Below are 57,671 nucleotides of genomic sequence, written 5' to 3'. Positions count from 1 at the left end.
GTCCTCAGAAATTTCTACCCAATCTTTTTCTAACAATTCTATATAATTTTCCACTTGCGGCAAATCTCGCAGAGCATCCCACACATTCGGACTATCTGGTAATTCAGAATGAGAGGCTTTTCTACTTGCAGGTTTAGTAAATGCTTGGGGATAAGTTGGTAAATTCAAATCATTTCGACATCCTAATAAAAATAATCTTTCGCGTTTTTGTGGTACTCCATATTCAGCAGCATTGAGTATCTGATAATTTTCTTCTATTTGATAACCATTTCCCCTAAATTCATTAATTATTTCGGCAATAAAATTTTTGTGATGTCCGATGGCCATACCCCCCACATTTTCTATTACAAAATACTTAGGATTCAATTCTATAACTAACCGGATAAATTCAAAAACCAGCGAATTTCTAGGATCTTCGAGGGAACGTTTACCAATTAATGAAAAACCTTGACAGGGCGGGCCCCCAAAAACTACATCAATTTCTTGATCGCCAATGGCTGATTTTTGTCTGATTTCGGCTCCAGTTATATCAATAATACTCTGACAAAATACAGTCCAAAAGGGAAAATTATATTGATGAGTAGCACAATGAATCGGGTCAATTTCAATTGATGCTAGTACATCAAAACCTGCTTGTTCAAACCCTAAAGTCATACCGCCTGCGCCGCAAAAAAAATCAACGCCAATGGGTCGATATTTAAGCGGATTATTTTCAACCATTAGTGGATTAAATATTAACGATTACAGAAATTATAATTTAGCTGTTTAGCCAAGACTATTAATTAGGATTTGAAGAATAGAATCAGCGGCGCGATCGCAGACTCCCACTCCTCCTAAACTTTCTCTCATTTCCCGATAATCTGCTAGCATTTGTCTCCGTCTCTCAGGGTTGACAAGCAGTTCCATTGCTTGAGATACTATATTCTCAGCAGTCGCTTGTTCTTGCAGTAACTCTGGCACAATTTCCTTTTGGAGTACCAAATTGGGCGGCGACATAAAGGGGATAGAAAACTTAAGAATTTTGCGGGCAAGCCAATAAGTTATGGGGTTGACGCGATAGATAGCAATTTGAGGAACGTTAAGTAAAGCTATTTCTAAATTAACTGTACCAGATTTAGCGATCGCTAAGTCAGCAGCCGCCAAAATTTCGAGAGTTTGACCATCTAAAAGGGTCGCTTCCAAGCCATAATCCTCAATAGCCTGTTGAATTGGCTGACGAAGCGCTTCCCTAGATAAAGGAATCCAGAAATGAACTTGAGGTAGTTTATTCTGGATAATTTGAGCAGCCTCAAATATTGCCGGCATTAGATACTTAATTTCTTGCTGTCGGGAAGCGGGAATCAGTGCGATCGCCACTTCTTCCTCCTCAATCCCCAAACTAGCGCGGGCACTTTCCCGACTAGGTGCACTTTCCATCCGATCCGCCAAAGGATGTCCAACCCAAGAGACATTGGCCCCTAGCCTTTGAAAATAATCCGCTTCCTCCTGGAAAATGGCCAGAAATTGGTCTGCGATCGATACAATTCGCGCCGTATCCTGCCAAGGGGGAGACCAAACCCAAACTTGAGGTGCAATATACCAGATAATTGGCACCTTTGGCCAACGACGGCGGATATAACTACCAATACTAAGATTGGGGCCCATGTAGTCAATTAATACGACTAAATCCGGCGGGTTTATTTGTAGGTATTGTTTAGCTTGGCGCTGAAGTTGGAGAGTTGGCAAAATGTAGGGCAATGATTCTAAAATGCCGACTGAGCCAATACCCGCAGTATCACCTAAAATGTTAGCGCCAGCATTAGCCATGCGCGAGCCACCTAATCCGACAATTTCTAAGTCTAAGTTATTTACAGCAGCTTGGCGCTTGAGACTTTGAGTTAACAAAGACCCTTGTAAATCCCCTGAAACTTCGCCAGTGCTAATAAATATCCGCGCCATTAATTTATTTAGAAATAAGGGTTAACAGTTAACCGTTAACAGTTAACAGTTAACCGTTAACAGTTAACTATTTATTCATCTTCATGCTTTTTTTTCATACCCGGAGTCGGGCCACGTCTGCCAACGGTAATAGATTCTTGGAAGAAGTGTTGCAAGTGTTGCAAATGTTCATTTTCTGGCAATAAACTGAACTGCTCCAAAGCTTCATTGAGACTATTTCCAGAACGGTAAAGAATGCGAAATACCTTTTTCAAAATGTGGTAATCTGCCTCTGTTAAACCTGCACGTTTGATGCCGACCGAGTTAAGCGATCGCACCCTTGCCGGATTCCCCTCTACTAGCATAAAAGGCGGCACATCTTGAGAGATCCGGCTCATTCCTCCGACCATTGCCATTTTACCAATCCGAGCGAACTGGTGAATCCCCACCATTCCGCCAATAACCGCCCGCGATTCAATGTGAACGTGGCCTGCCAGACTTACAGAATTAGAAATCACCACATTATCTTCGATCGCGCAGTTGTGAGCTACGTGGACGTAAGCCATCAGTAAATTGCCATTGCCGATCGCAGTATACTCACCTGCTTGAGTTGCGCGATTAATTGTTACATACTCCCGAATTCGGTTGTCGTCGCCAATTTTTACCCAACTTGGAGCGCCGTCATATTTCAAATCTTGAGGTTCCAAACCGATAGCCGTTCCTGGGAAGATTTGATTGCGAGCTCCTATTTCCAGCGGCCCTTCCAATACCGCATGAGCGCCAATTGTTGTATCTTGGCCGATTTTAACTCTTTCCCCAATTACGGAATATGCTCCCACCTGCACAGTGGGGTGCAGTTGAGCGGCGGGATGAATCACAGCCGTTGGGTGAATCAGGGTAGGCATTTGTCAATTTTTAGCTGTTTATTGTTAACTGTTAACTGTTAACTGTTAACTGTTGACTGTTAACTGTTAACTGTTTTTTGTTTATTGTTGACTGTTGACTGTTGACTAATGGCGATTAAGAGCTAAAAATTACCAGTTAACGGTTAACGGTTAACTGTTAACAGATTTAATCAACGATTGAGAACATCAGTTCTCCTTCACAAACTCGTTGACCGTCAACTTCAGCACGAGCCTGGACTTTACCAAAGCGACGGCGTTTGACACAGAGTAATTGTACAGTCATTACCAAGCGATCGCCTGGTACAACGGGACGGCGGAACCGGACTTTATCAATGCCGGCAAACATAAATAATCCTTGCTCAACGTCGGGTAACTGAGAGAGTACCACGCCGCCAACTTGAGCCATTGCCTCCACAATTAACACCCCAGGCATAATCGGACGACCGGGGAAATGCCCTTGAAAATGTGGCTCGTTAAAAGTGACATTTTTAATGCCAACTGCCCGTTCCCCCGGTACGTATTCTACTATCCTGTCTACCAATGCAAAGGGATAGCGGTGGGGCAATAGTTTATGAATTTCTTCAGCAGTGAGAATCGGTTTAGTAGCAGTTACCTGACCATTTTGGGTGTGGACAGGTTCGGCAGTAGAGGCAGTGGTTGTGTTTGCGTCAGTCAGCGTGGACATTGCTTGGGGGAGTAGTGAAGTGTTTGCCGGACAGGAAGAGTGGGATCGCCTTCGTTCTTAAGTTACTGATATCGCGGCTCATTGCTGAGAGCTGATAGCTTTGGCTAGTTGGACGTGGAGGTTGTGGCTGGCTTTGTAGGCCAGGTAGTGAGCTTGAGGCAAGGTTCCCAACAAACTCAGATCCCCTACTAAGTCTAAAATTTTATGACGGACTGGTTCATTTGGAAATCTTAAGGGTGGATTGAGCCATCCAGTGCGATCGCAGACAAGGGCATTATCAAGGCTACCACCTTTGATTAAACCTGCTTGCCGTAGTTGATCTATTTGATGGGCAAGGGCGAAGGTGCGAGCGGGGGCGATCGCCTCTTCAAAACTTTCTACCTCTGGCGACCAACTGTACCATTGATTGCCGATCGCGGAGATATCAAAATCAATTCCATAGCTAAAACGAGTAGACGGCGATGGTAAGGCGGCGGCGAAGGCATCCCCTTGGTGAACCCAGATGGGGCTGTTAACTGTTAACTGTTGACTGTTAACTGTTAACTGTTGACTGTTAACTGTTAACTGTTGACTGTTAACTGTTAACTGTTGGCTGTTGACTGTTAACTGGGAAGAGGTTTCTGTTTGCCGATCGCTAACGGGGACTAATCCGACGGAAGCGATCGCCTCTACCCAATTTTGGGCTGAACCGTCTAGCAAAGGGACTTCGGGGCCGTCGATTTCAATGTGAGCGTTGTCAACTCCCATAGCGGTTAAAGCTGCCAATAGATGCTCTACAGTACGGACGGCCGCGTTTCCGTTGCTTAGTTCAGTTGAGAGAGTGGTTTGACTTACTGTTTCTAGTCGCGCTGGAATTATGGGAGAACTGGGGAGGTCAATGCGAACAAAATAGCGTCCTGCATCTGCGATCGCAGGTAAAACTCGGACGCTCACCTGCACGCCGCTATGTAGACCAATCCCCGACATTTGAAATTCGTCTGCTAAAGTGTACTGTTTGTCAACAGACATAATTGGTAATTGGTAATTGGTAATTGGTAATTGGTAATTGGTAATTGGTAATTGCTAATTGCCAATTGCTAATTGCTTACCCAAAAATATCTGTAACGCCGCCCTCTGGGCGGTAAAGAAACCGCCCAGAGGGCGGCGTTACGCAAAGTCTGCGTAAGTCCTATTGCTGATTTAGTGAAAACCAACAACTAACAACTAACAACTAACAACTAACAAATTTAGAACCTTTCACCAATTCCAAAGTGTAATCTGCTACCACCATCTACATTAAATCCATAATCTATTCTGATCGGGCCCAGAGGAGATTGAATCCGCACACCAAAACCAGCTCCTACACCGCTTCCAGGCTTACCTCTGACACCTGCGGGATCGCCCGGAACACTGCCACCAGTACCCAGATCGCTAGCCGCATCGACAAACAGGGCTCCACCGACAAAAGAAATAATCGGGAAGCGATACTCAGCGGTAGCTTGGATAAAACTGCGACCGGCACCAACGTCTCCTTCATCGTAGCCTCGGACAGAATTAGCGCCGCCAAGGGCAAAAGCTTCATAAGGAGGTAAATCGCCCAAAATCGTACCAGCTTGAACGTTAAAAGCTAGAGTTTGAGGGCCTGTGGCAAAGCGAGTGTAACGTACTGGGAGGTAATAACTGTAGCTGCCTCGAATGCGGTTAAACAAGATCGCTCCCGATCCTACTGGCACAGACTGTTCCATTCCAAAGCGCAGCACTGAACCGCTAGTGGGGCGCAGAGGATCGTTACGGCGATCGCGTACAACTCCTGCTTGTAGTGTCAACAAATCATCAGAACCAGAATTACTAAAACTCAGCTTGTTGCCATCTTCGTCCCGCGATCTAACATTGCCATTGCGATCGCGAATTGATACCCGCTGATACTGAAACCCAACAGAAGCCACCCACTCAGAATCAGCAAAAGGATTTCGTTCCAGAGGGCGGGTAAAACTCAATCCGCCGCCAGTACGAAGAATACGAGGGCGATCGCCATTTGGCAAGCGTACCTCATTGTCCCCACCATCAAAAATCACACTAATCGATCGACGGCGGAACGCATTCACAGTATAAGAAGTACGATAGGGATCGCCAGCAATCCAGGGGTCAGTAAAGCTGACATCAAACAGCGTTGCTCTTTCCCCTATTTGCAACTCAGCCCCTAACCGCTGGTTATTTCCACCCAGATTTTGTTCCTGGTAACTGATGGTACCAAACAGCCCAGTAGCAGAACTCAGCCCTGCACCTGCCGCCAGAGAACCGGTATTCTTTTCAATCACATTCACGATTACCCGTGCCTTACGGGGGTCTGTAGCACCCGGTTCTAGGGCAAGGCGCACGTCTTCAAAAATCCCCAAACCAAATACTCGCCTGAGATCCCTTTCAGCTTTATTTCTATTAAAAACTTCCCCTGGCTTGAGTTCCACCTCGCGGGTAATAATAAACTCGCGAGTATTGCCTTTAATCGGTTGCCCCTTAGCATCTGTTGCCTCACCCTCCTTATTCAAAAAGCGGACTTCTACTGCTTCAACTATGCCTTCTGCTACTTGTAGCGTCACATTACCGTCATCAGACACCTGGGGCGCATCTGTCACCTGGCCCAAAACATAGCCATTGTCTTGATACCACTTATTGATTTTTTTCACTCCCTCCTCAAATTGCCGAAGGTTGAGAATTTTGCCGTATTGATCGCGAAAGGCTTCGTCGATCGCGCTTTGTGGTAGAACTTGCTGGCCAGTGATTGTCACTCCCCGCAGTATGGGGTTTGCCTGGACGATAAAGGTTACTCGTACCCCCAAAGGGGTATCCTCCGGTACAGCCCGGACATTTCTAAAAAAGCCAGTAGCAAAAATCGCGTTAATGTCTTGTTGTAGCTGGGCTCTGGTTGTGGTGCGCCCTGGTTGAGTGCTGATGACTCGGTAGACTTGATCTTCGAGTTCACCTTCTACCCCGCTGACAACAACTTCAGCAACTAACACTTGGGAATCCGATTGCCCTGTAGGAGGTGCCGGTGTTGTTCTTGGTATTGGTGGCGCTTGAGGGGCTTCTAGGGTTGGTGCTGGGATTTCTACTGGGGGGGTGGGGGACTCTGGAGCGGGGTTATCGGACGGCGATGGAGCTTGGGCGATATCCCTGGGAGAATGGGGGACGTAGCCTACAGGTGTGCCGTCTAATGCAGGGTTTCGCTTGGGTGAAGTGGTATTCTCCAAGCCTCGATTTGATGTGGTTTCGCTTTGTTTAAATTGATATGTTTCGCTATTCTTGGTCAGTTTTTGCTCTTGGTTAGATTGAGAGATTTTTGTTGAATCTCTTGCTAGTTTGGTTTTACTTTCTTCAATCCAACCAATTGTATTTTCCGGCTTGCTTGGACTCTTTTCTAGCAAAAATATATCGTTGTTTTCGCCTTTGTCACTGACAACAAAGTTTTCCAAAAAAGTCGGGTATTTACTAGCCTGCAATGACTTTTTGGGAGCTTTTTTGAATATTACCTCTCCTGGTTTTTGAGTGAATATGGATAAGTTAGGCAAAGTGGAAGGCTTTACAGAGCTAGGTGTTAAACCTGCTTCTGAAGGCTCAGGGGAGGATGTTTGGCAATTTGCGGAGTTTGATAATCCGAAAGTTGCTGAAGCAGTAAAAACTGCTACTAAAACAGCAGATAAGCGCATTTTTATTTTAATTTTTGGACATTCCACACACCACTGTTAACTGTTAACGGTTAACTGTTAACGGTTAACTGTTAACTGTTCTTAGACAAACTTTGCAATTGTACCGCATTGGCAAGGGAGTCTAAACGTTTTGGGCTAAAACCCGCTGGAGGACTTGTTGATAAGCTGTCTCTACTGAGCCTAAATCGCGGCGGAATCGGTCTTTGTCCATTACCCGCTTGTCGGGGTCGGTTTCCGACCGATCCCAGAGGCGACAGGTGTCGGGACTGATTTCATCTGCGAGGATGAGTTTGCGATCGCGATCGAGGCCAAATTCCAGTTTGAAGTCTACCAGGGTAATGCCGCACTCGTTGAAAAATACCTTAAGAATTTCATTAATTTGACGGGCGGCGGCTTGTAGTTCTTCGAGTTGATAGGGGGTTGCTAGCTGCATGAATAATAGGCGATCGCGGGTTAATAGGGGATCTCCCAAAGCGTCATTTTTATAATAAAATTCCACTAGGGCTGGAGCGATCGCTGTACCTAGTGCCAGTCCGGTTTGTTGGCACAGACTACCTGCGGCAATGTTCCTGACTACAACTTCTAAGGGGAAAATCTGGACGCGGCGGACTCGCATCTGGTTGGGGGTGGGGCAGTCGATAAAGTGGGTGGCAATACCTTTGGCTTCGAGTAGCTGAAATAGGTGGCTGGATATGGCGCAGTTAATTTCGCCTTTACCGGCGATGGTGCCGCGTTTTTGGGCGTTAAAGGCTGTAGCGTCGTCTTTGAAATGGGTGAGTAAAATCTCGCTGTCATCTGTGGTGTAGAGGATTTTGGCTTTGCCTTCGTATATTTTGCTGTCGGGGGACATGGGGATTTGAGTTTTTAGATTTGGGTTGGACATTCTAAGTAGAAGTTCGATGGAAGTCGGATGAAGCAAGAAAGAATGCTTATACAGCAAGCTTTTTAGCCATTCGTATTTTATGTTTAACTAGGTGGATTTACTTAACGTTCCCGCTGTTGTTGGCTTAATCTGCCGTTAGGCCGATCGAACGGGATGCGTAAGAGATGTTGATTAGCATACTAAAACTTGTCTATAATTGCATAGAGTAACAAAAAACGCGAGTATCCCAATTTTTTAGGGGGCGAAGCATTCCGGTCGATAAGTTATTGGAAAGACACCAGAGATTTACTGCTGCAATGCTTCTCACTCCCAAGATATATTTGCGAAATCTGGATGCAGACAAAGAAACGGAGTAAATCCGAGTCGGTTGGCATTTTTAATAATATTAAAAACTCTCTCTCATGGGAACAAATTTTAGTTGTTAATTCGACTTGCTTTAAAGTTATGTCAAATTTCTCTGGAACGACTGAAACTATTATGATTATAATGAAACTTGGCTTTGAAGTCAATGACCACTACTCCGAGCGATGCAATTTGACGGTAACTTTAATTGTTGTGCCTAAGTTTGCTGCCTGTGGGTATTGCTAGGGAGTTGCCATACATTCAAGAGGTTTATTATGGAAGAAAAAACGATCCACATTTTACTGGTAGAGGACGATGAAGTTGATGTGATGAACATCCGCCGAGCCTTTAAAAAGAATAATATCATTAATCCCCTCTATATGGCAGCAAATGGTCTGGAGGCACTGGCTATGCTGCGCGGCGAGGGAGAGGGACTGGCGGTTCCTTCCTTGCGCCGCTTGGTGTTGTTGGATTTGAATATGCCTAAAATGAATGGAATAGAGTTTTTACGGGAGTTACGGCTAGACGATAAGCTGAAGTCGATTCCGGTGATTGTTTTAACAACTTCTAATGAAGATAGAGATAAAGTAGAAGCTTATAATCTTAATGTAGCGGGCTATATTCTCAAACCGGTGACTTTCTCTAATTTTGTGGAAACGATTGCGACGCTAAATAAATACTGGATGCTAAGTGAAATGCCTTAAATTGTTAATGGTTAATGGTTAATGGTTAGTGGTTAGTGGTTAGTGGTTAGTAGCAATCTAAGAATTAGTAATTAACAGCTAAGAGTTGGAAACGATCGCCTAAAAACCAACAACTAAAAACTGACAATTAAAAACTAGCAACTAACCATTATAGCTAGGGACTAAGGATTAGGGACTACGGGCTAGGGGAAGAAGGGAATAGAATCAGCGAGTTTCAGGGAACCAGAATGTTCTAACCACCTTGGCGGTTGCTATAACAACCCAAAAATAACCCCTAAGCATAACAACTAACAACTAACAACTAACAAATAACAAATAACAAATAACAAATAACAATTAATTATGGAAGAAGTTCTAAAGGTTTTGATAGTTGATGACGATGAAGTCGATCGGATGGCAGTCCGCCGAGCGTTAAAAATTGCAGGTTTGCGAGTGGAAGTTGCCGAAGCTGGGGGAAGTGAAGAGGCAAAATTGCTGCTGTTGGCTGCTCATAGCGAGCTAACCAATTCTGCGGAAGAAAAGCCGATAACAAAACCATTTGATTGCGCCTTCCTCGACTACCGCTTGCCAGATGGAGATGGTTTAACTTTGGTGAAAGCTATTCGGGAAATAGGTATTAAAATCCCCTTAATTGTGTTAACTGGTCAAGGGGATGAACAAATTGCTGTAGAAGTGATGAAAGCGGGTGCTTCCGATTATATTGCTAAAGCTAAGTTATCTCCAGAAAATTTGTCTCGAAGCTTGCAAAATGCGATTAGAATTTACCGCGCCGAAACTAAAGCTATGCAAGCTTCGCAAAAACTAAAAGAAAGTGAAGAGCGCTACAGATTAGTTCTTGAAGGTGCTAATGATGGGATTTGGGACTGGGATTTAAGCAAAAATGAGGTTTATTGGAACGATCGCTTGTTGGAAATAGTGGGTTTATCGCGCTCTGAATTTGGGAGTGCGATTGAGGCTTTTTTCAATCGCCTTCATCCAGAGGATTCTGACAGTACAAGAAAAGCTCTTGAAGCTCATTTAGAGACGGGAACAGAATATAATGTGGAATTTCGCCTGCTGCATTCTTCGGCTATCTATCGCTACTGTACTGGCAGGGGTAAAGCGCAACGAAATCACCAGGGTAAAGCGCTACGGATGGCGGGTATTATTAGTGATATTAGCGATCGCAAATTGGCAGAAGCGGCTCTAGAAAGGGAACGCCAACAACTTCGTCAAATTATCGCTTGTGTGCCGGTGCCGATGGCGATGTTTGATAAAGAAATGCGCTATCAGGCTCACTCTCAAAGGTGGCTGACTCAATATAATTTAGAAGGGCAATCGATACTCAATCGTAGCTATTATGAAGTATTACCAGATACTCCCGATCGATGGAAGACGATGCACGAGCGATCGCTGACTGGTGAGGTGGTCTCAGTGAGTGAAGATGCTTGGAAACGTGAGGATGGCTCTACTGTTTTCCTGCGTTGGGCGATTCACCCCTGGTACGATCCAGATGGTGAAGTTGGGGGGATTGTCCTAGTTAGCGATCGCATTAATGAGTTGGTAGAAGCGCGGGAAGCTGCGATCGAGGCGAGTCGGGTCAAATCACAATTTTTGGCTAACATGAGCCACGAGATTCGTACTCCTATGAATGGAGTTTTGGGGATGGCACAATTGTTGCTACGTCTTTCCCTAGAGCCGAAATCAAGGGAATACGCTCAGACAATTTATCGGAGTGCAGAACATTTACTTTCTGTGATTAATGATATCCTCGATTTCTCTAAGATTGAAGCTGGGGAAATGCGCCTAGAAAATTTAGATTTCGATCTAGATACTTGCATTGAATCGATGGTGGAAATGGTGGTAGCAACGGCTGAAGAAAAAGTTTTAGAACTGAATGTTTTGATTGAAAGTTCGGTTCCCAGACAGTTGCAAGGCGATCCGGGACGACTCAGGCAAATTTTGCTAAATCTGGTTAACAATGCGATTAAGTTTACCGATCGCGGTCAAGTTTTGGTCAGAGTATCTTTGAGGAGTACAAACGTTGATAAAAAGCTGATCTTTTCTGTACGGGATAGTGGAATTGGGATTTCCCCAGAAGGGCAAAAAAAGCTATTCCAGTCATTTTCTCAGGTCGATGGTTCTCCGACAAGACAATACGGTGGTACGGGTTTGGGTTTGGTGATTTGCAAACAATTGGTGGAGATGATGGGAGGCGAAATTGGGGTTCGCACTTCTGTGGGTAAGGGTTCTAATTTTTGGTTCGCAATTCCTTTGCAAATACAGCCACAACCTGTCGAGGGAGACGCGCGATCGCCTCTGGCGGGTACGCGGTTGCTAGTGGTATCTCATAGTGCCCTGACAAGGGCTGTAGCGCGGGCGATCGCGGAAGCACGGGGGGCCTACTGCAATGAAGCGGAAGATGCGACGGCTGCTTTAGCAGTGTTGGAGGAGGCGAATTCTGGAGATTCTAGGGAGGAAGATCGCTACACGGCGGTATTTCTGGATCTGCAACTATCGCGATTAGATGCTGAAGGGTTTGCGGCTTTTGTGCGATCGCTTGCGATCCCACCTCTGTTGATACCGATGACTTCCCTGCGCGATCGAAACAAAGCGGAGGCACTTTGCTCTCTAGGTGCTGCTAACTACCTGATTAAACCCCTAAGAGCTTCCCAGTTTTGCGATCGCCTTTTACCAGAAAAAACAGTGGAAGAGGAAAAAGAGTTCTCCTCTGTCTCTATCACCAATCAGGATAATTTTACTACACCCAATTATCAATCGTCAAGTCTTAATTATCAATCATCTGTAAAAATTCTCTTAGCTGAAGATCATTATATTAATCAACAAGTAATTCTCAGTCAACTCGCCGTTTTGGGCTATCAAGCCGACTGTGCTACTAACGGTCAAGAAGCACTAAAAATGCTCGATTCTCAATCCTACGACATAGTGCTAATGGATTGTCAAATGCCAATACTTGACGGTTATGCCACTACGAAAAAATTGAGGGAGCTAGAAGCCGATAACGAGCGAGAAAACTCTTCTCACAAGACGGTTATAATTGCTCTAACTGCCCATGCAATGCCGGGAGAACGAGAGAAATGTTTGGCAGCAGGGATGGATGATTACCTCAGCAAACCCGTCGATATAGAAGATTTAGCAGCAATGCTGAAAAAGTATGAATCAAGAACTAATCAATCTGAAAATGACAATAATAATTATGAAATTAAAACCATCAAAACCGAACAAAGTTTGCCATTAGAAACAGATAATTCAAATAGTCCGATAAAAACTGAGAGTGGAATCATCGCTTCACACAATGTGACAATTGAACCCACAAACGCCCTTGAATCTTTAGAAGATACGGAATTAGATTTACTATTGGATCGGAAACGCTTGCAGCAGATAGGTAGAGTAAATACTACTTTACCAAAGCGACTTTTAAAAGCATTTATTGACAGCGTACAAGTAGACATTGAATCTGCTAAAGTTGCCTTACTTGCTAAAGATTGGAGCCACCTTGAACACCAAGCTCATAGAATCAAGGGAACTTCTTCAAATGTGGGTGTTCGCTTAATGGCAGATTTGGCGGATCGGTTAGAGCGTCAAGCACGAGATTGTCAAAACCAGCCGCTACCAGAATCACAAACTATTGAAGGTGGAGAGGAATTATTAGCTACTTTGTCAAGCCATTTAGCACGAGTTAAGGCTTTTATTCAATCTCGGAATTGGTAATTGGTAATTGGTAATTGGTAATTGGTAATGGCTAATTGAGGAAAAATTCTCCCCCTCTCCCAATCCCCCTTCTCCCCATCTTCCTTCTATGGATTCTCAATCTTCAATCCCTAATTTACAAATTGCTAACCTCTGCCAAAATAGCCAAATTGGGAAAAAATTACCCACAGCTCTTTACGTCCACATTTCAGCTTTAAACGCTCTAGATCCTCAACTCAAACTATATGAAAGTTATGCCAGTAGTAAGATAGATTGTAGAGATAAAACTACCCTAATTAAATTTCATACTAACAAGCCTAAAATTTCTTATCTTTTTTACCCAGACTTCGATATAGATCCTCATCCAGCGTTACAAAATAGCATTCAAGTCAATGTAGAAACTGGAGAAATCAACCATAAAGATTATAGCAACATTGATAATCCTCCTATCCTTCACAGGAAAGAAACTTTTGTCACTCCTGACTACCCTCACTATCAGAAATTTGCAGAACTTACAAAATCAGAAGAAGCATTAGGACTCCTCGATCGTACCCGCACTATTGGCACTCGTCAAGGGTGGTTAGAATTATTAGAAAGGCAAGGCGTAGAAATACAACTCGATCACTCAGTCGTTGAATTTGATAGAGGAGAAGATGAGGAAAATTATCAATTTCCCATTCCGAAAATAGAGCGTCATAAAGCTGCTATGAGTCGGAATTCCCTATCTAAGCCAGTGCGTTTGGCCCTAGAAGCAAACTTATTTACTGAAGGCTTGACTTTCTTTGATTACGGTTGCGGATATGGGGGCGATGTTAAACGCCTTGCTGAAAAAAATATTACTACTGTTGGATGGGACCCGTATTATCAGCCGGATACTTCTCATGTTTCTGCTGATATTGTCAATCTCGGTTATGTGATTAATGTAATTGAAGATCCAGGAGAAAGGCGAGAGGCTTTAGTGAATAGTTGGGAACTAACTAAGAAAGTATTAATTGTTGCTGCTCAGGTACTTATTGATGATAGAAATAAAGGTCGCATTGCTTATGGTGATGGGGTAATTACTTCCCGCAATACTTTTCAGAAATATTATGAACAGGAAGAGTTAAAAGTTTATATAGATCGAGTTTTAAATGTTGATTCGATTCCTGTTGCTTTAGGCATTTACTTTGTTTTTCGCGATGAAGCTGAAGGTCAAAATTTTCGTGCTTCTCGCTTCAGATCCCGCGTCAGCACTCCCAGAATTCGCGTTCAAGTTAAGCGGTTTGAAGACTATGAAGAAGTGCTTGCACCTTTAATGGCTTTTATGACCGATCGCGGCCGTCTTCCGGTTAAAGGTGAATTACCTGAAGAATCAATTATTAAAGATGAATTTAGGACTTTTAACCGCGCTTTTCAAGTTATTTTACAAGCCACTGATGGTCAAGAATGGGAAGCAATTGCTGACAAACGCCGCCAAGATTTGCTAGTCTATATTGCTCTAAGTAATTTAGGAGATTCGCCTCAATTTCGTAAATTTCCTACCCAAATTAAAAATGATATTAAGGGTTTATTTGATAATTATCAAAAAGCCTGTGTGCTTGCGGATCTGATGCTTTATAGTTTGGGAAGTTCAACCATAATTTCTGATATTTGTCAAGATAGTGCTATTGGTTATAAAGTTTCTAAATCTCTCTCAGTTCACATTTCAGCATTAGAAGAATTAGATCCTTTGCTACGCCTATATGAAGGTTGTGCTAACCGGACAATTGGGCGCTTAGATGGTGCAACGGTTATTAAGTTTCACACTAATACGCCGAAAATTTCCTATTTATTTTATCCCGATTTTGATACAGATCCGCATCCAGCCTTAGACACGGCAATGCACATTGATTTACGCGACCTTTCTGTGAGCTATGAGGAATATTTTAGCTCTCGTAATCCTCCGATTTTGCATCGTAAGGAAACTTTTGTTACTCCTAACTATCCGCTATATGATAAGTTTGCTCAACTTAGTCGCCAAGAGGAATACTTAGGCATTCTAGATAATATTAGTGCAATTAAAAATCGTCGAGATTGGGTGAATTTTCTCCGAGAATATGGGGTAAAAATTAAGGATCATTGTGTTTTTTGGCGGTCGGATGCTGACCCAGAGCGGGTTAAAATCTTAAAAGAGGTTATCCGCGATCGTGTCAGAAAAAGTAAAACAGTTAACAGTTAACAGTTAACAGTTATAGCAACCTTCTTGGCAGTTAGGACGTTCTGATTTCCTGAAAGCTTATTCTATTCCCTTCTTTCCTTTCTTTCCCTAGCCCCTAGCCCCTAGCCCCTAGCCCCTAGCTATTAGCTATTAACCTTTCCATCAGGCATAATAGTTCCAGTCAAAATAGCTTCACGGAAATCAGCATTAAGAATCAGCGCACCTCTCAGATTAGCATGAGTTAATTGCGCCGCATAAAAACTAGCCCCATATAAATCGGCACGGTAAAGATTTGCACCAGATAGATTCGCCGCCCTCATATCGGCTCCCCTAAGTTTAGCAAAACTTAGTAATGCTCCAGACAGAATTGCCTCACTCAGATTAGCATCTCTCAAGTCAGCTCCGACTAAGTTTGCTCTACTTAAATTAATTCCAGTGAGGTTGCTCTGACTTAAATCTGTGTCCATGAGTATAGCTCCATCAAGATTAGCCCCCTGCAATTTGGCAGCACTTAAATCTGCCTGACTCAGATTTGTATCCCGCAATATAGCTCCAATTAATTTAGCCTCACTCATATCTACCCCACTCAGATCTAATCCCGTTAAGTCTGCGCGATTCAAATAAGCCTGACTGAGCTTTATACTATTAATGAGTGCCCCTTTCAATGTAGCTCCTGTCAATTTGGCTCCATTTAGGATTGTCCCATTCAAATTAGCATCCATTAAATTAGCAAAACGCAAATTGCAACGGCTCAAATTCGCCTCAGATAGATTCGCGCCGCTTAAATTAGCTTGATAAAGACTACTCTCAATCGTCGTCACTCCCGTGAGATTGACTTCCCGAAAATCGCGTTCACCGGCAGCATATCGGCTTAGCAATTCATTAGCATTCATAGTTTTCTCCTTTTAACTTTTTGAATGCTTTCATTTATTCCTCTTTTAGTTGTCATTAGATAATTCATCAGGCAGCTCTATCCCTTTCAAGTCCGCTCCCGTCAGGTTGCTGTTAGTTAGATTTGCTGATGTCAGACTTGCCCTAGTCATATCAGCCCCTGTCAAGTTAGCGCCACTGAGGTCAGCACCCATCATGTTTGCTCCCGTGAGGTTGCAGCCACTCAGGTTGGCACCACTGAGGTCAGTCCCTCTCAGGTCTGCCCCACTCAAGTCAGCTTCACTCAAGTCAGATTCACTCAAGTCGGCTCGCCGCAGCGAAACTCGCCCCAGCTTGGCTCCCTTGAGGTTAGTCCGCCACATATCGGCGTTAGTTAAGTCCGCATTCGTTAGTTCTGCATCTGTCAGGTTGGCTTCGCTGAGGTCGGCCCGCCGCAGAGTTGCGCCATTCAAGTCAGCCTTTGTGAAGTTAGCCTCGCTCAAGTCGGCCCGCCGCAAAGTTGCCCCGCGTAGGCTGGCTCCTGTCAAGTCCGCTCCCTTCAAGTTGACTTCGCTCAAATCGGCTCGTCGCAGACTAGCGGCCCGTAGAATTGCCCCGCTCATGTGACAACGATAGAGGGTGGCTCCGCTGAGTCGAGCTCCCGTCAGATTAGTCCGCCACAAGTCGGCGTTAATCAGGTCAGCATTGGTGAGGTCAGCGTTAGTTAAGTTGGCCTGTCGCAGTTCTGTTCTGGTGAGAATTGACCCACTCAGGTCGGCATCTCTCAAGTCTGCTTTGGTTAAAATTGCCCCTGTTAGGTCAGAGCGTCGCAGTTGTACTCCAGCGAATTCGCGATCGCCTTTAGCATATCGAGTTAATATTTCGATGGAGTCCATTTAACAACCCTCAGAATTAAAATCTGGTGAAATCTTTGTAATTAGGCTTTGATTAAAGGCCCACACAAAAATTTTAACAAAAAATGTGTAACATGAAATAGTCATAAATTCACTAGGGATGGATTTGTGGCTCTTAGCTTTTTCAAAAAAAAGCTAAGTATTTGATTCTTCAGTATGAGAAAACCTGAAATTTTCCCAGTCTGTATTTTCTCGAATCAGCTCAAAAATTCCCTTGCGAATTAAGTTTTCTAGCTGTAACCGCTGTTCCAATAATCTGAATGGAGGTCGAAGCTGCTTGATTGAAGATTTAGAACTCTCAATTGTATAGTAATGGGGAATTTTGCTGAGAACATAATCAATTAGCTTTTCCCGCAATTCAGGAATAATAAAAGCTGCTCGATAGGGACAGTTGGGTGATTCCTCCAAGACATTCTCAATTTCTTCTAAGACGATTGGCAAAGTTGAATTTATCAGTTGATATGACATTGATTTTCCTCTTTAATTGATGATGAAATCTTGGATTTTGCAGTAAGATAACAGCGCCAATAACTACTACGGAAATGATAGCTTTCCCGTGTTACTGTAAATTCTCCCGTCTGGCATAATTGTCCCAGCTAAAACAGCATCGCGCCGATCGATTCCGACAATTACTGCTCCCCGCAAATCGACTCCGCTTAAGTCCGCCCCCCACAAGCTAGCCGCTGATAGATCGGCACAGCAGAGCTTAGTTCCTTGTAAGGAAGCCAATCTCAGATTGGCTCCCACCAATTGACTAAAGCTCATATCGGCTTGATCTAGAATTGCTTTACTCAAGTCAGCGCCACTCAAGTTAGCTAAAAGCAAATTAGCCATAGTTAAATTGATTTCCTTGAGGTTGCTTCCAATTAGGTCAACGCAACTTAGGTTTGCTTCACTCAAGTTAGCTTGAGACATTGATACCCAACTTAGTTTAGCGCCGCTCATATTCACCCGCGACAAGTTAGCTTTTGTGAGGTTGGCATTCGTTAATTCTGCGTCTATCAAGTTAGCTTCACTTAAGTTAGCTTCGCTCAGGTTTGCCCCTCGCAAACAAGCTCCCTGTAAGTCAGCTTCTTTTAATTCAGCATTCATCAAATTAACATTTGTAAGATTTGCATTCTTCAAGTTTGCTCCGTTGAGAATCTTTCTACTCAAGTCTAACTGTTGCAATTGTGTTCCAGTAAATTCGCGATCGCCTTGAGCATATCGACTTAAAATTTCCGTAGCATTCATTAGACTAACCTCTAAATTAAATAGCAAGAGAATGAGGGTTTTTTGAATGAGCTATCACCTAATAGTAAGCCCTGATTTTTTACGAAAATCATCTCCTAAGTGGAACGATTTCTTTTGCAACCCAGTTGTTGCAGAAAGTGCTGATTTCGGTTGGCAAGGAGTGCAGGTAAATCTGGCATTTCTTGCCAACAGCAAGGGCAAAACCAATACAAACCCCGATGGCGCACCTGCCGCAGTAATTGATTAGAACAACAAGGGCAAGATTTGATGCTCATTGCTTTAGATGGTGAATCATTAACGATTTCAGCAGAATATGGAAACTCAGAAGTCTTTGCGTACAAATCCCTAAACCTTTTCTAGTTGTATACTGCTTTGATGAAATAAGGGTTTTGTGCAGAATGACTATCGTAATATTCTTCTAAATCACTCAGAAAAATTGTGAGTTGAGTTGGCTTGCCACGCTTAACATTAATTGTCCTTAACTGGGCTTTTTTATGTTTCAAGTCTTCGACATAGCCTGGAATTGCAATTCTCGCTTCCTTCGTAGAAGCAAAGGGGCCAAAGTAGTGGATGCAATGAGGATCTTGAGTGATAATCTCGACCCACAAAGCCAAACCTAAGCTATCTAAAAAATCTTCGCTAATTTTGCTGATAGTTTCTGGAAAGTGTCTCATAATATATACCTTGCTTTGAGCTAAGTAGACTTGAGTGCTGCTAATTCAATCAAGCCTAATAATTTACACAGAAAACAATGAAATTATTAAGTTATTGCTGAGTTATCAACAAACCTTTAAGACAAATTGATTCCTGATATTAGTCTAGTTTTTTATCTGATTTAACTTAAAGGTGAGATGCGTTAGCTTCCACTCATCAACAGTATTAAGCAACTCTTTAAAATAAATTCATATTTGTGTATAAAGTTTATATATCGCTATATTTCTTAATAAAAAATGAGAGTAAGACTTTAATAATATATCAAGAAAACATAACTTATTTTAATTTATATTAATAGAATTGCTGTTTATTCAATTTTTGAGGTATAATTTTTTTTTGTATAAATTGCTTCAATTTTATTAATAACTTTTTTTATAAGTTGATAATTTGTAACATTGCCCATTGCTGAAGCCTGCTTATTCTATTCCTTTCTTCCCCTAGTCCCTAGCCCCTAGCTCCTAGCCCCTAGCAGTTATAGCCTTCACCCAATCTTCAATTCCTTTTTTAGTTGGTGTACCCCCAGCCGTGAATGTCCAAATATCTCCCTTGTGCTGGGGGCCATAACTAATATGAATTGGTCTATCTTCCCCGTAAAAATAGAGAGAATCAAAGGGCAATTTTTGCGAGATAATCCACTCAACAAGGTCATTGCTTGGTAAATCCCTAATTAAAAAATCACAAGCTGCGCCCAATCTCTCACAATAATATTTACCATTTTTCTTGACCTCATAAGCCATATGCTGGTCAAGTTCAGGCGCAATTCGACCATTTTTGATGCCAGTGATGGGATCTTTCTTTTGCAGATACTTTTTTAAATCAGCAGAACAAAATCCATAAGTTAGCTGAAACCTATCTTTACCAAAGCAGTCAATTACGGGTTCGATAATGAAATTGTTTAAATCTTTAATTGCTTGAATAGTAGCTGCTAAATTTTGAGGAAACGGGTTGATTTTATCGGCATACTGGTGATAAGTATGGGTACAAGTACAAAAGTCCTTCAGAGTTAGATATTTTCCGAGTTGTACATCCTCCATTGTTATTTGACTCCTTTCTGAACTAAAATATAATAGGGATATCATCAAAACATCCCCCTGAGAATACTTATGAGCAACTCAAAAGTCAAAGGAATCGCTAGCGAATTGCAAACCCAAGCCTCAATACTAGGCGGGTTCGTGGCTCTAATGTGGATTATAGAAATTGTTGACTCATTTTTGCTAGGAGGGCGGCTGAATGCTTACGGAGTCCGTCCCCGTAGTATGGTGGGACTTCGCGGCATATTGTTTATGCCTTTTCTACACGCCAATTTTGCTCACTTAGCAGCGAATACCCTCCCTTTTATCACTTTCGGATGGTTGATTATGCTGCGAGAAACCAGTGATTTTTTTCTGGTGAGTGCTGTCACAATGCTGGTTGGCGGAGTTGGAGTTTGGCTGACGGGTTCGCCTTATTCTGTTCATATTGGGGCCAGCGGATTAATATTTGGTTATTTCGGTTTTTTGCTCTTGCGGGGATTTTTTGAACGCAGCTTGATGTCGATTGCTTTGTCTTTATTTGTGGGTTTTCTTTACGGAGGTTTAATCTGGGGAGTTTTGCCGTCACAACCGGGGGTTTCGTGGCAAGGACATCTTTTTGGGTTTATTGGTGGTGTGCTTGCTGCTCAACTTTTGGGGCGGAGGAAACAAGTAGAAGGTTGAGGCTGCTGAGTTGGCGGGGGACTCTACATTTGCTGGTAAGATGAGCGCGATCGGTTTTGATATCGATTTGGTATCTGAATCAATAATTTTGTTTGCGTGTTTTTCATATCTCCCTCGGATTAAACAACTTTTTGAGGATCGTAAGTTAGCATCTGTCCAGAGTTAAGCCGATATAGATATTCTTTCATATCGGCGGCTACTTCATTGGAGAGGAGATAACAAGCTATTAGGTTAGGGACTGCCATACTTAACGCCATCATATCAGCAAATTCAACTACGGCTCCTACACTGACAATTGCACTCAGAAATGTAAAGAAAACGTAAATACTACGGTAAATAATGAGAGTTTGTTTGCCGAAGAGATATATCCAGGCTTGTTGGCCATAGTAACTCCAAGAAATCACGGTAGAAATGGCAAAGAGAGTCACACAAATAGTTAAAAGCGTAGGGAACCAATCGGCAATAGTTCTGAAGGCTTCGGCAGTGATCGCGATACCTGATGTACCTTCTGGTACTGTAGCATAAACACCTGTCGAGACAATAGTAATTGCTGTTAAGTTGCAAACAACAATAGTGTCAATAAAAGGTTCGAGTAAACTAACTATTCCTTCCCGTAGAGGTTCATTGGTTTTAGCTGGTGCATGAGCGATCGCAGCCGTTCCCAATCCAGCCTCATTAGAAAAGCAACTGCGCCGAATACCTATTACTATTGAACCGACAATACCACCTGTGACTGCCTGCGGATCAAAAGCCGAAGTGAAGATTGTAGCGATCGCACCTGGAATTAGGCTAAAGTGATTAATCAGAATTGTCCCGCAAGCAATGGCATAAAAGATTGCCATTGCGGGAGTGAGTTTGTCTGTAATTGTGGCAATCCTAGTAATGCCACCAATGAGTACAAAGCCGATAACAGTGGCAATGATGATGCCAAACAACCAGTTAGGAAACTCTGGGATAATCTGTGCAACAGCGGCATAGGTTTGATTTGATTGAAAGAGAGTAGTCGAAAAACTAGCAAGAATTAATAAGATGGCAAAGGCATAGGAGAAAATTTGTCCTAGGGCAGCCATTCCTCGGTCAGCGAAACCTTTTTTGATATAGTACATAGGCCCACCTTCAACTGTGCCATCTGCTTCTAAAACGCGATATTTGGTTGCTAATCCGCATTCCATAAATTTGGAAGTCATGCCGACAAAGCCAGCTAATGTCATCCAGAAAGATGCACCAGGCCCTCCTAGTTGAATTGCGATCGCTACCCCGGCAATATTTCCCAATCCTACGGTTCCTGATAAAGCAGTTGCTAGAGCCTGAAAATGAGATACTTCACCTTCCTCGTTAGGGTCGTCGTACTTACCTATCACTACGTCAATTGCGTGTTTAAATAGTCGAATATTGGGGAAACCTAGGCGGATTGTAAAAAATATGGCTGCAACAATCAGCCACAAGACAATCACGGGAAAACCATTTTCGCCACCAATTTTAAAAAAGATAACGATAGATAATTGAGCAACAAGCTGATTGAATACACTATCAATGGTATCAAGGAGGCCACTCAATAATTGTGCAGATTCAGTGAATACCTGTGTGGGTAAAGACATCATTATAATCATTTCTGCGGGTCATTAATTTGAGGGGAAAGTTGCTACAGTGAACTTGAGTCTACTTGATACTCAGTTAAAAAGGCTCGCAGTTGCTTTTCCTGAAATCCTTTCGCCATTTCACAGACTATCTCAGCAAAAGGAATCCATTTCTCATCTAATTTTTTCAACTCTTCCGCTTGTTGGATAATTGCTTTCATATTTCCCTTTTTTGCTAAATCATGCAAAATTTCTAGCATTTCTGATGGTGGAATAACTAAAGATTCATTAGAGTAATTATTCGCCCTCAATTTAGTAGTAGATTCTGCCGTCTTTGGCTCTGCATAAATCCAAGATACACCTAATTGTTTCTCCAATAACTCAAACAATTCTGACACCTGTACAGGTTTAGGTAAAAAAGCATTTGCTCCCGCATCTAAACTCTTATATTCGTCAGCTTCAAACACACTTGCAGAAGAAACTATCACAATCATCTGTTTAAGTTTTTCAGCATTTCGCAAGCGACGTAGCAACTCAAACCCATCCATCACAGGCATAACTAAATCAGTGATAATGGCATCAGGATTAAACTCATTAACTTTTTCTAATCCCTCAGCACCGTTAACTGCTTCTACCACTTCAAAACCTACGGGAGTCAATAAATTTACAATGACTGAGCGATTTTCCCAACGGTCATCTACCACTAATAATTTCCGTTTATCCCCTGTAAAACCGACAATTGTTCCTTTTAATTCAAAAGTAGGTTTTAAGGTAAATTCACTAGCACAAGGTAAGTCTAAATCAAACCAAAATTGACTCCCAGCTCCCAATTGGCTACTTACACGAATTTTGGAATCCATCATTTCTACAATCTTTGAACTAATAGTTAATCCTAACCCTGTCCCTTCTGCCATGCGTTTTGTCTCACCGACTTGTTCAAAGGGAGTAAATATTTTTTGTCTTTGTTCTTCACTCATTCCTACCCCTGTATCTACAATTTGAAATCGGATTTTCTGGATCGCATTCAAAGTATTTACTTCACGTTCTATCGTCGATGATTCAATCACACCAACTTTAAAGGTGACGCTACCTTTATCGGTAAATTTGACGGCATTTCCTAATAAATTAATCAATACTTGTCTCAATCGTTTCTCATCAGCTTGAACGCTAATCGGGAGTGCGGGGTCAAATTGGCTAATAAATGTAATTCCTTTTTGTTCAGCTTTAATGCGACAAATTTCACTAACGGCGTGGAGAAATGCTAGAAAATGAAATTCGTTAGGATATAGTTCCATTTTCTGAGCTTCTATTTTGGAGAGGTCTAAAATATCATTAATCAGAGTAAGCAAATGAGACCCACACTGCTGAATAATCCCTACGCCTTTTTGTTCGGTTTCTTGAAGGTTATTTGAACGAATTAAAATTTGAGCATAACCTAAGATACCATTGAGAGGAGTTCGTAATTCGTGACTCATGTTTGCCAAGAATTCGCTTTTAGCTTGGTTTGCTACTTCCGCTGCAACTTTAGCATTTTCAGCTTCTTCTTTAGCTTCTTTAAGTTCCGCTGTACGTTCCTCAACTCTAATTTCTAATGCAGTAAAAGACCCTTGTAATTTTTGTGCCATCAGGTTAAAAGACTCCGCCAAAACTTCAATTTCATCGACACCATTGAGTTCAATTTTTTGGCTAAGTTCTCCCTTTGCAATCGCTTGACTAGCTTGACTTAACCGCAAGATTGGTTGAGCAATCCAATTTGATGTAAATATACCCATTATTGTCGCTACAACTAAAGCCAACAAACATAATAAAATCGTGGTGCGGGTGTTGGCATTAATCTGCTCCATAAAGTCGGACTCTGGTACGACAATAACAATCAGCCAGTTTAAGCCTTGACGATTGGATAAAGGGAGAATTTCTACAAATTGTTCTTGGCCATTGAGTTTAAGTTTGAAACCTGTTTGGGTGGTAATTCTATCTAAGCCACCTCTATATTTAGCCAAATAATCTGCTGTGGAGCGAATCATCACATCCCTGCTCTCTGTTGCTTTTATTGTTTGGGGTTTTCCATCATTTCCCTCGCTAAAAAATTTTTCTAAAGTGGATGTTGCGATCAATTTTCCCGACTTTTCGATAATGAAAGCTTCGCCATGTTTGCCAATTTTTAATTGGCTCATAAATTTACTGATGTCTGATAGATCTAGTGCAATTGTTAATACTTCTAAAAAGTTACTATTTTTATAAATAGCTCGGTCGTTAGTAATCGTTGGTCTTGTTTGAACGCCAACACGCATAAACACATTACCCCACGTAGGTTTTCCTATGCGGACTGCATCTTGATACCAAGAGAGTTCGCGATGATCGAAATTAGGAAATGATTTTAAAAGTTGACCAGATTCCCCGTTTTCATTAGCTGTATAACTATTCAAATTACCCGTAGACTGTTCTGCTATTCTGATAATCAGTTTGCCATCTTCAAGTCTTTCGGCTGCAATAAATGTTCCCTCCTGATTAGCGATTGCAATATTAGTAACTGAATCAAATATTTGAATTTGCTTCCAGAGATATTTAGATGTTTTTTTCAAATCTTGGGAATTTAATAGACCAAGACTGACGGCATCTGCATTAATCTGATTAATTGTTGGAGGCACTGCCAAATAAACTTCAAGTTTTTGCTCGATGCGATACGCCACCTCTCGTTGTAACTGAGTAACCACATCATTAACTGCTTTTTGTCCATTACGCAAAGACAACCACCCCGTCAGTCCAACAGCAGCAAATATTTGTAGGACAAAAGGAACAACGAGGACACCACGCAGAGGGAATTTTCGAGAGTTCGCAGTAGTTGGACGCATATAATGATTGTGGAGATACTATTTGGTTGAATATAACTACTTTCTCTTTAAATCATTGTATCCTAGAAAACATTGATATCTGAGAAAGCAACAATTTTTCATAGAAACCGTTTTTTTACATAAATTTTAAGAGAGTGCAGAGAAAAGTTAGGGGATGGTGTTTGGAAGTAGAGAGGTTAAAAAGGTTTTTCCGGCTTCATTGAGGTTACTATCTAGGGAAAAAGTTAGACTGCGAACTCGGATATCTCCAGTTATTATGTCTAGTGGCTGTTTGAGGTTTTGCGGGTAAATAAGAATTGCATTTTGACAGTTTACTGCATTTGCGTAGGCGACTATTTGATGAATATCGCTACTGGCTACTTTATCGGGAACTTTGTATTTGGTATCGAGGACGTATTGGACTTTTCGGGTTTCAATATCTCCTAGAACTAAGTCAATGATATCGAAATAATTTTGGTCATGTATGAATCGGTGTTGTTGCTGGACAAAGAAGCCTTTTGGTGTATTTACGTTGAGCCATTCAGCAACAAATTCTTCATATAAATTAGCCATGTTTATCAGAAAGGGAACCATCTCGCGATCGCCTTTTTCGTGACTTGGGCCTGTATTCTCCAGAAAGAAGCGACATAAGGCGTGTAAAAGTTGATAATCTTGATTTAAACGGTGATAATTTCTATCAATACAAGCTTGTGAGGTAAAAGATTTTATGGTGACAATTCCTTGGAGTGTATGAAAAGCTTTTCGTACCTTCGATGAGACTAATTCGCCACACAAACCGCTACGGCCAATAATAAAGAGTGTCCAAGCTAGAATTTGATTATCTTCGATATCACTTGTTTGTTCGTTATAGTGACATTTTAGTTTAACTTCCCAAGGTTTTTGAACTGCTTGGCGGATATCGAGGCGGCCGCGAATATAGGGAAGTTTTTCGGTTTTGGGTAAATAATCGCGATATAATCCTTTACAACAGCGTTCGATAATTTTCTTGGCAAGGATGTTTGCTAATCTTTCATAAACTTGTTCTAAAGATTCAGACTTAATTTGTCCTTTGGGAAAATTTATATTAAATTTATAGGCATAGTCAAGCATTCCAAACAAGTTTTCTATCGGGACTTTTGGCTGGATAATAATGTGAAATTCTGGAGTAATTGGAATATTGCCAACTATGCCTTTAGATTTTAAATGCCATTTATCTTTTGTTTTACGGTTGGGAAATTCTATCTCTATTTCCTTGGCATAATTATCATATATTTTATCGCCTACTGATTCGGGGATTACATCTTTTTCAAAGGTTGCTAATTGATATTCTGTGATCTCGATGGTTTGCGGTGATTCTTGTTCCATAAGATGATTACTTGCTCAATTTATCTTTGATTTTATCCCAAAGAAATTCATCCATTTTTTTCTGATTATCAAAGAAGTATTCTTCCAGGTAGGGTTCTATTTCCATTTGCCAAATATCTTGGATATCTTCAGCTAAGGTTTCTGTTAAAAAGAAAGAGATCCCTAGTTCATAGTGTTTATTGTTAATGGCTTGATTAACCTCTTTGAGAAGACCAATTAACTTATCAACTGGGAAATCTGTTTCCTCTCTATTATGATAGTTTTGTAATAGTTCATAGTTAGGAGAAATAGGGATAAATGCAAAGCGGCGGCGCAGTGCGTTATCAACTAAAGCAATAGAACGGTCTGCCGTGTTCATTGTGCCGATAATGCGGACATTTGTAGGGATTTTAAATAGTTTACCGCTGGCTAAGGTAATAAATCTTTCCGTGTCTTGTCGGTCATCTAATAGATACATTAATTCGCCGAAGACTTGAGAGAGATTTGCGCGATTAATTTCATCAATAATGAGTACGCAAGTATCTTCACAGCCTTCGGCTTTTTCGCAGAATTGTAGGAATCTACCGGGAACTATTGAGTAGGTTAATTGTCCGTTTTCAGTTATTGGCCGGAGGCCTTCGATAAAGTCTTCGTAGGTGTAGGCGGGGTGAAATTGGATAATGTCTGAGAAGCCATCACCGCCGCCGATTAAGTGTTTGGCAAGTCTTTCTGCTATGAAAGTTTTGCCGGTTCCCGGTGGGCCTTGGATGATAGTTTGGCCTTTGCGGTTAATGGCGTGTTTCCATTGGTTTAGTTGTTTTGTTTGAAAACCAGTAATTTCTGAAATTTCTTCTAGTTGATACACTGGATTAAATTCTTTTTCATAGACTGAAAAATATTGACCAATAAGAAAATCATCGGAACCATTCTCGTCAATAGTATCGTAGAAATTAGCAATCAAAAATAATGGAAATAACTTTTTAAAGGCTTGTACTATTTTATGAACTAACTGTTTAGCAGAAGATCCTAATGTTTCTTTTAATTTAAGTGATAGGCCAACATTAATATAATAATAAACAGCAGGGATTACGTTTAAAGGTAAAGAATAATTTTCTGAGTCTTTTTCTACTAATAGTTCATAAATATTTTTAGGTGTTTCCTCTGAAGATGACCAATTTTCATCACCACCTACCCCAAGTTCTGTATTCACCCCACTCACCCATAGGTCATATTTAGCTGGAAGTCGATAACATTTAAGGTATGCAATTGCATTTTCGTTATCTATATAATTATCTTGGTAGTTTCTTATTATAAAATCAAGTTTGGCATATACACTAAAAGTTAAGTTCTGGTTGTGGAAGCTTAGTCTTAGCTGACCATCATCAATAGAATTTATATCCTCAAAACAAAAAGCTACACTGTAGGCTGTTGATTCGGAATATTTTGTTTTAATGATGGAGCCAAATTTCTCATGCTTGATATTTATATATTTTTTTATAAAATCAGGCAACTGCTCTTCTACCTGGCTTAAAATATACTTTACTGGCTTTTCTACATAGTTTAAAAAATCTTTTTTGTGTGCCACGTAAAAATCTGAGGTTGGATTTTCCTCAAATTCTGCCAACAGGTCAAATGTGTTTACTGAAAAAGGACATTCAGGATGTACAAAAAGTTTTTCCATTTTTTATGTATCTTTAAGGCGACTCAATTGTTGTGCTTAAATTATTATAGCCGATCGCATTCCTGAAACCAGACATCAAAAATACCTAGACCTAGCCAACCACAAACATCGCACCCATAACATACTAACAGCAAAAAAGCAACCGTTACCCCAAACCCCCACAAACCGCCAACCCCGAAAACATCATTAACTTATGTCAAAATCCCCCCAAAGTGCTATATTCAACAGCGTAAACCCCGCAGAGCAACTTTTACGCTCTCAATATCCATTAACAATCTAACTGAATGCTTCCCAACTTAAAGAAAATCGGCGGAATTATCCTATTCTTCATAACATTAAAACTATTAATCGACTCCCAATATATTAGACAAGCATCTAATTATATCCTAAAAACCAACCAAGCCAGCGCCACATTAGAAGCTCATATTAACACACGAAAATCACCAGAGACAGCCACACAAACACCTGCAATTTATCAAAACTATGATGTAGTAATTTATGGAGATGAAGTTCCAGGGGTATGTGCAGCAATTTGGGCGAAAAAATCTTTAGGCCCTAATGGAAAAGTTGCCTTAGTTCGTTCAAATCATCCTACGGAACCTCTAGGCGGCGTACTTACACGCGGTGGTTTAGGCTATGTTGACTTAGATAAAATACCAAGTTGGTATTCCGAACCCTACGCTCAATGTTTCCTTAACTTCTTAGATAAAGCTCAAGTTTCCGAAGCTTGTTTAGAAGTCAAAACAGGCGATCTAGCTTTGAAAGAAATGCTATTAGAAGCCGGAGTAACGATCATTTCTGGTTCTACTCTTACCCCTCATGTCGCCAATCAAAAAATTGAATATGTGGAAGTAAAAGAAAACAATATCAGAATTAAAGCTGACTCCTATATTGACACAACTCAAGATGCAGAACTAGCCAGAAAAGCTGGTTTATCTTATTATCGCGGCTATGAATCTCAATCGCCAAAATTGCGAGATTCTACATTATCAGTATCTTTAGTCCCAACAATCACAGGTTTAACAATATCCGAACTCAAAAAGATTGAAGATGACATTATCTACAATCAAGAGTTAGTGAAAAAGATAGAAAATAGCATTAACAAATATCAAGATCCAGCCGGGGCAGAATTCTGGATGAGGAACTTTTGGCAACCTATTTACCAACCCTATCGCGATGGTTATAATATCAGAAGTTCAGTATTAGGCGCAGCCTACCATTTAGAACATAATAAACCCTTTACTCAGTCTGGATTCTTTTTCGATCGCGCTAATATTTGCATCTACAAAGATAACTCCTTATCTTGGAATGGGTTTTTGTTTAAATACCCCGTTGATAAAGTTATTGAACTCGAAGAAAATGGCAGAAAACCAAACTCAGAAATGATTCAAGAAATGTCATCTATCCAGGCTTGGCTACAAAAAATGTCTGGTAAAGATGTGAGATTATTTATCCCAGATGAAATCTATATCAGGCAAACATTAAATATCCGCGATGTTGTCGATCCCTTGACGGGGGAGGAAATCATCAAAGGAGGAACTGAACCAGAAAAATCTATCGGTAGTTTCTCCTATGATTTTGATTTACGAGGCGGAGTTAAAGGATTATCAATCAAAATCCCCCCTCTTCCTGTTTATAACTTTGGTATTGAAAGTGCTTTAGCTACAAAGGTAAACAATTTAGCAATTGTTGGACGTTCTTCGGGATATGTGGGAATGGCTGTATCGGTCGGAAGAATTTTAACAGTTAATATTTATCAAGGTCAAGGAATTGGCGTAGCGGCGGCGATTGCGCGTCAATCTGGCGTGCCTTTGAATACAATTACTTCTAGGCAAGTTAGGGAAGAAATGGAAAATTTAACGGGTAAAATTACCGGTTTGTACGGTAGAGATACAAGTGAAGGAGTTGATTATGGAGATGTAAAATAATCGAGATTTGTGGAATAATTTGACTTTTTATCAATAAAATTATCTAATTCAGAACCGATAGAACACTTCAAAAGTCTATCGGCAAAGTCACTATTGTAAAGTTTGATTACAAATGCCGATAATCCGCATAAAAAGCGAGGTATCGACCCTGACAGATAAATTGACGGGATCAATACGCAACAATTATGACGGAATTTTTTGGAACTGCGATCGCAGACGCTTTGGTTGGAACCTCCGGTTCCGACACTATTTTTGGTCTAACTGGAGAGGATACCCTCTCTGGCGAACAAGGCGACGATACCATCTATGGTGGCAAAGACAACGACATCCTCTATTCTGGTTTTGGCAATGACCTTTCTCGCGGGGATCTCGGTGACGATTTAGTTTTCGGGAACGAAGGCGACGATTTGCTTTACGGTGGCAAAGGTAATGATACCCTCCTATGCGGCGATGGCAATGACACCGTTCATGGCAATCTCGGCGACGACTACCTAATTGGTGGCAATGGTAATAATATCTTTGTTCTCAATCCCGCAGAAGGTAAGGATACCATCTTGGGATTTAAAGCTGGAGACAAGATTTTAGACGGACTAAACAACCCGTCTTATGGAGAAATCCGTGATGGCCGAGTTGACGGGTTGGAAATATTGGTTTTGGACACCGATGGGAAACTGTTCAATCCAACGTCTACGCCTGTGGTGACACCTACTCCTGTGGTCACACCTAGACCTACACTGACACCGACACCTGCGGTTACGCCTACACCTACACCTGCGGTTGCGCCTACACCGACACCTGCGGTTACGCCTACACCGACACCTGCGGTTACGCCTACACCTGACCCTACGGTGACACCTACACCTGACCCTACGGTGACACCTACACCTACACCTGCGGTTACGCCTACACCGACACCTGCGGTTACGCCTACACCTGACCCTACGGTGACACCTACACCTGACCCTACGGTGACACCTACACCTGACCCTACGGTGACACCTACTCCTACACCTACGGTCACGCCTACGCCTACACCTACGGTGACACCTACGCCTACACCTAACGGCTTTAATATCAAGTTCGACTATAGTTACGATACCACTGGTTTCTTTAACGATCCTAGTCGCAAAGCCGCATTAGAAGCAGCAGGTAAAATCTGGGAAGATGTCATCAAAAACGACTTTCCCGATCCACCTATTGGCATATCTGGTACTATCACTCATCCAGTTACAGGGCAACCGCAAAACGTTACCTTCAATTCCCAAATTGATGATATGGTTCTGTTTGTCGGCGGTCAATCTCCCGTCTTCAGTCGCCCTACTAATCCTTCTACTAATGCTGTTGTAACAGCCGGAGAACTTCTTTCTGGCCAGACAGTTCGATATGACAGCATTCGACAAGCAAGACCAGGGGATATTTTTGGAAGCATCTCTTTTAACTCAAGTCTTAACTGGTTCTTTGACCCAACACCTGCAACTGTTGATGATATTCCAGTAAACCAAACTGATTTCATTCATGTTGCCGTACACGAAATTGGTCACTCGCTAGGTTTCTACCCCTTTAGGCAGGGAACTGGCCCTAATGCCCTCAATGTTAATGGTGGTAATCCAATTCCATTTGGCGCAAATGGTAATCCTCACATTGAGCAAAACTTCCGAATTGATGGTCAAGTACCAGTTATGTCACAAGGTGGTAGTCAGCGACTTCCGACAAGAGCAGATTTAGCTATCTTGGCAGATATTGGCTATCAAATTCCCAGTCTTGCTGGTTATATCTCACAAGAAAGACCACCGATCGCAACCCAAAATCGTGACGATTTTTTTGGTACTGATGGTAACGATACAATCGATCTTTTAGGTGGAGATGATTTCGCCAATGGATATGAAGGTAATGATAGCTTGATTGGCGGTGCTGGCAATGACAATCTTACTGGTGGTGATGGTCTGGATACCTTTGTCTTTGGCGCAGCAAATGGTCAAGATCAAATCAATGATTTTGTAGTAACTGACGACAAGATACAGTTAGCTGCTAGTCTTGGTTTTAGCGATGGAGCCGCTGTTTTAGCAACACCAGGAAACTTATTAAATAGCCCAAATTCTTTTACTGGAGAGCTATTTTCTCGGATCACTCTCAGTCCTGGGAATACGATTCAAGTGCTTCACGCCCAACCTCTGACGGCTACGAATTTCATCATCCTCTAATCTAGTCACCATACAAGTTTAGAATTAAAGCGATCGCACCTCATCAGAGAAGAGATGCGATCGCTTTTTCTTGGCCTGCTAAACTCAAAGTGGTGAAAATTCTTGTTTCAGTTATGAAATCTAGTAAATGGACGCATCTCCACGCTCAATTTCACTACTTGTTAATCCACCGCCAATTATTGCCACGAAATCAGCGGATATTAGTAGCATTATCCGGCGGACAAGACTCTCTATGTTTAACTAAATTACTATTAGATTTACAGCCAAAATGGGGTTGGGATTTGGCAATTGTACACTGCGATCACCGCTGGCGTACAGACTCGAAAGCTAATGCCGATCGCGTAGAAGAATTAGCTCTCAATTGGCAATTACCCTTTTATCGCCAAATAGCCCAAGAAATACCGAAAACTGAGGCTACAGCCCGACAATGGCGCTATCAAGCTTTAGCTGAAGTTGCGATCGCCCACAATTACCCTTACATTGTCACAGGCCACACAGCCAGCGATCGCGCTGAAACCCTCCTATATAACCTCCTTCGCGGTAGCGGTGCCGATGGCCTCTCTGCCCTCACCTGGCAGCGCCCTTTGATGGGGAGCGGGGGATCTCTTGAGCAGAGGGGCAGGGGGGCAGAGGAGATATCTCCGTCTTCCATCTCTTCTGCTCCCCCGCTCCCTCACTCCCCATCTGCCTTATTAGTGCGTCCCATGCTCGAAATTACCCGTACACAAACAGGTGCATTTTGTCAAGAGCAAAACCTCCCAATTTGGGAAGATTCCACCAACCAAGACTTGCACTATGCTCGTAATCGTATCCGCGCTGAATTGTTACCATACTTGCAAACTCACTTCAACCCGCAAGCGGAGCAAGCTTTAGCGCAAACCGCAGAACTTCTTCGTGCCGATGCTGACTACCTAGAAACAGCAGCCAGTGAATTGCGGTTGCAAGCATCTTTTAGCCCCACACCAGAGGAAAAAGTACGGCTTGACCGTCGTATCTTGCAAAAGGCCTCCTTAGCACTGCAAAGAAGAGCTTTGCGGCAAGTATTGCAGTTAATATTGCCCGTTGCTCCTAGCTTTGCTCACATTGAGAAAATCCGAGACTTAATCTCAGCGCCCAATAGAGCGCAAACCGATCCATTTCCCGGAGGTGCGATCGCCACTGTCGAAGGCCAATGGATTAAAATTAAAAATTAGAAATTAAACACTCAGTATTAATTTTTAATTCGTCAAGACACCATAACTTTTTAATTTTTAACTCGTTAAACTCCCCAGCATCTCTCGCAACTGAGCGATCGCCTCCATTTGATGATTCCCCTTTTCCCGATCGCGATCGAGTTCCGCCATCGTCCCCTCCAACTTTTGCCGCAAGCCACCAAGATTATCCTGTACAGGCTGCAACATTTCTTGATAAAGATTCACCCGCCCCCAGAGTTCCGCCACAGTCACCCGTTGACCTTGTAAATTCTGTTCCAACTGCTTAATTTCGTAGCGCTTAGCCTCCTGCTCCCCACTTTGGCGGTGAATAGTCCCCTCCATTTGCGCGATCGCCTCCCGTATCTGCTGAATTTGAGCTTCCAGTTTCTGCAATTCCTCCCCATACTGATGCCGTTGCCCCTCTAACTGACTCAAAACCGGCCCCAAATCAATTTTTTCATTTTGTTTACCACCATCAGCCTTACCCAGCCTACGCTCCAGCACAGCTTGGTGTTGACTCAAAACCTCCTCCCTCTCCCGCAGACTGCGGCGCTGGCCAACAAGAGTTTCATTCAACATCTCATAATTTTCTTGCTCGTCAGCCAGTTCCCCTTCCAAACTCAAGCGATCGTACTCGCTAGCCGCTTGGATCTTCGCTTCCAACTCTTCAATCGCTTGGCGTTGAAAAGTCAACTCCTCTTCCTGATCGTTAACAAAACGAAACACCTTTTCCAAATCCTGTTGCAGATGCTGCACCAACCCCTGCAACTCCTCCACCGGCATCTTCTCCAGCGCTTGCACATCCACCTTCTCGCTCACACTCACCCGATCCGAAGACTCAGCCAAGCGGTAAAGTTGCTGGTAAACATCCTCCTGCGCCCGCATCTGCGATCCCAAAGCCTGAGTCTGCTCTTGCTTAACACCCAGAGCACTTTGCTGGCCCTTTAACTCAGCCCGCGCTTGCGCCAAAGAATCTTGAGCTTGTTGCCATTCTTGCCATCGATTCTGGATATTCTGATTATTTTTTTCAACCTCATCCTGCTGTTGCTGAACCCAACCCCGTTTTTGTTCCAACTGCTGCCAGTGCTGATCCAGCAGTGCCTGTTGAGCCACCACCATCGCCAAAGAGTGATTCAACTCCTCCCGCACCAACTCTTGAGGAGCAGCCGCCCCCGACAGCCGTTCGAGCAAATCTTGAATATTCCGCGCCTGCCGATCGTCCAACACCGCCGCCTGCTGCAAAGTAGTCTGCTGCTGCTCCATGCGCTGCATCTCGCCCCGCAACTGTTCCCAAGCACCCTCAATTTCCAGGCGACTGCGATCGACCTCTTCCCGTAAGCGATTAGCCTCCTCCCGCGCACTTTCAATTTCCGAGCGTTGGGCCTCCAGCCGTTCCAGCTCATCCTCCATTTGCGCTAGCTGCTCTTCGCGAGCCTGCATCTCCATTTCCCGGCGGTTGAGCTCCTGACTAGAAAAAGTCAGAGAAGCCTTCCACTGCTCGATTTCCTCTTCCTTGTCCTTAAACTTATCCTGCAACCGCGAGAAATTTTGCAGAATGCTCACCAATTGGCGGGCGGCCTCCTGAATTTGCTGTACCTGCTTACTATTACTCAGCTCAACCAGCACCAGAGTCCCACCGTTAAAGCTATTAGCTTCCTCCGCCGGAATCAACTCCTCACCGGGTACAGCACTCCAATTGTGCTCGCTTCGCCGACAAGCTAGCAGTTTGAGTTCAGCCTTACCGCTACCAAGACCAAAGCTGCTTTTCTGTTTTTGTACTTCCGCTAGATACAGCACGCTGATCGTCCTCTTGAGGTGTCGTTTGCCCAATCCGTGGATAACATTCTTTTCCGACTGTAGCAGCACAGGCGCGTGCTACTAACTCAGAGCGTCCAGAAAGCGCAAGAATGCACCGCCTTCTGGAGTTGCAAGCCTTCTAAGTCTGACGCGCTGCTCCTGGACGGCACAACTGAAGGGGCGGCAATTGCCCCGTTGCTGTAATTCCAATTTAGGCTGAAGATGCGCGTCAAGGTCAGCTAGTCAAAAAGTTTTCACTTATTTTATCAGTCTTATCGCCTCACGGGTAGAAGCGATCGCAAACCTAACGTGCCCGATCGTGTAGATTCGGAGTACACCCCGATAATTTCCATCTCAGAGCAGTATTAGGCTAGTCTAACTATAGTTCATAAAAAGTTCCAAAATGGAAACCCATCCCCTAAAGGGATGGGAGTGTCAAAAGTTTAAGTAAACTACCCACCGCTAACCCTGACTCTAAAACCGAGGGCAACACGGGGGAAATACCCCTACACAGATGTAGAGGGCCAGGTTGGCTGTGCTGCTTGGATAGTAAAGTCATGCGACACGAGCTGATAGCCAAATTAGGTCAAATTCCAACGGTTTTAAGGAGAAAACTGTAGCTCCATGCAGGGAAATTTGAATGAAATAGACATCCGTAGCATCCTGCAACTGATTGAGCTGGGCCAGCGAACTGGAGAATTGTTTGTCGAAGCCTACAGCTCAGCGAGCAGCGGCATCAACCAGCAAACTACTCACCGTTCGCCCTCAGAACAATCTTGGTTTGTCTTCTGTTTTAACGGTCAGATCATCTACGCTACCCAAAGTGCGGGCAGCTTGTTTCGCCTGCGAGACTACCTGCGACGCTATAAAGCCGACACCGCCCTTGACAATATCGAAGCGCCTTCGATCGCATCTACTAATGCTCCTGAGTACGGCTACCTCTGGGCGTTGTTGGAAAACCACACCCTCACCCCCGCCCAAGGGCGCAGTATCATCCACAGCATGGTACACGAAACTTTATTTGACTTGCTCAGCCTGCATCAGGGTGCTTTTACCTTTGAGATGGGGCCAGCCTTAGCACCCCAATTGACTAGCCTGGATATTAGCTCCCTGTTAGCTAAGATTATTAAACAAGTCCAAGAGTGGAAGCAGTTTCACCCTCACATTCAGTCCCCGAACCAGTGTCCGGTGATTTCAGACACCGCTCAACTGCGGTCAGCTCTAAGACCCAATGTCTTTAACACCCTCAACCGTTGGGCCGATGGTCATACCTCGATTCGCCAAATGGCACGATACCTAAACCGAGATGTCTTGACAGTTGCTAAAGCGATTTATCCATTCGTGCAGCAGGGATTAGTACAACTGTTCTATCAACCTTCTAACACAGACGGTCAGGTGCGGGAATGGTCATCAAGGGAAATTAAGATTCCCAGAGTAGTCTGCATTGACGACGACAACGTTATTCGCAAGACAGTCGAGGCGATTTTAAACGAACATGGCTATGAGGCCACTGGTATTAGCAATCCCCTCAAAGCGCTGAGTTTAGTTTTTCAGCTCAAGCCTGATTTAATCTTGTGTGATATTGCCATGCCAGAACTTGACGGCTACGAAATCTGCGCCATGCTCCGTAATTCCACTGCTTTTCGGCAGACACCAATCGTCATGCTCACAGGAATAGATGGATTTATCGATCGCGTCAAGGCCAGGATGGTAGGAGCAACCGACTATTTTACCAAGCCCTTTGGAGAAAGCGAATTATTAATGCTCGTAGAAAAATATGTCGGGCCGGGTTTGAAGGAACCTCCAGAATCGGCAAGACTATTAGCTGACGAACTAGAAAATCACATAGAAGAAAACCAGAAACCGCAGAAAACCTGATGCGATGCCTACAGTGCGGCGTTTCGCCATCACAGTTTCTAACTTACTAGGAATTCAATTTCCCACCAAAGTCAGTCTCAATGCCCGAAGTGCAAATATAATATACCTAATTCTCAACTAAGCTCCTAAACAAATATCTCTTTAGGTCAACAGAAACACGGGCGAACAGCCGTTCGTCCCTACCGAACTCTCAAACAATTGCTATACGGGTAGGTATTCGGCATTATGGTGGGCAACCCGGACTTCATATTACCAGGCTTCAGTTCCGATCAAGCTCCTGAATTTCAAGAGCTGGAAAGCCCCGAAGGTGAACTACACCTGCGGTTTTACGTTCCTTCAGGAAACGAGTTTGCACTACCAGCAATGGGCATTCGAGAGGTACTTTCCCCTGCGCCAGACAGAATGACCCCGATTCCCAATGTTTCTCCCTTACTTTTAGGTACTCTAAATATGAGGGGGCGCGTAATTTGGGTAGCTGATTTGGGTCAGTTTCTGGGAGACCAGACACCTTTAAACACAGACAGACCAGAAATTCCGATCATTGCAGTCGAAGATCAAGACACTATATTAGGATTAGCAGTCGATAGAATTGTCGGAATGCACTGGCTCGATGTAGACCAACTGCACGCCCAGTCTTCAGCTCCTGATGGAATGGTTCCATTCCTCAGAGGGGAATGGTTGTTGGGTGATGAGGCTTCTCAGGTTCTCAGATTGCTAGACCAAGTGAAAATTCTGCGCTCGGCCCGGTGGGCTGCATGAAATCGATTTTATTTTTTCGATTTTATTTTTTCGATTGAGTCCGATCCCGAGTGAGAGAGTCACGTCTAAAAGTCAAGCTAAAAATCTAAAATCTAAAATCTAAAATCTAAAATCCAAAGGGGCGGCAAATGGCAACAACAACTACAGACTTTGAGCAGGAGTACCAGCGGGCAGAAGCAGCATACCTAGAGGGGAACTATGAAGAAGCTGCTGGTCTGGTTTATCAGTTAGTAGAAGATTTTCCCGAAGATCCGAGCGCTCGCTTGCTATGCGGTCACATCTACTGCTACGGGCTGCAACAGTATGATGTAGCACGGGAACAGTACATGGTAGTGCTGAGTCTGACCGACGATCCCGGCTTCGTGGATCATGCCAATAATGGCATTGCTGCCGCAGAGCAATTTGCAGTTGGAGCCCCCGTAGAGAGCTTAGAAAATTTTTCAGAAGATAATTTTTCAGAAGATATAGATTTAGAAATGTATTCTGGTCTATCTGGAGATGATGACCTAGAACAACCAGATTTATCGATTTTTGGCGGCGGGTCTGACTTAGAATCCGATCTGTCGATGAGTAGCTCAGAGCTAGACAACGCCGGTATGATGGGTAGCATGGGCCTTTCCGAATTAGATTTTGAAAATAATCTAGAAAATTACGCTAACGACGCAGAACTTTTAAATCCCTTTGGCGAATCCCCTAGCTTCGACAGTGGCGGTAGTGGAGGAATGGCAGCTTTTGCCGATGCGGATCTGGACTCAGGGGCAGAGTTGGGAGGGCTAGATTTTGATGATGGCATGGCTTTGGCCGATACCCAGCTAACATTCCCTCCTCAGAAAGAACAGCCATCACCTTCGGCCTTGGAAAAGACACAAACAGATGTATTTGCAGAGACTTCAGCACAACAGAATGGTCAGACTATAGGTTCTCAATCCTTTGCTGAGTCTGGGTTGGGAGATTCTGGATTAGAAGACCTAGGGGACTTCCCAGAAGATTTTGACGATATGTTTGCACCTTTGGAATTGCCAGATGACCTTAACTTCGAGGAGAATTACCCAGCAGCCGAGACTAACGGCAAGCAAAAGATGCCACTCCAACCACAGTCAACAGTCGAACCAGGAAAGGCAAAGTCTAAAACATCAACCACAAAAGCAAAAGAAGGGAGCGATTTAGGTGGTAAATCCAACTATTCCGTTGCCGAAGACGAAACCCTGCTGATGGGATCGCACAGCGCCCCAGAAGCTTTAAGTGACATCGGTAGTCCCAGCAAAGATTTGAATTCTGGTTTCAAGTCCAATACTCAGGGAAGCAAAGCCGCTAAGAGTGACGATTTGCAAAACGGGTTCAATATCCCAGATAGTTTTGACCTTGATGGCTTCGATGATGATGCCTTCGCAGACTCATTCTCTAGCTACGAAGAAACACCTTCCCACTCTTTCGGGATGGCGGGCCCTGACAGTGACTTTCCCCTAGCACCGAGTCCCCAAAACGATCGAGGTGACTGGATAGATGACTTCGATGAATTTGGAGATGTGGGCAACCTCCCCGACTTTGACATCTCTGATGATGCTAATAGCTCTATTCTGACTACCGGTGGTAGTAGCGGATTTGGAGGGATGACAGGCGGGGTGATGGGGGCGACGACTAGCAACCTGGACTTTGGGGATAACAGCGATGGCTCCGCAATTCGAGATGATGAGATTTTTAGCATTTCAGGAACCCCGGAGTCTGTACCAAGTTTTACTCCCACGGAAGAACCCATTGATGCAACGGTAACGGTAGAACAGGGCGGTTTGGCTTTCTTGGAGAATGCGCCGCTGATTACTAAACAGTTGTACACGGCGATCGGCACGGGGTTAATTTCCTTGGTAGCTGTAGCACTGGTGACGAATTTTGCTTCTTACCAAGCGCTGAAGCAAGATAAGCCAGAGGCGATCGCTTACTTGCGGCAAACAGGCTGGGCAATGACCGCAGCGGCAGGTTTCACCAGCTTTTTGACGGCTTGGGGCTTAGGTCACTTAGTTGCCAAACAAGTAAACCACTCGACAGATGACTTGCAAGTTCAGTTTGATTCGGTATCCCAAGGGAATTTAGAAGCTCGCGCTACAGTTTACTCAGAGGATGAATTTGGCAAAATGTCGGCTAAGTTCAACCACATGGCAAAGGTGATTCTGACTACGACTAGCGATGCTAGAAGGAAGGCAGATGAACAGGAACAAGCCAAAGAAGATTTGCAACGCCAAGTGATTCGGCTGCTGGACGACGTAGAAGGGGCCGCTCGTGGGGATTTGACAGTACAAGCCGAAGTCACAGCCGACGTATTAGGAGCTGTTGCTGACTCCTTCAACTTGACGATTCAAAACCTGCGGGAAATCGTTCACCAAGTGAAACAGGCGGCACGAGACGTGAGTACAGGGGCTTCTGAGAGTGCTACCTTTGCCCAGGGTTTGTCCTCAGACGCGCTGCGACAAGCCGAAGAACTAGCGGCTACCTTAAATTCCGTGCAAGTGCTGACAGATGCGATTCAGCGGGTGGCAGAAAGCGCTCGCGAAGCAGAAGAAGTGGCGCGGGGCGCAGCAGCTAGCGCCATCAAAGGCGGCGAAGCAGTGGAACGGACGGTAGCGGGGATTTTGGAAATTCGGGAAACGGTAGCAGAAACAACCAGAAAAGTCAAGAGATTGGCCGAAGCTTCCCAAGAAATTTCCAAGATTGTCGCTCTGATTGCGACGATCGCCTCCCGGACGAACTTGCTAGCCTTGAATGCTAGCATTGAAGCAGCGAGAGCAGGGGAAGCAGGACGAGGGTTTGCGATCGTGGCGGATGAGGTGCGACAGCTAGCAGACAGATCCGCAAAGTCTCTTAAAGAAATCGAGCAGATCGTGATGCAAATTCAGAGTGAGACAGGGGCAGTAATGACGGCAATGGAAGAGGGGACTCAGCAGGTAATCGAAGGGACGCGGTTAGCAGAACAGGCGAAGCGATCGCTAGAAGATATCATTCAAGTAACGAACCGCATCGACGTACTGGTGCGATCGATTACCGCAGATACCATCGAACAAAACCAGACAGCAAGCGCTGTTTCTCACGTTATGCAGGCAGTAGAATTAACGGCCCAAGAAACTTCCCAAGAATCGCAGCGGGTGTACGGTTCTTTGCAAAACTTGGTGGGAGTTGCAAGAGACTTGCTGACATCCGTAGAACGTTTCCGCGTAGAAACTGCGGAAAGGCAATAAAGCAGGGGAGAGGGGGAGATGGGGAGCAGGGGAGCAGAGGAAGGGAATTAATGTTAACAGTTAACAACTAATAGTTAACAACTAATAGTTAACAGTTAACAGTTAACAGTTAACAATTAACAAAATTTGGAGCGAATTATGCTGCCGGAGCAACAACAAAGGATTATGGGTTACTTTATTGAGGAGGCAAAAGACCACCTCAATACAATTGAACAAGGCTTGCTAAATCTGCAATCCACTATTGAAGACCAAGAACTTGTTAACGAAGTATTTAGAGCCGCTCACTCAGTCAAAGGTGGAGCGGCAATGTTGGGACTCAGCAGCATTCAACAAACCGCTCATCGCTTAGAAGATAGTTTTAAAGTTCTCAAAGAATGCGAAGGCGTAAAGGTAGATCAGAAGCTAGAATCATATTTCCTGCGGGTTTTCGATACCATGAGCACACTGATCGAGCAGTTATCGGGGCCCTTTGGCCTGACAGAAGAAACTGCCGACCAAATGCTTAAAGAAGTAGAACCAGTATTTCAAGAACTCAACAACCACCTCGCCCAAATAGTCAAACAAAGTGGCGGTGTTTGGGAAGCCAGCGAATTGTACGAACCAGAGACAGTAATGGTCGGGGCAATTGGAGGGGTAGGATCTCGAAACTTATCAGTTGTAGCCCCATTACAAAAATCAAAAGCTCCTGTACAGGCAAAAGAAGAAAGCGCACTACAACTAATTTTTCGCTCAGATGTGACCGACCAACTGCGGCAAATGTTGCAAGCATTTAAGCGTCCAGAAGGTTCAGAAAGTCGGCAGCAACTAGATAAAATTTGCAGCAATTTCAAGGCAGCAGGCGAACAATTTGAACTCCGTAACTGGGCGGAATTAATTGGAACAGTAGAAAGAGCGATCGCCAATCCAGAAAACACCTATCGCACCCTGGCACAAGTAGTCATTAGAGACATCAAACAAGCCCAAGAACTGATCGTCGCCGGTCGAGAAGCCGAGATCGCGCCCGGTCAAAATCTGCTCGCTCTATTACCACCAGAACCTGCGATCGCAGAAGAAAACGACAGTGAGTTAGAAGATTTGCTGGCCTTCGCCGATGATTACGGACAAGGAGAAACAGCAGAAGAAACCCTTTGGGATTTAACAGGCGTAGAATTCAACGAAGAAGAAGATGACGGATTAGAAGAATTAGCAGAAAATTCTAACAATAGTACAGATTCCGAAATGGATCTCGATGAAATATTTAACAAGGTAGAAAGTAGCACTAATTCAGGCTTTGAATGGGGAGATGGCAGCGACAGCTACCATGAAACCATGCTTCAGTTTGACGACGGGACACCGTTTGGAACGCCAGATCAGGAGGCACTTTCCTTTAAAGGCTCCAGCAGAAGCGGGCCAGAAGTAGGGATAGCAGAACTTAACACCTTAGCGGATTTGTTTGAGGGCGACACGCCAGACCTCGACGGTACTTGGGAAGAAGAGGATGATATTCCTCCAGAAATGACCTCTGGAGAGGCTATCGGTTTGCCGCCATTAGACGATGATAATTCTGGTGATTTTACAGACCTGTTATTTGACGAAGAAGAGCAACAAAAAGAAGTAGTTAGACCCTTTCCACCAACAGACGATCTTACCAGCTTGTTTGGGGGAGATTTCATGTTAGGAGAAGAGGAAGGGGAAGGGGAGCTCTTGAGCGGGGGAGAAACCCAGAATCCCGAAAATTCCGAATCCCTATTAGATTTAGATGTGGATGACGATGACTTGACAGAGCTATTAGCGATCGCTCCAGTCAGTGAAACTGATAACAATCAAGAGCTTGAAGCTGACTTTAGCAACGAGCAACAAACAGAAATTTCCTCGCTAGACATGATACCGAACCTCGATGAAGAGGGCGAACTTGATGGAAATTGGTTTACAGATTCTCTCGACCAAGAAGAGGCAGAAACCGCTTTGCCAGAACTGGGGTTAGAAAATTCAGATTTAGATGCTTTGTTTGGGGATGGAGCAAACTTTGCTGAGGAAAGCGAAGCCGAAGAAATCGCCTCATCCCGTGCAGCAGTTGAGTCCCAAGATAGCGATTTTGATGAACTTTTTGGCTCAGAGCCAGACCTTGGCAATGATGACTTAGAAGCAGCCGGAAATGTAGAAAATTGGCTCGATTTAGAGAGTGCAAACGATTTAGAATTGCCTAGTTTAGATATGTCTGGGGAAAATGCCGAACTCTCAGACTGGGAAGGATTTGGGGAAGACGAAGAAATTGCCAGCGCTCTATCTACAACCTCTAACAACGACACTGAAGATAGTAATGAACTGGAATTGCTAGATGAGTTGTTGGAATCTGAAGGCGATTTCGATCTGGAAATGGAAAACGATCTAGGAGAATTATCCGAGATCGGCGATGTCGATGAAATACCAGTTGCACCGGATAACTGGTTGGAAACTGAAATGGATTTGTTGGGGGAATTGGAAGTTTCCGAGTCGGCGGATACCTCGATCGCAGTAACAGAAAATCCTGCCGAGGAAGGAAGTTGGGATGACTTGCTAGACTCGAAAGATGCCGAAGTCTCGATGAACTCAGAATTAGCAAGTGAGGCAACAAAGATGAGGCCAAATTTGACAAGCCAGCTAAGTGCAAACGACTCCGATAACGAATTATCAGACTCCGATAGTCTAGGGGAGGATTTTGCTGATTTAGAAGCGATGTTGAGTGAGGTAGGTGAGATCGATGATTCTGACCAAGTAGATGATGCCTTGCAATCAGATGTTTTCTCCGACTTGGAAGACTTGCTGATAGATTCAGAAGATGGGGCTCCAGAGGCAACAGTTGCATCAATTTCCGGCAAAATATCTGCCTCTGTGGAATTGGAAGATTCCACTGATGACGAATTTGGCGACTTGGGTATATTGCTCGATCAAATTAAAGGTCAGGCGGGTTCTGGTCGGGAAACTATGATGGGACAGGCTAGCCGCAACGCTCGACCTAACCGCCGTTCCTTCGAGCAGACGATGCGGGTTCCAGTCAAGCAGTTGGATAACCTCAGTAACCTGATGGGGGAACTGGTGGTTAACCGCAACAGTTTGGAGCAGGATCAAGAGCGGATGCGGCAGTTCTTGGATAATTTGCTGCATCAAGTATCGCTGCTATCTGATGTGGGGGCGCGGATGCAAGACCTCTATGAGCGATCGCTCCTAGAAATTTCTCTGTTAGCGACGCGCCAAGCTCATCGCAATACTTGGCAGCCAGAGGCTCAGGGTAATGACCAGCACAGTGGTAGCAGCAGCAACCGCTTTGGTTTCTCAGATATAGAATTAGACCGCTTTACTCCTTTCCATAGCCAGTCTCAAGAGATTATTGAGCTCATCGTCCGCGTCCGGGAGTCGGCGGCTGACATTGAATTTTTGGTGGATGAGGCTGACCAAGTGACTCGCCAATTACGGCAAGTTACAACTCAGTTGCAAGAAGGCTTAACTCGCGCGCGGATGATGCCTTTTGCTCAAACCGCAGACAGGCTACCCCGTGCGGTGCGAGATATTTCGATTAAGTGCGGTAAGCAGGCGCAGTTAGTGGTGGAGGGTAAGGATACTTTAATCGACAAGATGATTCTGGAGCAGTTATATGACCCCATGACTCACCTGGTGAATAATGCCATTACTCACGGGATTGAAACTCCCGATGTGCGACAGGCCGGTGGTAAGCCCGCAGTAGGTAAGATTACGATTCGGGTGTTCCATCAAGGGAACCAGACGGTGATTTCGATTTCTGACGATGGGGCTGGGATCGATCCGCAAAAGGTGAAGGCGAAGGCGCTCAAGCAAGGGTTGATTACTGCGGCGGGGGCGCAAAAAATGTCTCGCGCTGATGTTTACGATTTGCTGTTTATGCCGGGATTTAGTACCCAGGAACAGGCGACGGAATTTGCAGGGCGCGGTGTGGGTATGGATGTGGTGCGGACTAGCTTGAGCGAAATTCGAGGGAGTATTAGTATTGATTCGACTGTTGGTAAGGGGACTGTGTTTACGATTCGCTTACCGCTGACTTTGAGTATTTCTAAGGCGCTTTGTTGTATTAGCGATCGCGCTCGGATTGCTTTCCCGATGGATGGGGTGGAAGATATGATCGATGTCCCTCGCGAACAGGTGCAGGTAGGGGCAGATGGTCAGCATAGTATTGAGTGGCGGGGTTCGATGTTACCTTTCCGCCATTTGCGGGAGTTGTTGGGCTACAACCGCTATTTGGGTCGGGGTAGTGTTTACGGGTTTAATGCTGACGATGACATGATTTCGGTGATTGTGCTGCGAACGGCTGGGATTTTCTTGGCGGTTCAGGTTGACCAGGTTTCCACTGAACAGGAGATTGTAATTAAGCAGTTGGAGGGGCCTGTACCGAAGCCGGTGGGGATTGCGGGGGCGACGGTGTTGGGGGATGGTCGCATTGTGGCGATCGCAGATGTGCTGGAATTAATCGATTTAGCTACGGGAAGGCTGAGTAAAGAGGCTGGTGGAGCGTTTTGGGATGAAAATAATGCTCAACCTCCTGCTGAGGCTCCTCCTGATAAGAATGAGCCGACTGTGCTGATTGTGGATGATTCGATTACGGTGCGATCGCTGCTTTCGATTACTTTTGAGAAGTCTGGATACCGAGTTGAAGAGGCTCGCGATGGTAAGGAAGCTTGGGAAAAATTGAAGTCTGGTTTGCCTTGTGATATCGTATTTTGCGATATTGAAATGCCTCGGATGGATGGTTTGGAGTTGTTATCGCGGATGCAAAAGGATTCGATTTTGTGCGAGTTACCGATCGCAATGTTGACGAGTCGTGGGGCCGATCGACACCGCCAAATGGCTTACAGTTTGGGCGCACGGGGCTATTTTACTAAGCCTTATTTGGAGGAACATTTGCTTGATGCTGCTTCTCGGATGCTTAAGGGTGAAGTGGTTGGGGCTCCTGCTCCTGCTGGCGCTTAATTATCTTAGTAATTGGTAATTGGTAATTGGTAATTGGTAATTGGTAATTGATAATCGCTAATTGCTAATTGCTAATTGCTAATTACCCATCCTCCACATCTCCCCCATCCTCCCCCTCTTTTTTCTTCTTTTTTGCTTTTTGCTTCTTCCTTCTTCCTTCTTCCTTCTTCCTTAAAATTATGGCTTCTACTATTGAACGGCTTAAAGCAAAATTTGACAAAGCACTGATCGCAGCATTTGGTGAAGATGTGGCGGGTACAGATCCGATGCTGGTATTAGCGAGTAATCCTAATTTCGGTGACTATCAGTGTAATGCGGCGATGTCGCTGACGAAGAAGTTGGGGAAACCGCCGCGCGCGATCGCATCGGCAATTATTGAAAATCTAGATGTGGCGGATTTGTGCGAAACTCCAACGATCGCGGGCCCTGGTTTTATCAATTTAACGCTGAAACCTGGGTACTTGGAGGGGGAAGTGAATGCGATCGCTAACAATCCGCGTTTGGGAATTGCGCCGACAAAAACGCCGCAGCGAGTGGCGATCGATTTTTCTAGTCCGAATATTGCTAAGGAAATGCACGTCGGACATTTGCGATCGACAATTATTGGAGATTGTCTAGCGCGGATTTTAGAATTTCAAGGTCACGATGTTTTACGCTTAAATCATGTTGGCGATTGGGGTACGCAATTCGGAATGTTAATCGCCTATTTACGGGAAGTTTACCCGGAGGCGTTGACAACTGCTGATGCTTTGGATTTAGGGGATTTAGTTGATTTTTATCGCAAAGCTAAAAAGCGGTTTGATGAAGATGAAACCTTTAAAGAAACAGCCAGACAAGAGGTTGTGCGCTTACAAGCAGGTGCGGAAGATACCCGCCGCGCTTGGAATTTGCTATGCGAACAATCCCGTCGCGAGTTTCAAGTTATCTACGATTTACTGGATATTAAATTAACTGAACGCGGCGAATCTTTTTACAATCCGCTGTTACCTGCTGTTGTCGAAGATTTGACAAAATTGGGTTTATTGGTGGAAGATAACGGTGCAAAGTGCGTGTTTGTGGAAGGTTTTACTAATAAAGAAGGTGAACCTTTACCGTTAATTGTCCAGAAGTCAGATGGCGGTTTTAACTATGCCACAACTGATTTAGCCGCACTGCGCTATCGGATTGAGAAAGATGGTGCAAATCGGTTAATTTATGTTACGGATTCTGGACAAGCTAACCATTTTGCCCAATTTTTTCAGGTAGCGAGAAAGGCTGGTTGGATTCCTGATGATGTGGAGATTGTTCACGTTCCTTTTGGGTTGGTGTTGGGAGAAGATGGGAAGAAGTCGAAAACTCGTTCCGGGGAGACAGTGCGGTTGCGGGATTTGTTGGATGAGGCTATAGTGCGATCGCGTGCTGATTTGGAAAAGCGGTTAAAGGAAGAAGAGAGAGAGGAAACTGAGGAGTTTATTGCTAATGTTGCCAAGGTGATTGGTTTAAGTGCGGTGAAGTATGCAGATTTGAGCCAAAATCGCACGAGCAATTATACTTTTAGTTACGATAAGATGTTGGATCTTAAAGGTAATACGGCTCCTTATTTGCTAAATGCTTATGTGCGGGTTAAGGGGATTGGACGAAAGGGAAAAATTGATTTTGATAATTTAGGTGTGGATGCGAAAGTGGTTTTAAAGGACGATGCAGAGTTAGTTTTGGCTAAGCATTTATTGCAGTTTAGTGACGTTGTGAATGCTGTTGAGGGGGATTTGTTACCTAATCGGATTTGTCAGTATTTGTTTGAGTTAAGTCAGAAGTTTCATCAGTTTTTTGAACAGTGTCCGGTGTTGAAATCTGAGGAACCTTTGAGGACTTCGCGGTTAGTTTTGTGCGATTTGACGGCCAGGACTTTGAAGTTGGGGTTGGGTTTGTTGGGGATTGGAGTGTTGGAGAGAATGTGATATTTGATATCATTCATCATCTTGTGTTTTTTCGGGGTTACTAACATCTGGTAACTCACTGATAATTCGGCAAATTTCCGAGGCTGAAATGTCTACTTGTTCTGATTTTGCATAAATAGTCATCAAGAAGATAATTGTAGGTATTTGAACGTGATATATCAGTCTATAGCCAGCACTTTTGCCCTTTTTTATATCGCTGTTTTTGACTCGCACCTTAAACACAATATCATCTATTCCTGATATTTGATTACCGGGCAGTTCTCCCACTTGAAGTTGTTCAATTATCGGCTGAACATCTGAGCGTATGTGGCGGTACTTTTTGGACAATGCGCGTAAATTGCTTTGAAATTGATCCGCAAAATACACCTGAATTGAAGTAGCTTTACTCTGCATCAATTCCCTCCCACAGTTCAGATACTGGTCGTACCTTTCCTGTTTTTATTTCTCGCCATGCTTGGCGAAAGCTTTCTTCTGGAGAGGGGATTGGTTCGCTGTCAGGAATAACGGTCACGCGAACCCGATGACCTGCTAATTCTGAAGCATGGGTAAGAATTTCTTCCCATGTTCCTTCTAGTTCGAGTAGTTGTGGTGTCATTTTTTTGATAGAATTGTGACTAAGTTTATTTTAGCGTGTGAACAAGTGCGATCAGTCTTAACTAATCTATTATTTCATCTTCAGGTTAGTCTAAGTCATTAATTTCTGTATCTTGTCTTTCATCTTTTGTGAGGAGCAAGTTATTAAAATCTGTTACAATTTGTTGAATTTGCTCGGCGGCTATGTCTGATTGTTCTGATTTTGAATAAATGGCAATCAAGATGATGCTTGTCAGCGTTTTAACATAATAAATGAGTCGATATCCAGCGCTTTTTCCTTTCTTGATATCACTGTTTTTGACACGCACTTTAAAAACTTCGTAACCAGTCCCAGGTATCTTGTCGCCAAGCAATTCTCCAGCTTGCAGCAGTTCAATAATCGCCTGAACATCAGAGCGGATATGACGGTACTTTTTGGATAAAGCGCGTAAGTTACCTTGGAACTCCCGCGTCGGTTTAATCTCTATTAAAGGTGGATCATTCTGCATCAATTCCATCCCATAGTTCAGAAAGCGGTATTGTCTGTCCTGTCATTGCTTCGTGCCATCCTTGACGGAAACATTCTTCTGCTGACTTTAGTGGTTCACTGTCAGGAATAACGGTTACGCGAACTCTATGACCGGCTAATTCTGAAGCATGGGTAAGAATTTCTTCCCATGTTCCTTCTAGTTCGAGTAGTTGTGGTGTCATTGTATTTGCTCCTTGAGTTTTTTGGGTTGAGTTTATTATAGCGTGTGCAGGAGGGGATATGATTGCTTTAGTAAAATGACAGTAGTTTAAGGACTTAAGCCAAAGGATTCATGACTTTAATAGCTTTTTCTACTTTCTTAATTTCTGCCCATTGCGAATCAATCCAGTCTCTTTCAGCTTGACGTTGTGCAGGTGTTTCTTGCTGATATCTCTCTTGCTTTTTGAGAAATTCATTATAAAATTCTATTGCTTGAACTAAAGCTTTATTTGCTAGTTTTAATATGTCCTCAAAGATGGAATTAATGAAATTATCAATCTCGGTTGAAACCTCTTTTTTAAACTTTTCAACCTCTTCCCAAGAAAGATCACCTAAACGCTGTTTGATTAAATTATCCAGAGCAGGACTAAGTGCAGACCTCAATGCTTTGGTATTCTGAGGTAGGTAAACTGTCGGACTCTCAAATTTATTTTTTATTTCACTACCAATTAGAATCATCTGATGATTCCACGCAGCTTTTGTCTGTCCATCTAAAATACTGATACACTGCGTAATAAATTCTAGGTTAATCGTGCTAATGTCTTGATAAACCAGAATCAAGCTGTGCTTAATAATTTTATTGACTTCTGTATAAATAAAATTCAAAATGACGGGAATATCTTTAATAAAATCATCTTTTTCTTTCCAGCCAATACCTTTTTTTTGTTTCTGCGTTGCATCAATAAACCATTTCTGTCTTACTCGGATTTCAAAGTTTTTATCCCAATAATCTTGAGCTTTTTCGAGCGCTGAGTTTTTACATTGACTACCTAATTCACGCATTCTAAAATGACAGCCACTTAGCTCGCCAATCTGTTGCCATATTTGCTGTTTTGAAGCTTGGGCAATCCCAAGTTTACAAGTCCAAACGTCTTCAGCGTGATATAGATCGTTGCGGCATTTCTGGACAAATCCCTTAAGTCTGGTAGCCGATTCTCTCAATTCGTCAAAGCAAGGCTGAATTGACTTACTCAAATTTGTAGCAGATTCCTTAATTTCTAATGATTTATCATTATCCATCGCTACGACTGCGGCTGATTGCGCGATGTTCTGAAATGCTTTCATGTATTCGTTCATCTAAGTAATTCCAATGTTGAGCTACAGGGTTAATAATTATAATATAATATATAACACTAATCGCTATTTAGGTAAAAGTCATGTTTTTTATGTTTCCTCCTAACATACAGGCTGGTATCGCCTCCGGTGCTTATGAAGTTGTGAAAAGTGCTGGAGGAGTATTATACGGGATAGCTAGAGACAGGGCAACAGGTCGCTTTGTAGGTAAGGCAATTGGTATGATGCCTGATCCCTTCTTAGGTATTCCACAGCTTTTATTAGGTGCTGCACAAATGGGTCAAACCCATCTGGGTTTTCAAGGAACTTACGCAAGACTATATCTGGTCTCAGAATCTTTAGGATTTATGTCTCAAAGACTAGATATGATTCAAAAAACTGTCTCTATTGGTAATCTTGTTAATCCGTTGTTAGCTATTCCAGATTTTGCATTAAGCGCAGCGCAAATGGTTCAAACCCATCGGGGTTTTCAAGCAACTTACAAAAAACTAGATGTTATTCAGATTGGATTAAAATCCCTCTCGGCTAGTGTGGGAATTCTGTCAGCGTCTACTGCCATCATTGGTGTAGGTGTAGTGGCGATAGCAGCACTGTCAGCGGTTAACCTTCATCAGACCTTAAAAAGGAGGGAAGATATTAAGGAATTGAAGCTAACAGTTAAACATGGATTCATCAGTGTAGAGGAACTGCTAAAAGACCAGAAAGCAGAAATTATTGCTGAGATTAAACAGTTAGGTGAAAGTATTAAATTTGAGCAACATCGTTTAATCTTAAGTCGAGCTTATCAGCGATTTGAGGAAGCACAAAGACTAATTCAAAATGCTTTGTTAATGGAAGATCGAAATACCAGAAATGCTACTTTAACAAGCGCACAACACATTTTAGCGAATGCTTTAGCAGACTATAACGATCCGCATTTGTTAGAAGCTACTTGTGCTGCTGGCTATCTTCGTAGAGCCGAATGTGCTTGGGCAATTGAGCAGACAATTTCATTAACTTATCAATTGCTAAATGAGCCTGGTTCTGTAAGTAATTCCCTTTCCCACCTGCAAGAAAGAATACGCCAAGACATTCTCACCGTTATTGAGCGCTGCACAAAAGATGAACTTGATTTTATCTTCCCCGAAATCACGCGGATTTACAATCACGATCTAGCGGTTTTAAATTGTTGGCAAAATCAGGTGGATTGGATGCTAAGTTTATCGGCTGATGAGCGCGAACAGTTAGCTAGTTTGGAGAGGGAAATCACACCAGTTTCAAATACTAATCAAGAAGTTGCTATAGTTGCAGAACCAGAAGAAATGGCACTCTACGAAAAATTGCAGCAGAAATCACACTTCAAATCGCTACGCGATCAATTGCGATTTTTGATCAAACCTAGCTTACGTCAACAACACGAAGCTTATATTAGTCAGAAAGCAAAAACCTCTGGTTATAAAGCTTTAGCCCCGTCAAGTTGGCAAGAAGTCAATGATTTAACTGTTGCTAATCTTTACTGGTATTTTCAAGGAAATGATGAATCAGCCAAGCAGGCTGCAATAGCATATTAACAGCTTTTATAAAATCGTTTGAATTTAAAAGAGCCTGAACAATGAGCGAAAATACTATTACCCAAGCCGCTGATAATATCTTTATTGACCTGGGATTTTCAGCGGAAGAAGCTGATAATTTACTAATCCGATCGCAACTAATACTGGCCCTGCAAAATCAGATTAAGCATCACGGTTGGACAATCGAGCAAACGGCTCAAAATCTTAAGCAATCAAGTGACCAAATCAAAGCTTTAACTCAAGGTAAAATTGGGCAATTCTCAGTTGATATTCTAATTGCAATGCTCAACCAAGTAGGTATGACTGTCAAAGTAGAAATTTGCCCAAAGGTAGCTTAAGAAAATTTTAGTGCTAAAATGATTTAAAAATCAATAAATCGGAATGCAGTCCTATGCCCTCACCCTTTCCCGGAATGGACCCCTACTTAGAACACCCCGATTTCTGGCAGGAAACTTACCATTGGTTAATTTCCCTGATTGCAGAATCCTTAGTCCCTCAAATTCGCCCCAAATATGAGATCGCCATTGAAAAACGCATCTATCAAATTAACGACACCAATGATAATAATGATGACTCGCTTTTAGTAGGTATCCCCGATGTAACCATCAAACGTCAACCCAATACCCCCGATGTTACTACTGGTTCAGTTGCTACTGCAACCCTAACAGTTCCCACTACCGTCAAAGTGCCAGCCGCTGAAAAAATTAAACAAACTTACCTAGAAGTACGAGAAATGGCAACTAAACAAGTTGTCACCGCAATTGAAATTCTTTCTCCAGTCAACAAACGCAGCGGAGATGGCAGAATTACTTATCTCAAAAAACGTCAGAGTATTTTAGGTAGCTTAACTCATTTAGTGGAAATCGATTTGCTGCGAACAGGGGAACCTATGCCCATACTTAACAATTCCATTCAAAGCGATTATCGGGTTTTAGTCAGTCGCAGCGATCGCCGTCCCCTTGCCGAACTTTATGCTTTTAATCTGGGCAATTCTCTACCTGTATTTCTACTTCCCTTGCGCGAGGAAGATGTAGAACCTATTGTTAACTTACCAGAATTATTCGCAGGTGTTTACGATCGCGCGGGCTATGATTATCGAATCGATTACGAGCGAGATCCGATACCGTCCCTGTCAGAACAAAATCTGCTTTGGGCAAAGGAACTTTTACAAGCAACTGGACTGCGAGATAATTAATCCTATTTAAGTTTATATATCGGTGCGTTCATGCCGCAGACACTTCCTCTGGCAAAACATAGAAATCTACATCAATTTCCGCATTCAATTGATGCGCCATCTCCACAAGATACTTATCAAAATGAATTGCGGGCACGCTCCCACTCCGATAATAAATCACACAAGAAATCTCCGCAGTATAAACCTTGCACAACTCTACTAAAGGCAGCCATCCTGGTTGAAGCTGTTCCAAAACAGATTTTATATAGTCTTCTAAATAAATCGACTTTTCTACTTGCGAATACACGCTCCAACCATTCTGCTTGTGTCGTCTAGTACCCCGTGAAGTAATTAAGTCACCAATTCTCCAAATTTCAGTAGGTTTTATGCCTACTTTGGCGGTGACATCGTCTGGATCAAACTCCATTCCTATCAACTGGAAATAGGCGTAAATTTCTGATTCCATCTGAATGCTCCTTTTGAAACTTACTAGAAATCATTAATGTTCAAACCTGTTGATTCACCGGCCCCAATACCACCTTTGGGTTTAATATAGATATTACCCTCAGTGTCTTTGTAAAGGTCTTTGTTTGCAGTATTGCGCTTACCTTTTATTTTATGGATATTTTCTCCTCCTCTCTGTAGTCTATCAATATCATCCCAAGTTAGTAGCTTATCCTGTCTCCAGTTTCGCTCCTCTTCACCATTATCTGAATTTGTTTGAACCATACCTCACACTCTCAAAAAATGAGAGTTGAGATTAATTACAAAATCTCAACCCTCATCGCATCTTACCCAAATAACCGCTGCTGTCCATCCGCAATAGGTTGGCCCGGATAAATCTCGCGAGTGCCCTTGGGAATATAAATCCAGCCAAACTCCTGCAAGCGATTAGTCAAGTTAGAAATACTCACCCCCAACTCATCTCGAATTTTATATAAATGCGACCACTTCGTTAAATCTTTTCCCTCCCTTTTCTCCTCTAAAATATGCCGAGGCATCAACAAACAACCTGCAAAATATTGTGCTTGCCATTCAATTGATGCTATCTTTGTATCAGCACTCGAACCCCGACAGACAAACGGTTCTTCAGAATCAGAGGCAATTTTTCCCAAATCACCTAAATCTAATTCCAACTGTTTAACACTACCATCTGCCTCATCGTGATTGATGTGCAACACCCAATGGCCGATCTCGTGCGCGATCGTTGATTCAATAAACCCAGCAGGCAAATCAAGAATGTTTTCATTGATCTCAATTTGCCGCAGCCAGGGGAGAATCCTCGCCGCGATCGCACCTTCTGAATCCGGCGGGATGCAGTCCCAAACTACTCCCAAATCCAGAAAATCAGCCACCATTGACGCTTCAAACGGCCATCTCGGCGCGAAATTTGACGTTTGCTGCATCCGCATCAAAATGTCGTTTGCTTGACGCTCAATAGTTTCTTTGGGATAAAAGCGATACGGCTTAAAGATACTCACTTTGTTGCCCTCTCTCACTTAATGCACAGACTTTTTAATCCAACTGGGATCGTCTTGCATCCGGCGAAAAAGTGCTTGCATTTCCTTCGGATTCTGTCTCAGCAATGCTTCGTACTGCTGAGGCAATCTTCCCGCCAGAAAAATCAACTCCTCTTGATCCAGATCCAAATTCCGCGCTAACGCTCTAATTACCTCCTCTTTGGGCGGATAATCAGCGCGATCGTTCTCCAGTTTAGATAAGTAAGTAAAGTCCACACTAAGTAAACCAGCTAGCTCACGTTGTGAGTAGGATTTGTCCTTACGAGCTTGGCGAATCAGCCTTCCAAAAGTTTGTTCCACGTTTTTTTTCCCTCCCGATCGCTATTGTAGGCTTTTTTGAATAAAAGTTCAACAAAAAGCTTGACGATAAAATCAACTCGCGCTAAGATGGGTTTAGTTGATGAGAAAGTCAACGAAAATGCGGTACTGATAGCGTTACGCACTAAAAACAACCAGTTAACACGCTATAGATAGCGTGTCTTGCCCAGGAGTGAATGCGATCGCCCAGCGTAACCGCTGGTACACAAACAAGGAGGAACTGCCATGTTGAGAACTTGGACAGACACGCACTACAAGCTCGAAGACGACGACTGGCTCTATATCGCCACCCACGAAGAACAAAATTCGGCCTCCCTGGTTTGTCCCGGCTACGCGCGGGATGGCGAAGGTTTTAGTATCCACTTTACGCCAGCGCACGTAGAAATCTTAGAGCATTTAGTTGGTGCTTTAAGGATTATTAAAGCGCAGCAGGAAGCGATGCTTGAATACAGATATCCAGAGCCTAAAACGACAAGCCACTTAATTCGCTAATGGCTAATTGCTAAGGGCTATTAGAGTTGTAAATCAACAGAGAATAAAGGAAGAAAAAAAAATGACTAAGACACAAGAAAGACCGACAATTTCTGTTTTTGGCGCTAAACCCAACGACGCAATTTTAGTGCCAGAAATGCCAATCGCAGTCCGTAATAACTGCCAGTCAGGACAGTGGACAATTGGCGACAAAGACTGCGGCTCGAAGTCTTCAATGACCATTCTCAAATTTAGCAAATTTTTCGGTTCCCTCGGCCAAACTCAGAATACTTTATGGGGGCAATTATGGTTTGTTGCTGAATCCGGGGAATTGCCGCACGGAGTTGTGATGGTCACGTACATTAAAGGCCGAAGTTTAAACGATTTTAACTGCTTAGTTGCCTCAGTTCAAGCGCGAGGTGTAGAGCCGGCAACTGGTCTTTTTGTACCAGAATTTGTCAAACATTCCGGCCAGAAACCCGATGATAATGGTGTAGTAAAACCGATCAATTACTACAGCTTAAAATGGTCTTGGGTTGAACGTTCTGACTGGTCAGTTATCGACCAAGCAGCAGCAGTTTTATCCGATCAAAACAACTTGTCACGTATGATCGATCTAGAAAGCACAAAATCTATGGTGTGCTTGGACAACCTGCCACCCCATGAAATTGCCTGCTTAATGGCCGCTCATACTAATAGCCGAGACGAGACTATTGCCTTGAATTCTAACGGCGGTATCGCCTTACCACCAGCAGCAGAAAAAGCAACTGCTGACGTATTCTAATCGGATTGTAGAGGCGCGATTAATTGCGCCTCTACACTAATTTCAGGATGTATCAAGAGGGTAAAATGAAAAAGATTGCAAATTTGACTAAATCAGACGTGCGCGAAACCAGTTTGAGACGCAATTTAGACGTAACAAAAGAGATTCGCACTGATGCTACAAACGATCTCGAAAGTCTGACGGAAGATTTTAAACACATGACTTTAGTAGTCGAGTCTGTGCAACGAAATTACAAAGCACTTTTAGCGCAAAATCAACAACTAAAAGACACTCTTTTAGGCTTAGTTGAAGAGTGCTATTGTTGGCAAGGTAATCGGTGCGAACGCTGTCAGCGAATTCTTAAAGTTTTAGCTGGTGACAAAGCTGAAGAAAAAATCGATCCAGTTGGAGAATACAAAGCAATTCTCAAGCAACTCCGCAAACTCGGATGATTGATAAGCCATTCCAATTTAGCTATTGACGGCAGAGTTCGATCGGCGCATCATAGAAATAGAAACACTGTTCGCAAAGTACAACCATACAATCAGGAAAAGCAATATGACCATAGGAAATGTTAAAGACAGTAAAGCCAAGATTTTGCAATCTTTTCAGCAAATTTTGACTGAAAAGAAAAAAATCGAATCCAAAGTCGCTACTAAGGAAGAGGAAGCAGAAAAGGCTAAAAACAAACAACTCCTAGAAGTTGCCGCCACTTATACAATTGATAGCATTGTCAAAGGTTTAGCTGACCTACAATTAGATTTTGGCAGCATCATCAACGGAGTAACGGAGAAATTAGGTACAGAATCCTCGAAATTAGATGAGCTCAAACGCGCCCTCGAAATTGAAACCCAACGCTTGCAAGAATTGCAGCAAATTCGCGTCGTAGCAGATGCTCTTCATATCTTAACTCAAGAACATCAAGAGAAATTAACATCCCTAGAACAAACCGCCGCTAATCAGCGTGAAACCCTGGAAAAAGACACGACTGAAAAACGTAAAGCTTGGCAAAAAGAACAGCAAGAATTTGAGGCAAGTATTGCAGAACAAACTGCATTAATTACTAAAGAAAGGCAGCGGGAAACAGCAGATTATCAATACGAATTAGAGCGCACTCGCAAAGTCGAAACTGACGAATACGAAGAGTTTAAACGCAAATTAGAACGGGAATTGCAAGCATCTACCCGTGAGAAAGAGAAGAAATGGGTAGAACGGGAAAAATATCTGGCTGACAATCAAGCCGAATTTGAAGAAAATCAAACTAAAGCCTCTGGCTTTGAAGAAGAACTGAAGCAAGCCTATATCAAAGCTAAGGAAGAAGCAATTCAAGAAGTCACCCGCGAAGCGAAAGTAAAAGCAGATTTGTTTGAGAAAGAATGGGAATCTACTAAGCAGGGTTCTGAATTGAAGGTGCAATCGCTACAGGAAACAATTGCACGACAAACTGAACAAATTGCCGACCTTTCCGCTCAATTACAAGCCACGATGAGACAAGCACAAGAATTAGCAATGAAAGCCTTTGCAACTAAGAGTTGATTGTTAACTGTTAACCGTTGGTTGTTAATTGTTAACTGTTAACTGTTAACTGTTAGTTATTAATTGTCATTGCGAGCGAAGCGAAGCAATCTGAGGGTGTTATAGCAACCGCCAAGACGGTTAGGACAACTTTATTTGTTGAACGTAACGCCGCCTTCTAGGCGGTTAGGGCAACGCCTAGAAGGCGGCGTTACGGATATCTGTCCTAACTGCCTTTACTTACTA

General features: G+C 43.3%; 48 protein-coding genes (1 of these 48 running past the window's edge). 21 read left to right on the top strand and 27 right to left on the bottom strand.

The features are described from left to right. The 6 genes from PY364_RS26925 to PY364_RS26900 form a co-directional block, all read right to left on the bottom strand. Positions 1–720, bottom strand: the 5' portion of a protein-coding gene (locus PY364_RS26925) for a DNA cytosine methyltransferase (protein WP_275570785.1). The gene continues 594 nt to the left of window position 1, outside the view; the window shows 720 of its 1,314 coding nt (coding positions 1–720); it begins with the start codon at positions 718–720; its stop codon lies beyond the left edge, outside the window. Between the two features lie 45 nt (positions 721–765). After that, complete coding sequence (gene lpxB / locus PY364_RS26920) at positions 766–1,938, bottom strand: lipid-A-disaccharide synthase (RefSeq protein WP_275570784.1); 1,173 nt, start codon at positions 1,936–1,938, stop codon at positions 766–768. A gap of 71 nt (positions 1,939–2,009) precedes the next feature. Then, positions 2,010–2,822 carry an acyl-ACP--UDP-N-acetylglucosamine O-acyltransferase gene (gene lpxA / locus PY364_RS26915; RefSeq protein ID WP_275570783.1) on the bottom strand — a complete coding sequence of 271 codons (813 nt, stop codon included), beginning with the start codon at positions 2,820–2,822 and terminating at the stop codon, positions 2,010–2,012. Between the two features lie 166 nt (positions 2,823–2,988). Next, entirely contained in the window at positions 2,989–3,507 is a 519-nt protein-coding gene (fabZ, locus tag PY364_RS26910) for a 3-hydroxyacyl-ACP dehydratase FabZ (RefSeq protein ID WP_275570782.1), read from the bottom strand. Positions 3,508–3,585: 78 nt separating this feature from the next. Beyond that, positions 3,586–4,515 carry a UDP-3-O-acyl-N-acetylglucosamine deacetylase gene (locus tag PY364_RS26905; RefSeq protein WP_275570781.1) on the bottom strand — a complete coding sequence of 310 codons (930 nt, stop codon included), beginning with the start codon at positions 4,513–4,515 and terminating at the stop codon, positions 3,586–3,588. Between the two features lie 218 nt (positions 4,516–4,733). Further along, positions 4,734–6,956, bottom strand: coding sequence for a BamA/TamA family outer membrane protein (locus PY364_RS26900; RefSeq protein ID WP_275570780.1), 2,223 nt, complete (start codon positions 6,954–6,956; stop codon positions 4,734–4,736). Between the two features lie 79 nt (positions 6,957–7,035). Here PY364_RS26900 and PY364_RS26895 point away from each other — a divergent pair, with 79 nt between their 5' ends. Then, on the top strand, positions 7,036–7,230 hold the full coding sequence (locus PY364_RS26895) for a hypothetical protein (protein ID WP_275570779.1): 195 nt from the start codon (positions 7,036–7,038) through the stop codon (positions 7,228–7,230). Between the two features lie 81 nt (positions 7,231–7,311). On the opposite strand, the gene purC is transcribed toward PY364_RS26895, so the two are convergent. After that, positions 7,312–8,040: a phosphoribosylaminoimidazolesuccinocarboxamide synthase gene (purC, locus tag PY364_RS26890; protein ID WP_275570803.1), complete on the bottom strand. Its 729-nt coding sequence runs from the start codon at positions 8,038–8,040 to the stop codon at positions 7,312–7,314. 650 nt (positions 8,041–8,690) lie between these two features. Here purC and PY364_RS26885 point away from each other — a divergent pair. The 3 genes from PY364_RS26885 to PY364_RS26875 all read left to right on the top strand — a co-directional run bounded on the left by PY364_RS26885 (position 8,691) and on the right by PY364_RS26875 (position 15,006). After that, positions 8,691–9,119, top strand: coding sequence for a response regulator (locus PY364_RS26885; RefSeq protein WP_007356413.1), 429 nt, complete (start codon positions 8,691–8,693; stop codon positions 9,117–9,119). A gap of 342 nt (positions 9,120–9,461) precedes the next feature. After that, the gene (locus PY364_RS26880; protein WP_275570778.1) at positions 9,462–12,830 is read left to right on the top strand and encodes a response regulator; all 3,369 of its coding nucleotides are present in this window, start codon (positions 9,462–9,464) and stop codon (positions 12,828–12,830) included. 88 nt (positions 12,831–12,918) lie between these two features. After that, positions 12,919–15,006, top strand: coding sequence for a DNA phosphorothioation-associated putative methyltransferase (locus tag PY364_RS26875; RefSeq protein WP_275570777.1), 2,088 nt, complete (start codon positions 12,919–12,921; stop codon positions 15,004–15,006). A gap of 122 nt (positions 15,007–15,128) precedes the next feature. Here the strand turns inward: PY364_RS26875 and PY364_RS26870 are convergent, their stop codons facing one another. The 4 genes from PY364_RS26870 to PY364_RS26855 all read right to left on the bottom strand — a co-directional run bounded on the left by PY364_RS26870 (position 15,129) and on the right by PY364_RS26855 (position 18,002). Then, positions 15,129–15,878: a pentapeptide repeat-containing protein gene (locus PY364_RS26870; protein WP_275570776.1), complete on the bottom strand. Its 750-nt coding sequence runs from the start codon at positions 15,876–15,878 to the stop codon at positions 15,129–15,131. 45 nt (positions 15,879–15,923) lie between these two features. Next, positions 15,924–16,751, bottom strand: a complete 828-nt coding sequence (locus PY364_RS26865; protein WP_275570775.1) for a pentapeptide repeat-containing protein — start codon at positions 16,749–16,751, stop codon at positions 15,924–15,926. A 153-nt stretch (positions 16,752–16,904) separates the two neighbouring features. Further along, complete coding sequence (locus tag PY364_RS26860) at positions 16,905–17,237, bottom strand: hypothetical protein (protein WP_275570774.1); 333 nt, start codon at positions 17,235–17,237, stop codon at positions 16,905–16,907. Positions 17,238–17,303: 66 nt separating this feature from the next. Continuing rightward, positions 17,304–18,002, bottom strand: a complete 699-nt coding sequence (locus PY364_RS26855) for a pentapeptide repeat-containing protein (RefSeq protein WP_275570773.1) — start codon at positions 18,000–18,002, stop codon at positions 17,304–17,306. A 46-nt stretch (positions 18,003–18,048) separates the two neighbouring features. On the opposite strand from PY364_RS26855, the gene PY364_RS26850 reads away from it, so the two are divergent. Then, the gene (locus PY364_RS26850) at positions 18,049–18,249 is read left to right on the top strand and encodes a hypothetical protein (RefSeq protein WP_275570772.1); all 201 of its coding nucleotides are present in this window, start codon (positions 18,049–18,051) and stop codon (positions 18,247–18,249) included. Between the two features lie 109 nt (positions 18,250–18,358). On the opposite strand, the gene PY364_RS26845 is transcribed toward PY364_RS26850, so the two are convergent. Further along, positions 18,359–18,676 carry a DUF1816 domain-containing protein gene (locus PY364_RS26845; protein WP_275570771.1) on the bottom strand — a complete coding sequence of 106 codons (318 nt, stop codon included), beginning with the start codon at positions 18,674–18,676 and terminating at the stop codon, positions 18,359–18,361. A 498-nt stretch (positions 18,677–19,174) separates the two neighbouring features. Next, positions 19,175–19,750 (bottom strand): hypothetical protein, encoded by a 576-nt coding sequence (locus tag PY364_RS26840; RefSeq protein WP_275570770.1) that lies wholly within the window; start codon positions 19,748–19,750, stop codon positions 19,175–19,177. A gap of 69 nt (positions 19,751–19,819) precedes the next feature. Here PY364_RS26840 and PY364_RS26835 point away from each other — a divergent pair, with 69 nt between their 5' ends. Continuing rightward, positions 19,820–20,410: a rhomboid family intramembrane serine protease gene (locus PY364_RS26835; RefSeq protein WP_275570769.1), complete on the top strand. Its 591-nt coding sequence runs from the start codon at positions 19,820–19,822 to the stop codon at positions 20,408–20,410. A 119-nt stretch (positions 20,411–20,529) separates the two neighbouring features. Here the strand turns inward: PY364_RS26835 and PY364_RS26830 are convergent, their stop codons facing one another. The 4 genes from PY364_RS26830 to PY364_RS26815 all read right to left on the bottom strand — a co-directional run bounded on the left by PY364_RS26830 (position 20,530) and on the right by PY364_RS26815 (position 27,843). Next, the gene (locus PY364_RS26830) at positions 20,530–22,011 is read right to left on the bottom strand and encodes an alanine/glycine:cation symporter family protein (RefSeq protein ID WP_275570768.1); all 1,482 of its coding nucleotides are present in this window, start codon (positions 22,009–22,011) and stop codon (positions 20,530–20,532) included. A 41-nt stretch (positions 22,012–22,052) separates the two neighbouring features. Further along, positions 22,053–24,839 (bottom strand): hybrid sensor histidine kinase/response regulator, encoded by a 2,787-nt coding sequence (locus tag PY364_RS26825; protein WP_275570767.1) that lies wholly within the window; start codon positions 24,837–24,839, stop codon positions 22,053–22,055. A 147-nt stretch (positions 24,840–24,986) separates the two neighbouring features. Beyond that, the gene (locus PY364_RS26820) at positions 24,987–26,183 is read right to left on the bottom strand and encodes a restriction endonuclease (protein ID WP_275570766.1); all 1,197 of its coding nucleotides are present in this window, start codon (positions 26,181–26,183) and stop codon (positions 24,987–24,989) included. 7 nt (positions 26,184–26,190) lie between these two features. Beyond that, entirely contained in the window at positions 26,191–27,843 is a 1,653-nt protein-coding gene (locus PY364_RS26815; protein ID WP_275570765.1) for an AAA family ATPase, read from the bottom strand. A gap of 284 nt (positions 27,844–28,127) precedes the next feature. Between PY364_RS26815 and PY364_RS26810 the strand changes: the two genes are divergently transcribed. The 3 genes from PY364_RS26810 (at position 28,128) to tilS (ending at position 33,165) form a co-directional block, all read left to right on the top strand. Further along, complete coding sequence (locus PY364_RS26810; protein ID WP_275570764.1) at positions 28,128–29,771, top strand: FAD-dependent oxidoreductase; 1,644 nt, start codon at positions 28,128–28,130, stop codon at positions 29,769–29,771. A 185-nt stretch (positions 29,772–29,956) separates the two neighbouring features. Beyond that, positions 29,957–31,972, top strand: a complete 2,016-nt coding sequence (locus PY364_RS26805; RefSeq protein WP_275570763.1) for a hypothetical protein — start codon at positions 29,957–29,959, stop codon at positions 31,970–31,972. Positions 31,973–32,085: 113 nt separating this feature from the next. Then, on the top strand, positions 32,086–33,165 hold the full coding sequence (tilS, locus tag PY364_RS26800; protein ID WP_275570762.1) for a tRNA lysidine(34) synthetase TilS: 1,080 nt from the start codon (positions 32,086–32,088) through the stop codon (positions 33,163–33,165). A gap of 57 nt (positions 33,166–33,222) precedes the next feature. On the opposite strand, the gene hmpF is transcribed toward tilS, so the two are convergent. Further along, positions 33,223–34,962, bottom strand: coding sequence for a pilus motility taxis protein HmpF (gene hmpF, locus PY364_RS26795; protein ID WP_275570761.1), 1,740 nt, complete (start codon positions 34,960–34,962; stop codon positions 33,223–33,225). 624 nt (positions 34,963–35,586) lie between these two features. Between hmpF and PY364_RS26790 the strand changes: the two genes are divergently transcribed. From PY364_RS26790 to argS, 5 genes are all read left to right on the top strand, one after another. After that, on the top strand, positions 35,587–36,840 hold the full coding sequence (locus PY364_RS26790; protein ID WP_275570760.1) for a response regulator: 1,254 nt from the start codon (positions 35,587–35,589) through the stop codon (positions 36,838–36,840). Between the two features lie 225 nt (positions 36,841–37,065). After that, positions 37,066–37,599 carry a chemotaxis protein CheW gene (locus tag PY364_RS26785; protein WP_275570759.1) on the top strand — a complete coding sequence of 178 codons (534 nt, stop codon included), beginning with the start codon at positions 37,066–37,068 and terminating at the stop codon, positions 37,597–37,599. A 128-nt stretch (positions 37,600–37,727) separates the two neighbouring features. Beyond that, entirely contained in the window at positions 37,728–40,826 is a 3,099-nt protein-coding gene (locus PY364_RS26780; protein WP_275570758.1) for a methyl-accepting chemotaxis protein, read from the top strand. Positions 40,827–40,964: 138 nt separating this feature from the next. Next, entirely contained in the window at positions 40,965–45,782 is a 4,818-nt protein-coding gene (locus tag PY364_RS26775) for a response regulator (protein ID WP_275570757.1), read from the top strand. Between the two features lie 179 nt (positions 45,783–45,961). After that, positions 45,962–47,719, top strand: coding sequence for an arginine--tRNA ligase (gene argS / locus PY364_RS26770; RefSeq protein ID WP_275570756.1), 1,758 nt, complete (start codon positions 45,962–45,964; stop codon positions 47,717–47,719). A 9-nt stretch (positions 47,720–47,728) separates the two neighbouring features. Here the strand turns inward: argS and PY364_RS26765 are convergent, their stop codons facing one another. The 5 genes from PY364_RS26765 to PY364_RS26745 all read right to left on the bottom strand — a co-directional run bounded on the left by PY364_RS26765 (position 47,729) and on the right by PY364_RS26745 (position 50,060). Beyond that, positions 47,729–48,112, bottom strand: coding sequence for a type II toxin-antitoxin system RelE/ParE family toxin (locus PY364_RS26765; RefSeq protein WP_275570755.1), 384 nt, complete (start codon positions 48,110–48,112; stop codon positions 47,729–47,731). Next, on the bottom strand, positions 48,102–48,314 hold the full coding sequence (locus PY364_RS26760) for a hypothetical protein (protein ID WP_275570754.1): 213 nt from the start codon (positions 48,312–48,314) through the stop codon (positions 48,102–48,104). The genes PY364_RS26765 and PY364_RS26760 overlap by 11 nt, the downstream gene beginning before the upstream one ends. An 85-nt stretch (positions 48,315–48,399) precedes the next feature. Then, the gene (locus tag PY364_RS26755) at positions 48,400–48,801 is read right to left on the bottom strand and encodes a type II toxin-antitoxin system RelE/ParE family toxin (protein ID WP_275570753.1); all 402 of its coding nucleotides are present in this window, start codon (positions 48,799–48,801) and stop codon (positions 48,400–48,402) included. Beyond that, positions 48,791–49,003 carry a hypothetical protein gene (locus PY364_RS26750; RefSeq protein WP_275570752.1) on the bottom strand — a complete coding sequence of 71 codons (213 nt, stop codon included), beginning with the start codon at positions 49,001–49,003 and terminating at the stop codon, positions 48,791–48,793. Before PY364_RS26750 ends, PY364_RS26755 begins: the two co-directional genes overlap by 11 nt. Positions 49,004–49,097: 94 nt before the next feature. Next, the gene (locus PY364_RS26745; RefSeq protein WP_275570751.1) at positions 49,098–50,060 is read right to left on the bottom strand and encodes a hypothetical protein; all 963 of its coding nucleotides are present in this window, start codon (positions 50,058–50,060) and stop codon (positions 49,098–49,100) included. Between the two features lie 137 nt (positions 50,061–50,197). Here PY364_RS26745 and PY364_RS26740 point away from each other — a divergent pair, with 137 nt between their 5' ends. The 3 genes from PY364_RS26740 to PY364_RS26730 are packed head-to-tail and all read left to right on the top strand — an operon-like array spanning position 50,198 to position 52,859. Further along, the gene (locus PY364_RS26740; RefSeq protein ID WP_275570750.1) at positions 50,198–51,664 is read left to right on the top strand and encodes a hypothetical protein; all 1,467 of its coding nucleotides are present in this window, start codon (positions 50,198–50,200) and stop codon (positions 51,662–51,664) included. Between the two features lie 41 nt (positions 51,665–51,705). Further along, on the top strand, positions 51,706–52,002 hold the full coding sequence (locus PY364_RS26735; RefSeq protein ID WP_275570749.1) for an XRE family transcriptional regulator: 297 nt from the start codon (positions 51,706–51,708) through the stop codon (positions 52,000–52,002). 53 nt (positions 52,003–52,055) lie between these two features. Beyond that, positions 52,056–52,859: a DUF4058 family protein gene (locus PY364_RS26730; protein ID WP_275570748.1), complete on the top strand. Its 804-nt coding sequence runs from the start codon at positions 52,056–52,058 to the stop codon at positions 52,857–52,859. A gap of 28 nt (positions 52,860–52,887) precedes the next feature. Here the strand turns inward: PY364_RS26730 and PY364_RS26725 are convergent, their stop codons facing one another. From PY364_RS26725 to PY364_RS26710, 4 genes are all read right to left on the bottom strand, one after another. Next, on the bottom strand, positions 52,888–53,304 hold the full coding sequence (locus tag PY364_RS26725) for a DUF4279 domain-containing protein (RefSeq protein WP_275570747.1): 417 nt from the start codon (positions 53,302–53,304) through the stop codon (positions 52,888–52,890). 23 nt (positions 53,305–53,327) lie between these two features. Further along, positions 53,328–53,567 carry a polymorphic toxin type 33 domain-containing protein gene (locus PY364_RS26720; RefSeq protein ID WP_275570746.1) on the bottom strand — a complete coding sequence of 80 codons (240 nt, stop codon included), beginning with the start codon at positions 53,565–53,567 and terminating at the stop codon, positions 53,328–53,330. A gap of 62 nt (positions 53,568–53,629) precedes the next feature. Then, complete coding sequence (locus tag PY364_RS26715; protein WP_275570745.1) at positions 53,630–54,319, bottom strand: ImmA/IrrE family metallo-endopeptidase; 690 nt, start codon at positions 54,317–54,319, stop codon at positions 53,630–53,632. Between the two features lie 18 nt (positions 54,320–54,337). After that, a complete protein-coding gene (locus PY364_RS26710; protein WP_007356438.1) occupies positions 54,338–54,658 on the bottom strand; it encodes a helix-turn-helix transcriptional regulator in 321 nt (106 codons plus the stop codon). A gap of 243 nt (positions 54,659–54,901) precedes the next feature. Here PY364_RS26710 and PY364_RS26705 point away from each other — a divergent pair, with 243 nt between their 5' ends. The 4 genes from PY364_RS26705 to PY364_RS26690 all read left to right on the top strand — a co-directional run bounded on the left by PY364_RS26705 (position 54,902) and on the right by PY364_RS26690 (position 57,446). Then, complete coding sequence (locus PY364_RS26705; protein ID WP_272030428.1) at positions 54,902–55,168, top strand: hypothetical protein; 267 nt, start codon at positions 54,902–54,904, stop codon at positions 55,166–55,168. A 61-nt stretch (positions 55,169–55,229) separates the two neighbouring features. Next, entirely contained in the window at positions 55,230–55,931 is a 702-nt protein-coding gene (locus tag PY364_RS26700) for a hypothetical protein (RefSeq protein WP_275570744.1), read from the top strand. Positions 55,932–55,996: 65 nt separating this feature from the next. Then, positions 55,997–56,362: a hypothetical protein gene (locus tag PY364_RS26695; protein WP_275570743.1), complete on the top strand. Its 366-nt coding sequence runs from the start codon at positions 55,997–55,999 to the stop codon at positions 56,360–56,362. 106 nt (positions 56,363–56,468) lie between these two features. Beyond that, positions 56,469–57,446 carry a hypothetical protein gene (locus tag PY364_RS26690; RefSeq protein WP_275570742.1) on the top strand — a complete coding sequence of 326 codons (978 nt, stop codon included), beginning with the start codon at positions 56,469–56,471 and terminating at the stop codon, positions 57,444–57,446. Positions 57,447–57,671 lie beyond the last annotated feature (225 nt).

It is taken from the genome of Kamptonema sp. UHCC 0994, from assembly GCF_029167235.1.
Taxonomy (GTDB): Bacteria; Cyanobacteriota; Cyanobacteriia; order Cyanobacteriales; family Microcoleaceae; genus Kamptonema.
The sequence above is the reverse complement of the archived record's forward strand: the minus strand, read 5'-3'. Positions and strand labels throughout refer to the sequence as shown.

Excerpts from the sequence above, each read along its gene's own strand:
- lpxB (WP_275570784.1), bottom strand. The coding sequence starts at position 1,938 with ATGGCGCGGATATTTATTAGCACTGGCGAAGTTTCAGGGGATTTACAA.
- lpxA (WP_275570783.1), bottom strand. The coding sequence starts at position 2,822 with ATGCCTACCCTGATTCACCCAACGGCTGTGATTCATCCCGCCGCTCAA.
- fabZ (WP_275570782.1), bottom strand. The coding sequence starts at position 3,507 with ATGTCCACGCTGACTGACGCAAACACAACCACTGCCTCTACTGCCGAA.
- PY364_RS26905 (WP_275570781.1), bottom strand. The coding sequence starts at position 4,515 with ATGTCTGTTGACAAACAGTACACTTTAGCAGACGAATTTCAAATGTCG.
- PY364_RS26895 (WP_275570779.1), top strand. The coding sequence starts at position 7,036 with ATGGATAAGTTAGGCAAAGTGGAAGGCTTTACAGAGCTAGGTGTTAAA.
- purC (WP_275570803.1), bottom strand. The coding sequence starts at position 8,040 with ATGTCCCCCGACAGCAAAATATACGAAGGCAAAGCCAAAATCCTCTAC.
- PY364_RS26885 (WP_007356413.1), top strand. The coding sequence starts at position 8,691 with ATGGAAGAAAAAACGATCCACATTTTACTGGTAGAGGACGATGAAGTT.
- PY364_RS26880 (WP_275570778.1), top strand. The coding sequence starts at position 9,462 with ATGGAAGAAGTTCTAAAGGTTTTGATAGTTGATGACGATGAAGTCGAT.
- PY364_RS26875 (WP_275570777.1), top strand. The coding sequence starts at position 12,919 with ATGGATTCTCAATCTTCAATCCCTAATTTACAAATTGCTAACCTCTGC.
- PY364_RS26870 (WP_275570776.1), bottom strand. The coding sequence starts at position 15,878 with ATGAATGCTAATGAATTGCTAAGCCGATATGCTGCCGGTGAACGCGAT.
- PY364_RS26865 (WP_275570775.1), bottom strand. The coding sequence starts at position 16,751 with ATGGACTCCATCGAAATATTAACTCGATATGCTAAAGGCGATCGCGAA.
- PY364_RS26860 (WP_275570774.1), bottom strand. The coding sequence starts at position 17,237 with ATGTCATATCAACTGATAAATTCAACTTTGCCAATCGTCTTAGAAGAA.
- PY364_RS26855 (WP_275570773.1), bottom strand. The coding sequence starts at position 18,002 with ATGAATGCTACGGAAATTTTAAGTCGATATGCTCAAGGCGATCGCGAA.
- PY364_RS26850 (WP_275570772.1), top strand. The coding sequence starts at position 18,049 with ATGAGCTATCACCTAATAGTAAGCCCTGATTTTTTACGAAAATCATCT.
- PY364_RS26845 (WP_275570771.1), bottom strand. The coding sequence starts at position 18,676 with ATGAGACACTTTCCAGAAACTATCAGCAAAATTAGCGAAGATTTTTTA.
- PY364_RS26840 (WP_275570770.1), bottom strand. The coding sequence starts at position 19,750 with ATGGAGGATGTACAACTCGGAAAATATCTAACTCTGAAGGACTTTTGT.
- PY364_RS26835 (WP_275570769.1), top strand. The coding sequence starts at position 19,820 with ATGAGCAACTCAAAAGTCAAAGGAATCGCTAGCGAATTGCAAACCCAA.
- PY364_RS26830 (WP_275570768.1), bottom strand. The coding sequence starts at position 22,011 with ATGATGTCTTTACCCACACAGGTATTCACTGAATCTGCACAATTATTG.
- PY364_RS26825 (WP_275570767.1), bottom strand. The coding sequence starts at position 24,839 with ATGCGTCCAACTACTGCGAACTCTCGAAAATTCCCTCTGCGTGGTGTC.
- PY364_RS26820 (WP_275570766.1), bottom strand. The coding sequence starts at position 26,183 with ATGGAACAAGAATCACCGCAAACCATCGAGATCACAGAATATCAATTA.
- PY364_RS26815 (WP_275570765.1), bottom strand. The coding sequence starts at position 27,843 with ATGGAAAAACTTTTTGTACATCCTGAATGTCCTTTTTCAGTAAACACA.
- PY364_RS26810 (WP_275570764.1), top strand. The coding sequence starts at position 28,128 with ATGCTTCCCAACTTAAAGAAAATCGGCGGAATTATCCTATTCTTCATA.
- PY364_RS26805 (WP_275570763.1), top strand. The coding sequence starts at position 29,957 with ATGACGGAATTTTTTGGAACTGCGATCGCAGACGCTTTGGTTGGAACC.
- tilS (WP_275570762.1), top strand. The coding sequence starts at position 32,086 with ATGAAATCTAGTAAATGGACGCATCTCCACGCTCAATTTCACTACTTG.
- PY364_RS26790 (WP_275570760.1), top strand. The coding sequence starts at position 35,587 with ATGCAGGGAAATTTGAATGAAATAGACATCCGTAGCATCCTGCAACTG.
- PY364_RS26785 (WP_275570759.1), top strand. The coding sequence starts at position 37,066 with ATGGTGGGCAACCCGGACTTCATATTACCAGGCTTCAGTTCCGATCAA.
- PY364_RS26780 (WP_275570758.1), top strand. The coding sequence starts at position 37,728 with ATGGCAACAACAACTACAGACTTTGAGCAGGAGTACCAGCGGGCAGAA.
- PY364_RS26775 (WP_275570757.1), top strand. The coding sequence starts at position 40,965 with ATGCTGCCGGAGCAACAACAAAGGATTATGGGTTACTTTATTGAGGAG.
- argS (WP_275570756.1), top strand. The coding sequence starts at position 45,962 with ATGGCTTCTACTATTGAACGGCTTAAAGCAAAATTTGACAAAGCACTG.
- PY364_RS26765 (WP_275570755.1), bottom strand. The coding sequence starts at position 48,112 with ATGCAGAGTAAAGCTACTTCAATTCAGGTGTATTTTGCGGATCAATTT.
- PY364_RS26760 (WP_275570754.1), bottom strand. The coding sequence starts at position 48,314 with ATGACACCACAACTACTCGAACTAGAAGGAACATGGGAAGAAATTCTT.
- PY364_RS26755 (WP_275570753.1), bottom strand. The coding sequence starts at position 48,801 with ATGCAGAATGATCCACCTTTAATAGAGATTAAACCGACGCGGGAGTTC.
- PY364_RS26750 (WP_275570752.1), bottom strand. The coding sequence starts at position 49,003 with ATGACACCACAACTACTCGAACTAGAAGGAACATGGGAAGAAATTCTT.
- PY364_RS26745 (WP_275570751.1), bottom strand. The coding sequence starts at position 50,060 with ATGGATAATGATAAATCATTAGAAATTAAGGAATCTGCTACAAATTTG.
- PY364_RS26740 (WP_275570750.1), top strand. The coding sequence starts at position 50,198 with ATGTTTTTTATGTTTCCTCCTAACATACAGGCTGGTATCGCCTCCGGT.
- PY364_RS26735 (WP_275570749.1), top strand. The coding sequence starts at position 51,706 with ATGAGCGAAAATACTATTACCCAAGCCGCTGATAATATCTTTATTGAC.
- PY364_RS26730 (WP_275570748.1), top strand. The coding sequence starts at position 52,056 with ATGCCCTCACCCTTTCCCGGAATGGACCCCTACTTAGAACACCCCGAT.
- PY364_RS26725 (WP_275570747.1), bottom strand. The coding sequence starts at position 53,304 with ATGGAATCAGAAATTTACGCCTATTTCCAGTTGATAGGAATGGAGTTT.
- PY364_RS26720 (WP_275570746.1), bottom strand. The coding sequence starts at position 53,567 with ATGGTTCAAACAAATTCAGATAATGGTGAAGAGGAGCGAAACTGGAGA.
- PY364_RS26705 (WP_272030428.1), top strand. The coding sequence starts at position 54,902 with ATGTTGAGAACTTGGACAGACACGCACTACAAGCTCGAAGACGACGAC.
- PY364_RS26700 (WP_275570744.1), top strand. The coding sequence starts at position 55,230 with ATGACTAAGACACAAGAAAGACCGACAATTTCTGTTTTTGGCGCTAAA.
- PY364_RS26695 (WP_275570743.1), top strand. The coding sequence starts at position 55,997 with ATGAAAAAGATTGCAAATTTGACTAAATCAGACGTGCGCGAAACCAGT.
- PY364_RS26690 (WP_275570742.1), top strand. The coding sequence starts at position 56,469 with ATGACCATAGGAAATGTTAAAGACAGTAAAGCCAAGATTTTGCAATCT.